Genomic DNA, 42,257 nt, shown 5'->3' with positions numbered 1-42,257 from the left:
AACTAGTCATAAGGATAGAGAAAGAAGAAAGGGAGGAAGTAGACATGTGTCAGGTACTAGAGGAATTTAAATTAGAAAGTGAAATGAGAGGACTTAAACAAGGGAAAATCCAAACCATTGTAAATCAACTAAAAAGCAAATTTGGATTTGTATCAAAGGAACTGATTATGAAGATAGAGGAAAGTTCAGATGACAAAATAGATGCTTTAACAATCAAGATTATTGATGCGAAAAGTGAAGAAGAACTGATGAATGTTTTATCGTAAGTCATATTGAAATGAGATAGTTAAAAATAGCTATCTCATTTTTATTTTTAAAATATTATGTAATTATTATGTGATATGATTGTTATATAGATGAGGGAGGGGAGAAACGTGAAAAAAGATGAAATTGATTTGCTTTATCAAAAATATTACTATTCTCTGTTCCTTTTTGCCTTTTCTCTTACTCATCAAAAAGCAGATGCAGAAGATTTAGTGATGAATACTTTTGTTAAAGCATTATTGAGCTTTGAAGATGGAAATCTAAAAGCTTGGTTATATACTGTTTTAAAAAATGAATTCTATAATATGACAAAGAAAAAGAAATATGTATATACTCAAACTGAAATTCATTTTGATTGTTTTCAAAGTTCTGATGATGTTTTAAAAGAGTGCATTCATGAGGAACATAAAAGATGGTTATATAAAAATATCTATCAATTACCTAAAATAGAAAGAGAAGTCATTTTATTATCTGTTCAAGATGATTTAAGTGATGTTGAGATTTCACAAATATTAAATATTAGTGTGAATTATATGCGAGTGATTCGTTATCGTGTTAAAGAAAAATTAAGAAAACTAAGTATAGAGGAGGATTATTTATGAAAAAAGATCAATTAGATGAATTATTAAAATTAGATGATGAAGGAACAAATAAAAAAATAAAAAAGATAATTCACAAAAAAATTTATTCAAGAATTATCATCTTTACAATTATTATCACACTTGTAATTGTTACTATAGCTAAAGGATATCAATATATATCAGATTATATATATTACAATCCTTTTCATGAAGAAAATCTTATTGTAGATGAGCAAAGTGAAACATTCTCTGGAAAAACTTTTAAAATTGTTTTACAAACTTGGTGTGAAATTTATTGTCCAAATTATGGATATTATCCAAACCATGATATACAATCTTTGGGGTTAGGAAACTATGAATTAAAAGTAAAATTTCATAATTTATTTGATAAATTGTATGTAGATGATTCTTATAATGCAATAATAAATATCAACCAATCAAAAATGTCTATAGAAGATTTTAATGGTGAACACTATTTTTCTAGAATGTCCTATGAGTTTTTGAACTTATCTTTATCTGAAAATAATGGGTATGGCAAAGATTTATTTAAAATTAATGATAAAACTTTAAATGAAATAGAAAAGCTGCCAGAATCATCATTATTAAATGTTTCAATTAGTTTTGATAAACCTTATTCATTAGAAAAAACAATTGATTTTATGAAACGATATAATCAAGTTAAATTTCTTTGGATGGCAACTGATTTATGGAGTCAAGATGATCCAACACTTGCAAGAGGAATAAGTTTATATAAATTAAGTATGTATGATTTAACCGAAGATGCTAAAAGAAAATATCCCCATTTCTATATAGAAAACAATAATTCTATAACACCAGATATATTACAACAATATTATTTATCTAATTTAAAAATGTTATTAGATCATGAAAAAGAATATAATATGATTTCAAAGGCAAGTAATTCTATGGATTATTCTTCATTAAAAGAAACATATAAATGTGCTAAAAATGGTTTTCAGGTTTCTGGTTTAAGAATAATTGTCAATAAAAATGACCTCTTAAAAATGATAAAAAAGGATAATATTCAATATATTTATATTGATGATATCAAATTATCAGAATTACAAAAATAGACAAGATAGAAATCTCTATCTTGTCTATTTATATTAAACCATGTTTCTTCATAGAATGATAAATACCATCTTCAGCAATATCATCTGTTATTTCATCAGCAATATCTTTAAGTCCCTTGGCTGCATTTCCAACAGCAATACCATGTTGGCAATATTCTAACATATCAATATCATTTAAACCATCACCAAAAGCATATGTATTTTCTTTTGGGATGCCTAAATGTGTAATGAGAGCTTCAATCGCTGAGGCTTTATTAACACCAGGAACAGAAAGTTCACCACTGTTGTCACCAAAAATAGGAACCGTACAATGAATCACATTAAACTCTTTTTCAAATTCATTTCTGATTGTTTCAAATGCAAATCCTTCTTTTTCTAAGAAACAAATCTTATTAACATCACCACGATGTAAATCATATCCAACTTTTAAAGAAGGAATAAAGTGACTTGGTTCTTCTTCTTTCTTTTTTCTAGCAAGGGGATCATTTTCTAAATCACCATACATAATTCTTTCTAGGCGAGGAACTAAATTTTGACTCGCATATAGACCACCATTACTTTCAATGTAATAATCAAAACCATGTTCTTCAAAAAAATCAACAACATGATTAATAGCAGATTGAGAAACCATCTTATGATATAACATCTCATCACCTATTTCAACAAATCCACCACCAGCTCCAATAATACCATCAAAACCAACTTCTAAAATATGTGAATAAATTTCTGCTTTACTTCTCCCTGTACATAAAAAACACAAATTTCCTTGTTTTCTCGTTTCTTGAACTGCTTTTACTGTTGATTCAGGAATATACTCTCTAGCTGGTCTCACATCAACCAATGTTCCATCAACATCAAAAAATATAATTTTCTTACTCATACTCATCCTCCACGTCTTTATTATATAGAAAAATAAGAAAAAATAAAATTATTTTCACACCATGAAATTATCCTTTCTTTTATGTAAAAATATTGTAAAATAAAGAAACATAAAGGGGGATTTTGTATGGATAAGAATCAATCTACTGATTTAATACATGGAAGTATCGCAAAATCAATCTTTTGGTTTTCAATACCTCTTTTAGTGGGAAATTTGTTTCAACAACTTTATAACACAGTGGATGCCTATGTTGTTGGAAACTATGTAAGTAAACAAGCTTTAGCTGCAGTAGGAGCTTCTTCACCAATTATTAATATGCTGATTGGCTTTTTTATGGGATTAGCAACTGGTGCTGGGGTTATTATTGCTCAATATTTTGGTGCAGGTGATGATAAACGATTAAAGAAAGCTGTTCATAGTTCAGCTGCTTTGACGATTGTCATGTCAATTGTTTTAACAATTGTTGGAATATTAGGAACAAATCCAATGTTACATGCAGTAGGAATACCTGCTGATGTTTTTCAAGAATCTTCAACATATTTAGCAATTTATTTTGCTGGTATATCCTTTAACTTAATTTATAATATGGGTTCAGGAATTTTACGTGCTATTGGAGATTCCAAGCGGCCTTTGTATTTTTTAATCATAGCATGTATCATTAATATTATTTTAGATTTTTTATTTGTCAAATATCTACATTTAGGTGTTGCTGGAGCGGGATATGCAACTCTCATTGCCCAGGCAATAAGCAGTTTAATGGTTGTGCTCGTATTAATGAAAAGTGATGGAGCTCATCGTTTGAATTTAAAGAATATCCGTTTTGATATACCAATTTTAAAAAAGATTGTTATGATTGGTTTGCCAACGGGACTTCAACAAAGTATTGTTTCTTTATCTAATGTTATTGTGCAATCATATGTTAATGCGTTTGGTTCAAGTGTCGTTGCAGGATACTCTGCTTCTATTAGAATTGATGGTTTTGTCAATTTACCATTACAAAGTTTCAATATGGCAATTACAACCTTTGTTGGTCAAAATATTGGAGCTAAGCAATATGATCGTGTGAAACGTGGATCAAAAATTGCATTATGGATGACAATGGCAGTTATAGGTACAATGGCTATTTCTTTATTCTTCTTTGGTAAAGAGTTTATTGCTATTTTTAATAGTGAAATTGATGTTGTTAATGCTGGACGAACAATGCAAATGGCCTTTGTACCATTCTATATTGTTTTACCAGTTGTCCAAATTTACAATGGGGTTTTAAGAGGAGCTGGTAAATCATCTGTTCCAATGTATATTATGGTTTTTAACTTTGTTATTTTAAGACAAATTTATTTGGCAATTGTGACAAAGTTGACGTCTAGTATTTATTTTGTCTTTATGGGATGGCCAGTGACTTGGGTGACATGTGCAATTATGTTTATTGTTTATTATCATAAAGTCAATTGGTTACCTGAATATGAGACAGAGAGTGAGTCTTAAAAGAGAGATTCACTCTTTTCTTAAATAAAAAATTTATTTTTAAAATCACATTTTTATATATTTTAAATAAACAAACCAACAGCTTTTAGATTTATTGTTTCTTTTTCTACACACTTTATAATAGTGTCTAGATAAGGAGGAAAAGAAAATGGATGTTTTTGCTGATAAGCTTGGACGTATTGGCGCTTGGGCTGGACAGAATAAATACTTAGGTGCTATTAAAAATGCGTTTCAAAACTTTATGCCAGCTACAATTGCTGGAGCGATGAGTGTACTTTGGACAAATGTATTGGTTAATGATACATTGGTAGAAGGGAATGCTCAAGGATTAGGGGGAATCTTTAGTCCAATTATGGTATTAGAACCTGTTAATGCGGTTTTTTCTGCCATTCAATTTTGTACAATCTCATGTATTTCAGTTGGAATTGTTATGTTAGTTGCTCAAGAAATAGGAGAAGCAAATGGGGAAACAGGAGCATTTCCAGCAGTTGTTGGATTTATGTCATGGGCGGTTGTGACACCAACTGCACATACCATCACATCACTAGCTAGTGGGTTAACTGATAAAGCAGATAAAGCTATTTCGATTGGTGATGTTTTAACTAAAAATGGTGTGACTGATTTATCTCAAGTAGGGACTTTTACTGGTTTTAATGCTGATTATTTAGGCGCAACTGGTTTATTTACAGCTTTAATTATTGGAATTTTAGCATTAGAGATTTATCATGCTTTTCGTAAAATGGATGCTTTAAAAATCAAGATGCCTGAACAAGTTCCACCAGGAGTTACACGTGCTTTTGAAGTCTTGATTCCAACATTTTTAACATTATTAGTTGTTGGAATGATTGGATGGCTTGTACAATTAATAACTGGTCAATATATTAATGATATTATTAAAACAGCTGTGCAAGAACCATTAACTAAAATTATTGGCGACAATATTTTAGCTGTATGTTTAATGTATACATTAGCTCAAATGTTTTGGTTAGTTGGAATCCATGGTCAAAATATGATTTCAGCGGTTAAAGAATCAATCTTTAGACCAATGCTTTATGCTAATACAACTGCATATGCAACACATAGTGGGAAAATACCACATATTTTCAATACAACAATGTTACAAATGTTTGGTGAAATTGGTGGTTCTGGAGTGACTTTAGGTCTTTTAATTGCCATGGGGATGTTTGCTAAACGTGAAGATAATAAAGCAATTGCTTCATTATCACTTGTTCCTGGATTATTTAATATCAATGAAACAATTACTTTTGGTTTACCAATGGTATTAAATCCAATTTTAGGGATTCCATTCTTGATTGTTCCAGCTGTTGGATTAACAATTGGTTGGTTTTTAACAACAATTGGATTCTGTCCACGTGTTGTTTTAGAAGTTCCATGGACAATGCCACCTTTATTGTTAGGATTCTTAGCAACAGGTGGAAGTATTATGGGAGCAGTTTCACAATTAATTGTCATTGTAGCTTCAACACTTATTTATATTCCATTTGTCATTGCCTATGAAAAATATCAAAATAAACAATCAGAAAGTGCAATGTTATAGTGAAGGTATCATATTTTATGATATCTTTTTTCTACATATTTTTCACCTTTGTTTTTTGGATAAATTATTATATAATGCTTAAGGAGGAAATGATATGATTATAGAGAAATTAAAAGATGAAAGTCAATTAACTGAATCAGAAAGATTAATTGCTCATTTCTTGTTAGATGAAAATAATCAAATAGAGAATTTAACAAGCATAGAGGTAGGAAAAAGAAGTTATGCTTCTCAATCAGCAGTTGTACGTTTATATAAAAAATTAGGGATTTCAACTTATCGAGAATTTATTTCTAAATTAGTCATTGAAAAAAGAGAAGCTTTAAAAGCTGAAAATCTTGTTGATGATAATCCTAGTCAATATTTCTCATCATATGATTCGACAATGAATACTATTATGAAGTTATATGAAAAAACATTAACAAATACCAATCTTTTAATGAATCAAAATGTTGTATTAAGAGTTTGTAATCGATTAATGAATGCTACATCCATTGATATTTATGGGGTTGGAATTTCTTATACAATTGCTAAAAGTATGGCATTTAAATTACAGGCATTAGGAATGCATGCCAGTGATCATAATGGAACCAATCATTATTATTTAGAAAATATGAAAGATATCAAAAGAAATGTTTCTATCTTAATTTCACTTACAGGAAGTAATGAAACAATTTTAAATATTGCTCAAAAATTAAAAGATAAAAATGCTTATACTGTTGGTATTATGGGAAGAAAAGATGAAAAACTAAATGAATATTGTCAGGATTGTTTATTGTTTGATACACATATTTATGATGATGTTGATGTGATGTGTTCAACGATTGCTGCAGGATATATTGTTGATTTAATCTATGGTATTTTAATATCAAGAGACTAGATTATTTAAAAATCATTATAAAATGAAAAAGACTTTGATTAGTTCATTCTATCAAAGTTTTTTTTATTGTCTGAATAAAAATATTCATTATGATAATGTCAAGGAGGATGAGATTATGGGTTTTAGAAAAGATTTTTTATGGGGTGGAGCAATTGCTGCACATCAAGCTGAAGGTGGATGGAATAAAGGTGGAAAGGGTGTAAGTATTGCAGATGTGATGACTGCTGGAGCAAATGGTGTAGCGCGTCGTATCACTGATGGTGTTTTACCTGGAGAAAATTATCCTAATCATGAAGCTATTGATTTTTATGGACACTATAAAGAAGATATTGCACTATTTGCCAAAATGGGATTTAAATGTTTTAGAACATCTATCGCATGGACACGTATTTTTCCTAATGGTGATGAGAACAAACCAAATGAAGAAGGACTAAAATTTTATGATGATTTATTTGATGAATGTTTAAAATATGGAATTGAACCAGTGGTTACTTTATCACATTTTGAAATGCCTTATGCTTTAGTGAAAAACTATGGTGGTTTTAGAAATCGTCAATGCATTGATTTCTTTGTGAGATTTGCTGAAGTTTGCTTTAGAAGATATAAAGATAAAGTTAAATATTGGATGACTTTTAATGAGATTAATAATCAAGCCAAGTGCCAAGATGACTTTGAACCATTTACTAATTCAGGATTAATTTATCAAGAAGGTGAAGATAGAGAAGCTCTTATGTATCAAGCTGCTCATTATGAATTGGTAGCGAGTGCCAAGGCTGTTCAACTAGGGCATCGTATCAATCCACAATTTCAAATTGGTTGTATGATCGCAATGACACCAGTTTATCCTTATAGCTGTGATCCTAAAGATATGATGATGTCTGTTGATGCTATGCATAAATATTTTTGGTTTACTGATGTTCATGTAAGAGGATATTATCCTTCATATATGATGAAATTCTTTGAAAGAAAAGGTTATCATCTTGATATGACTGATGAGGATTTGCAAGAATTAAAACAAGGAACTGTGGATTATATTGGTTTTTCTTATTATATGTCTTTTGCAACACATTATAGTGGAACAAATCCAGAATTTGAATTTGATTATAAGAAGGATTTAATTAAGAATCAATATGTTGAAGCAAGTGATTGGGGTTGGCAAATTGATCCTATTGGTTTACGTTATTCACTTAATTGGTTTTATGATCATTATCAATTACCTATGTTTATTGTTGAAAATGGATTTGGGGCAATTGATCAATTAGAAGAAGATGGTAGCATTAATGATCAATATCGTATTGATTATTTAAGAGCTCATATAGAAGCCATGAAGGCAGCAGTTGATATTGATGGTGTTGATTTAATGGGATATACACCTTGGGGATGTATTGATATTGTCAGTGCAGGAACTGGAGAAATGAAAAAACGTTATGGTTTTATCTATGTTGATAAGGATAATGAAGGTCATGGAACATTACAAAGAAAGAAAAAGAAATCTTTTGATTGGTATCAACAAGTGATTAACAGCAATGGAGAAAATTTAACAGATTTAAAAAAATACTAGATATCATTCTAGTATTTTTTAGTATTGATTAAAAACATAAAATAATTTTTGAAAGAAAATATAAATACTACAAATAAATAAGAGAATTGCACAACTTAAATAAATCATTTGAAGGGGAACAAAGGCAGAAATACCACCGGCTAAAAAAGAACTGATTGGGACAATTGCCATTGCACAAGTTCCACAAATTGATTGAACACGGGAAAGATAAGTTGGTTCAATGCGTTTATATAAAGCTAAATGAACAGGATAGTTGAGGGTTCCAATCGCTCCACCCATAAAAAAGGCTACTAAAGTAAGAGCTATATATCGGAATTCACTAGGAACATTGGGCAATAAGGAATATCCAATCATTGTTATACCAACAACCATCGTACCATATACAATTAACTTTCGACCTAAGAATTTTTCCTTTAAGAAAGGTAACATAGGTGAAAAGAGGACATTACCTAGTAAAAATCCCATTGAAAATAAGGATATACCAATACTTCCCATGTGTAAGACATCTTTTACAAAAGCTGCTTCAAAGGAATTAATTGGGGTAAATAAAGCATTAGTCAAACAGAAAATAATTAATAACTTAACTAAAAATCTATCTTTTTTAACATAAGCAAAACCATCTTTTAAATCTTGGAAACATTTTGATAAAGTCATTTTATCCTCTGTAGTCACATGAATATTCTGCATTGTTAAAATAATCAATCCACATAATGCAAAACTCAAAGCATCAATGATTAAAGCTCCATGTAATCCCCAAAGCGTAATACATATAGGAGCAATAATAATGCCTAAAAAATTCGCCCCATTCACAAAACTTTCTTTTAAAGCAATTCCTAAATCTAAATGATCTTTTGAAAGAATTTTAGGATAAATACTCGCTTCAACAGGTGTTCTAAAAGCTTCAAAACTACTGTTTAAAAAAGTAATCACAAACAAATGCCAAACAGCTAAATGACCACTCATATATAAAAAAGCAATCAAAAAGACACAAAGAGCACGACCTAAATCACAAACAAACATCATCAGTTTTTCACTCACATACTGACAAATCACACCTGAAACTAAACCGATAGTTAAATTAGGAATCACATTGACACCAAAAATACTTGCGGTTAAAACCGTTGAACCTGTTACTTCATAAACTAACCAAGAAAAAGCAATTGTATCAATGCCATCACCTAAACGTGTAATGATATTAGCCAACATGACTTTTATATAATTTTTTTCTAACCATAAATCTTTATATTTTTTCATTGTCATACCTCCCTAAGACACTCTCATTATATGAAAAAGACTTAGGTTGCGACTACCAACTCTACTTTGAAAGTGTAAACTATTGGTTGCAAAAGCAAAAATGCAAAGAAATTGCATTTTAACTTAATATTTTTGATTTATCAATAACTGGTTTTTGATAGGTATTTGGATTATTTTCATCAAATTGCTTTAAAAAATCAATAACTTGATTCGTTAAATATGTTGGGGTTGAAGCACCTGAAGAAACAGCTGCCTTCTTTTTTCCTTTCAAGGTTTTCACATCTAAATCATCAATGCTTTCAATCATATAAACTTCTCTATTCTTTTTTGCAATCGATGCAAGCTTTTGGGTATTATTAGAATGAGGATCACCAACAATAAAAACAATATCAATATCTTCATCCATATTTTGAATAGCTTCTTGTCTGATTTTGGTTGCAGTACATGTTTCTTTAGCTATTTCAACATGAGGAAGTTTTTCTTTAGCATATTCACATAAATCATAGACATCATATAAAGACATTGTTGTTTGGTTGGTTATGACATAATGAATTGTTGGATCTAGGTTATCAAGATCTTCTTTTTTTGTAATTAAATGGATCTTTTGTTCATTGATAGAAATAGCACCTTCCGCTTCAGGATGACCAGCTTTACCAATATATAATATTTCATAGCCATCTTTTAATTTATCTTTAATTAAATCATGAGTCTTAATGACATCTAAACACGAAGCATCAATAACCTTTAACCCTTTTTCCTGAGCCTTTTTAAACACCTGCTCACTCGCTCCATGAGCTGTAATAATAACTGTTCCATAATCAATTTCATCTAATAACTCTAATCTTGTTTTTCCTTTTTGATCAATGGTATAAATTCCCAATTCTTCTAAAGCATTCACAATATATTGATTATGCACAATCATTCCTAAAATATAAACATCATCATCTTGACAACTTGCTTTTTTAGCAATATCAATTGCTCTAACAACACCTTTACAATAACCTCTAGGAACTATGGCTTTTACTTCCATTTCGATCACCTCACTAGCATTATACCATAATTTGTTGCTTATCAAAAATAATCTCGATATAATAATATTATCAACTAAAGGAGTTATTATGTATATACAAGAATTATCTAAAAAATTAAGAATTTCTAAAAAAGCCATTAATCTCTATGAAGAAAAAGGATTAATTCAACCACAAAAAGATAACAAAGGTTATCGTGTTTATCATAAACATGAACAACAAATGCTTTTAAGAATAAAACAATTAAGACAAATGAATTTTACAATTGCTGAAATTAAAGAAATTTTAATTGAACATCATTATGAATTATTTGAAAAGAAAAAAGCTGATTATCAAAAACAAATCTATGATATAGAAACATCTATTGATTTCATTGATTCTGTACAAGAATGTATTGAAAGACAAGAAGATATGAGTTCATTGTCTCAGGATTTAGACCAAGCCTTTAAACTGAAAGAAAGAACAACCTTTCAACGTTTTACAATTGATTTTGAAAAATTGATTTTTTGGTTAATGTTTTTAGCAGTTATGCTTGCTTCAAAATCTCAGGGACAAGATGATATTTATGAAATGATATCATCTGTGCTTGTTTTGATTTCGTTTTCGATATATGCATCACCACGTATAAAGGTATTTGCTTATCAAATTTATCAAAAATTAAAAAAATAATTGACATTCCCTAAGGGATTGGTTGTATAGTGAAGCTACAAAAGGGGGCTTTATCATGTATGTCATGTTATTGGTTATGCTTTGTATGCTTGTGATGATGGTAATCATAAGAATTATTGCGAATAGTTTGACGAAAAGACGTTTGATTTCAATGTTTGATTTTCGTTTGGCTAATGGAAAGAGTGAAATCACTGGTGAATATCGCGATGCGATTCAAGAAAAAGATATAGATGAACAAGTGATTGATGATTTAGAGATGCGTGAAGTTTTTGCTAGAGTTGATTTTACTTATAGTGATGTAGGACGAGAATATATGTATGGTAAGTTTTTTGTTAATCCTACACATCATGAGTTGTTAGAAAATACGATTGCTAGACTAGACGATCAAACAACTCTTGCTCAATCAATTTATGCTTTGTATCAATTGAGTCGTCAATATAGTGAATCTTTGAAATTATTTGAACATGAAGATATTTTTTCTTTTATTGATCGGATTGTTATTGTTACATTAATGTTGATTCCCTTTTTATTGTTTGGTTTTTACTTTGTTGTGGGAATTGATATTCTTTTATTTGTAGGTTTTTATTTTGCAACAATGATGACCACTTATGCATATTATAAGCATAAGACAGAGCATTTAATGAGTGAAGTTTTAAGTTATTGTTATTTGGTGGAATGTTTGGATCAATTGATGAAAGCACATGTTTATGCTTTAGAAGATCAACATAAAATAGCAAAAATGGTGAAAAGAGTGAAAAAGTATACGTTAATAACGCAGATGTTTCATCAGCTTGAAAAAATTGATGCTTTTTATTTCATGGAGATTATCAAAGGGATGTTCATGATTCCAGTTTTTCAATGCTTGATTTTATTTAAACATAAAGAAGAATTAGCTCAAGATGTTTTGGAAGCTTATGAATATGTTGGATGTGTAGATATGGCAATTTCAGTTATGACGCTAAGAAAAAGATATGAAACATGTATTCCAGAGTTATCATCTACACCTATTATTGCTTTTGAAGATGGTTATCATCCATTATTAGAAAATCCAGTTAAAAATAGTTTTTCAAGTGATCAATCTTGTATTATTACAGGATCAAATGCTTCAGGGAAATCAACTTTTATTAAAATGATAGGAGTTAATACTTTACTTGCAAAATCATTGCATACTTGTTTTGCAAGTCAATGGCAATATTATCCTTATCATGTATGTAGTGCAATTCATATGAAAGATGATTTAGAATCTGGTGAAAGTTATTTTGTCAAAGAAGTTAAGACTTTAAAGAAGATTATTGATATGTCAACAGCTCATCGTTGTTTAATCTTTATTGATGAAATCTTAAGAGGAACAAATGAAAAGGAAAGAGTGGCTATTTCTTATGCTATCTTAAAATATCTTTTTGAAAGTTCTTCACAAGTTTTTATTACAACTCATGATTTATCTATTATTAAAGCTTTTGCAGATATTCAAAAATATTGTTTTAATGATTATGTAAAAGATGGACAACTATGTTGTGATTATAAGATTCATGATGGGGTTTGCCAAGTTGGTAATGCGATTGCCTTGTTAAGTGTTTATGATTATCCACAAGGAATTATTGATACACTAAAAAAGCCTGATTAGGCTTTTTCTTTTGGAAACATATTTTGAAAAACAGGACTATCTTCATTAACATTTTGATCAATTTCTTCAGATACATCTTCAAAATCAAATTGTTTTACTGCTTTAACAACGCGAAAAGCTGTTTTTGCATTGTGTACAACAGGTCTTAATTGATTAACAATGGGTATAATTTGATTAACAGTATAAAGGGTTTTTTGTGCTGTTCTAATTGTTGATGACATTGATAGTTGATTTAAAGAGTATTTCATAGATTGTAAAAGTGAAGGCTTTTGCATCATTGGATACATCATCGGCATGGATTGATATGGTGGGTACTCATAAGGAATCTGTGGATATTGCGGATACATGATTAACACCTCCTATTTCAATATATGTGAAAACAAAAAGAGTGTTCATTAGAAAAAATGAAGAATATAAGCAAAGTATTTTGCTTTTTTAGACAATTTATTGTATAATCAAAAGGCTTGAAAGGAGGCGTTTTTATGAAATTATTTGAACAATATCAATTTCAACCCTTTGTGAAAGAAACAATTCAAGAGTTGAACTTTAAAAGTCCTACAAACATTCAAAAATCAGTAATACCTTTGGTTTATAAATATATTGATGTCATTGGGATTTCGCAAACTGGAACAGGGAAAACACATGCTTTTTTAATTCCAATTATGGATATGATAGATGTTGAAAAGGATTGTGTTCAAGCTGTAATTACAGCACCAACCAGAGAATTAGCATCACAAATTTATGAACATGCAAAATTATTTGTTAAACATAATCCAGATTTAAAAGTATCTTTAATTATTGGGGGAAGTGATAAACAAAAAGCAATTAACAAATTATCAACACAACCTCATATTGTGATCGGGACACCAGGAAGAATTAAAGATTTATCTTTAGATGAACAAGCTTTACGTATTACAACAGCAGATATTTTTGTTGTGGATGAAGCAGATATGACATTAGAATTTGGATATTTAGAAGATATTGATGCAGTTCTATCAAAGATGAAAGATAATCTTCAAATGATGGTCTTTTCAGCAACTATTCCACAAATGCTAAGACCATTCTTACAAAAATATATGAAAGCACCTAAGATTATTGAAATTGATGAACATTTATCAACTTCACGTAATATCTCTCACTATTTAGTTCCTACAAAACATCGTCAACGTTATGAAGTTTTAAAAGAAGTTATGTCTATTATTGATCCTTATATTTGTTTGATTTTCTGTAATAAAAGAAATGAAGTAGAGGATATTGCTCATCGTTTAAGAGAAGATGGTTATAAAGTTGGAGAAATTCATGGGAACCTTGAACCAAGAGAAAGACGTCAAATGATGAGACGTATTAAAAATATGGAGTATCAATATATTGTGGCAACGGATATTGCTGCTAGAGGGATTGATATTGATGGAGCAAGTCATATTATTAATATGGAATTTCCAACTGAATTAGATTTTTATATTCATCGTAGTGGACGTTGTGGACGTGGAAAATATACTGGTGAATGTTATAGTATGTATGATACAAGTAATCAAAGTATTGTTGAAGCATTGGAGAAAAAAGGGATTCATTTTGAAGTGAAGGAATTAAAAGGAAATCAATTTGTTGAGTCAAAAGAACGTGAAAAACGTAAATCAAGACAAAAACATCAAACTGAATTAGAACAAAAGATTTCTTCTATTGTGAGAAAACCAACAAAAGTTAAACCTGGTTATAAAAAGAAAAGAAAAAGAGTTATTGAAAAAATGGTAAAACAAGAAAAAAGAGCAATTATCAGACAAGATATTAAGCGTCAAAAGAAAGAACGAGCAAAACAAGCTCAAAGAGAAAAACGTGAAAGGGAATCACAATAATGTTAAAGATTGGTAGTCATGTCTCTTTAAAAGGGAAAGAAATGATGCTTGGCTCAGTTAAAGAAGCTTTGTCTTATGGCTCTACAACTTTCATGTTTTATACAGGTGCTCCCCAAAATACCGCACGTAAACCAATTGATCAATTGCGCGTTGATGAAGCAAAAGCATTGATGGAAGAAAATCATATCAATATCGATGATGTTGTTGTTCATGCACCTTATATCATCAATTTAGCTAATACAATTAAACCTGAAACTTATGAATTAGCTGTGAGTTTTTTAAAACAGGAAATCCAAAGATGTGAAGCAATTGGTGTATCACGACTAGTCTTACATCCAGGATCACACGTTAAAGCAGGTGATGAAGTTGGACTTCAACAAATCGTTAAAGGTTTAAATGAAGTTTTAACACCTGACCAAAGTGTACATATTGCTTTAGAAACAATGGCTGGTAAAGGAAGTGAATTAGGACGAGATTTTGATCAATTACGTTATATTATTGATAACGTTGAACATCATGAACTTTTGGGTGTATGTTTAGATACATGTCATCTTCATGATGCAGGTTATGATTTAACAAAATTTGATGAAATCTTAAATGAATTTGATGAAAAGATTGGGTTACAACGTTTGTTAGTTGTCCATGTTAATGATTCTAAAAATGAACGCGGGGCTCATAAAGATCGTCATGAAAATATTGGATATGGACATATTGGCTTTGAAACCTTAAATCATATTGTTCATCATCCTAAATTAAAAGATGTTCCTAAAATATTAGAAACACCTTATATAGGTGAACAGGCACCTTATAAAGAAGAAATTGAAATGTTTAAAAATCAAACTTTCAATAGCGGTTTAAAATAATTGTTTAATAAAACAACAACTTTTTGACAAGTGAATTCACTTGTCAATTTTTTTATATAGTTCTCTATAATAAATTGGTATTGGTCATGCACTAAAGCAAACTGATTGTTTTTAATAATAGAGAGAACCATTCTCTGTGTTTCTTCATCCATTTCAATATCAAATTCTTTTAACAGAATTTTAAAGTCTTCTAATTTTAATGCTGAAATATATTCGTTATTTTGATCTCGCATCTTTTGTTCCTCCTATCTATAGATTATGTTTTACCTAGAAAAAGAATGACTATTTTATGAGAAAAAAATGCTAAATAAAAAATTTTAGAGTCATTGACAAGTGTACTTATATAGTATATACTGTACTTGTACAATAAGTAAGATGGAGGTGCATAAGTTGGAAATTATCTTGAGCAATAGTTCTCATAAACCTATCTATGAGCAAATTACATCACAAATAAAGGCTATGATTATGAGTGGTGAATTGAAACCTAGTGATGCTTTGCCATCTATGCGCGCATTGGCAAAATCACTACATATCAGTGTGATTACTGCTCAACATGCATATGAAGACTTATCACGTGATGGTTTTATTGAAACTGTCGCTGGCAAAGGAACATTTGTATCAGCTCAAAATAAAGATTTTTTAAGAGAAGAAAATTTGCGTTTGATTGAAGAAAAGCTTGAAGAAGTTGTTGAAACAGGCAAGATGGCTGGTATTGAATTGTCACAGCTCATAGAAATATTGACGCTATTTTATAAGGGAGATTAATATGGATAAGATTTTAGAAATAAAAAATTTAAATAAAGGATTTGATGATTTTCAATTAAAAAATATTTCATTATCTGTTCCTACTGGAACAATTGTTGGATTGATTGGTGAAAATGGTACTGGGAAATCTACAATTATTAACTTGATTGAAAATTTATTAAAAGAAGATAGTGGTGAAATCTATGTTTTTGGTGAAAACATGAGAGAAAACGAGAAACGTTTAAAACAAAAAATGGGAATTATTTATGATACTTGTCATTATAATGAAAAGTTTAAATGTCAGGATATCGAAAATATGATGAAATTGGTTTATGACAATTGGGATAGCACGCTTTATAATGAATATCTTGATAAGTTTAATTTACCAAGAAATAAACGGATTGAAAAGTTTTCTAAAGGAATGAAAATGAAATTATGTTTTGCGGCTGAATTAGCTCATCACCCTCGTTTATTGATTCTTGATGAAGCAACAAGCGGACTTGATCCTATTATTCGTGATGAAATTTTAGAAATTTTACAGGAATTTATTATGGATGAAAATAATGGGGTCTTAATGTCATCTCATATAACAAGTGATTTAGATAAGATTGCTGATTATATTATTTTTATTCATGAAGGTGAAATCATGTTTACTAAATCATATGAAGATATTCATGATCATTTTGGATTGATTCATTGTGGTCAAAAAGTTTTTGAAGCAATGGATAAAAAAGATATTTTGGCTTATAAGAAAGAAGATTTTGAATATAAAGTCTTAGTTGAAGATAGAGAAAGTTTTGCTAAAATTTATCAAGATTTAGTGATTGATAAAGCAACAATCGAAGATGTGATGTTATTGTATGTAAGGGGGACAAGAATCAATGAAAGCATTAATTTATAAAGATTTATTTATTCTTAAACAAAAAGGGCAATTGTTATCACTTTTAAGCTTAGTGGTAACATCTGTTACTATTGGTTACTTTTTTCAAAATTTTTATGGCTTAGCACTTATTGTTGTTTTATCTATACCAGTTGGGGGAAGTGCCTATTTGCAAGTGGTTATGGAAAAGGAAGAAAGGACGAATTTTGAAAAAGCCTATTTATCATTACCGGTTACCAAACAAGAAGTTGTTTTAGCAAGATTTATTACGGGTTTCATCTTTCTTTTTCTCAGTATGGTTGTTGCCTTTGTGTATATGTTATTCTTTGTTTATTATTTAAAAGTTGTGTCGCTTGATGTTGGCTTAATGTTATGGGGAGCAGGAATGGTTTTTGGAACTATTTTGATGGCTTTAAATTCTGTAGGATATCATTTATTAGGTGCCAAAAAGGGGGCATTTGTATATTTGGTTTTTACAGGAGTATCCATTGCTATTTATTTGATTGCTTTCTTTGGTTTTGATATGACATCTATTCTGACAATGAAGCCAATTTATTTGTTAATGATTGGAATTGTCATTGCAATGCTTTGTTTATTGGTGGGTTACTTTGTTTCTTTAAAAATCTTACAAAGAAGATATTCATAAAAAAATGACAGGAGTTATTCTCTTGTCATTTTTATAATTTCTTCTTTTAATACATCAACAATATCATCTTGTTTTACTTTTCTAATAATTTCACCTTTTTTAATGAGTAAGCCCTCATTTACTCCCCCAGCAATACCAATATCAGCATGTTTGGCTTCACCAGGACCATTCACGGCACATCCCATTATCGCAACTGTAATATCAGCATGAATCGTATTCAAGAAGTCCTCAATTTCACTTGCAATAGGAATTAAATTGTATTGAATACGACCACAAGTTGGACATGAAATCAAGGTTGGTACATGATCAATTAATTCTAATTCTTTTAATAAAGTTTTAGCAACTTTAATTTCTTCTAAAGGATCAGCACTTAATGAAACACGGATTGTATTTCCAATACCCTGATATAATAAAGTCCCAATACCTAAACTTGATTTAATCGTTCCACCAAGCTTTGTCCCTGCTTCAGTCACTCCAATATGTAATGGACAATCAAAAGTTTGACTGGCTAAGGTATAAGCTTCAATTGTTAAAAGTGTGTTAGAAGATTTCAATGAAATCGCATAATCATGAAAATTGAGAGACTCTAAAATATCAATATGTTTTTGAGCACTTTCAATCATCCCTTGAGCTGTTGGCTTGCCATATTTTTCAAGGATTTCTTTTTCCAAAGAACCCCCATTTACTCCAATACGAATAGGAATATGTTTAGCCTTACAAGCCTCTACAACTGCTTTCACTTTTTCCATAGAACCAATATTACCAGGATTAATACGAATCTTATCTACTCCACTTTCGATCGCAATCAAAGCTAACTTATAGTTAAAATGAATATCAGCAACTAAAGGAATATGAATAGCTGATTGGATTGTCTTAATCGCATAAGCATCTTCTTCATCTAATACTGCAACCCTAATCATTTCACAACCAGCTTTTTCTAATTCTAGGATTTGTTGAATGGTTGCCTTAGTATCTTTGGTTTTGGTGTTACACATGGATTGAATGATAACATGGTTATTACCACCTAGGGTAAGATTTCCTACTTTAAAAGAACGTGTCTGATTTCTTAACATAATATTACCTCATTTCTTTATTTATTATACTTGAAAAAATAAGAATTGTATACTTAAAAGAAAAGCATATTTCTCATTAAATGAAGTGATAATTATGTTATAATAAGAAAACAAAGGGGAGATTTTGATGAATTATAGGGATTTATTAGATTTAAAGAATCAGAAATTGGTGGATGAAGTTTATGCCCATGTGAAAGATCGGGATGATGAACAAATAGATGAAGCTTATCAACAAATCAGTGAAAAAAACAATACACAATATAAAACAACTTTAAAACAAATCAATTTATATTTAGATAAAGCTTCACAAATTGCAGGTATAATTGGAATGATTATTTTTGCAATATTGTTTATTGTTTGTGGATCATTCATTTTGGCATTTTTCTTTATGTATTTAAATGTTATTTTAATTGATTCAATGCAAGGTTTATATAATTGGATATATGGTTTTGGAATGAAAGTCTATGATTTTTTATTTGCTAAAGCAATAGGAATAACTGCTTTGCAGTATCTAGGAGGAAAGACTGATCTTTCAACAACAACAGGTTTTTATATTTTAGGTTTTGCTACACTATTAATATTTTTCTTTTCAACAATCTTTATTTTGTCTTTCTTTAAAAAAGTAGAGCCAAAAAAGATTCAAGAAAAATTAAGTTTGAAAGATAGTTATCATTATTTACAAGTTGATGAAAACGATAGTTTTGCTTATATTCGTTTTCGTTTCCAAAAGAAGTTTAAACGTCGTCATCGTGATTACTTTGAACGCTATTTTCAAGCATATATTCAAATCTTTGATCATTACCAAGAGGTTCAAGGAACTTTTCAAGATTTAACAACAATTCAAAAAGTAAAAATTATTTTCTTTACAATGATTAATACAATTAAAAATGTTTTGGGTTCTTTTTCTAAACCACTTTTTGCTAGTGTTGTTTTTATTATTATTTATTGGCAAAACTTTACATATACGAATTTGTTTACTTTAGAATTATTTTTGAAAGCTTTACCATTTGGTCATTTCATGTTAGCAGTATTAAATCAATCTTATTCAATTGTATCACATACATTTTTTAAAGGTATTTTGTTATATTTTAATTTAGAGTTTGCTAAACTTCTTTCTTTTTGTATATGTCTGACTTTTGTTTGTTTCCTTTATTCCGTAATTACAAAGAAAGTTTTAGAATCATTAAGACAATATCATCGTAGAAAAAATTATTATTTGAAGATAAATCAAGGGTTATTAGAAGAAAATCATGTTTATCATAAATGTTATCGTTATTCAGTTTCTTTCTTGGTTTTTGTTGTGATGGTTTCTTCGGCAATCGGAGCTTATTATTTAAATGAAACACAATCACCATTACAATTGATGAATGCAAAAGATCGTGAAGAAGTTGTGATGAATATGGAAATACGTGATCGTATTAAAATCAAATTGAATGATTATGCTTTAAAAAATCGTCAATTATCAACGGTATGGGGAAATTTATATGCTGATGATTATGTTCAAAAAGATACTTTGAATCAATTGGCATTACCTAACAATCCTTATTTAATAACTTATACATGTTATCATGAAAAAGATGCAAATAAGTTAGTGAAATCTTTAAAAGGATTAAAGATTAAGAAAACTGAGACATTTTCTTATGGGGTTAATGAAAAAGGGTTTGTGATTAAAGATCATAATATTGTTATTGTGATGGCTAATAAGGAAAAGATTGGTGGATTAACGGCTTTGTTAAAACCATTATCAGTTGATGAAGAAAAGGAATTTATGGCATATTTAGGTTATAAAGTGAGTTAGTGCTCACTTTTTTTTAAACATTCTTGTTTGTTTGAATCTTAAAAAGAATGATGTTATGATGAAGGTAGGAAAGGATAGGGAGGTGAAGTGATATGAAACTTCATAAGAATCAAAGGGAATTAATCGGTTCTTTTCAGTATGTGATTATTTATTTGATTATTGCTTTTTTATTAGGAAGTGTACATTTTGATTTTATTTTTTCATTGCAGTTTCATTCATTGATATCTTCACTATGTTTTTATTTGGCTATAAGAATGATTTATAGGGAAAATAAGGTTTTAATTTATGGCTATGTTTTTTCAATAATTTCAATGGCTATAGCTATGATTGAATTATGTAGTCTGATTATTCCTTATACAATTCCACAAATATATATCTATTTTGGTTTAATGATTCATATGATTCAGGTTATATTGATATGTTTTGGTATGAATCAATTGATTGATAAACGTTTGTTTATATATGTAGCAATATGTTATGTATCTATGAATGTTGTGGCATTATTTGAAAATTTAGCACCAATTAATATGATTATTTATCTTCTTTTATTATTAATTTTACTATCAATGTTACTGGAGTGTTATGCTTATTTTAAAAATAAAGCGATTAAAAAAACAACTTTTCATTATCCAGCGATATTTTGTTGGGTTAGTTATTTATTGTTGACTTTAACAGTAGTTTTTATAGTGAATTTAATTTATCCTCATTTTGCTTATCAAACTCATAATTTACAATCTAAGAATTATACTCAAACATTATTAGATAAAAGTTCAAATCAATTCTTTGATGTGAAAGTTTATGACTATAACAAGTCACAATATTTAACGGCTTATCATATCAAGTTAAACAATGTTAAATCTAAACAATTAAAAGTCACAGTACAAAGAAGTTCATCTGTTCATCTTTCTTATTCACCTTGTCAGATAGTTGACTTTAAAGTGAGTGATCAACAAAAAGACTATTCTTATAAAGAAAATATCGGTAGTTACTCTTATATAAGTGATGTTATTGGTTATAAAGAATATCAATTGTTTTTAAATCCGCATATTCAACATTATGATATTTATTTTGCTTTTATTATGAATAAGAAAAATGGTGGTGAACAAATTGGATTAATGGAAGATTATATCAATATCTATTTAAATGATTATGATTTTATACCTTCCATCAATCATGATTCATATGATCAAAGAATGCCTATTTCAGTCCTTTTTGATAATGGAATGATTGATACAATGAGAATTGACTAGATGCTTGCATATTTTCATCATTTCTACATATGATGAATAGGGTGATAATTTATGATTTATATCATAACGATTATTGAATTTGTTTTAGGTGCATTAATGCATTTTGCTTATAATGTTTTTTCTAATCCTATTGTTGCAGTGATTGCACCGGTTAATGAAAGTATTTTTGAACATTTAAAACTTGTTTTATATCCGATGTTATTTGTAAGTTTGATTGTTTGGTATCGATATAAAAATAAAGATTTATCATTTTTGACTGCTATTCCTATAAGTATCATTGTAGGAATATTAAGTGTTGTTTTGATTTACTACTTTTATTATTTTGGGTTAGGAATTGAAAGTTTGTTTTTGGATATTTTCTTATTGTTGTTGAGTATTTTTATTGGAAATATGTCTTTTTATTGGGTGAGGGTACATCATATCCAATGGTCTATGAAGATAAGCTTTGCTATTATTATAATTTTGATTATATTATTTACTTTTTGGACTTTCTTTCCACCAGATTTACCATTATTTATTGATTATAGTATGTAAAAAGAGCAGTTCAAACGAGCTGCTCTAAATAATTTCTTCAAATTCATTTAAAATATTTTCAAAATAATGGAATGCATCATCATACAATTGATCATCTATTGGATCAACCAAAGCATCTTTCAATAAATCTACAGGATCCTTACTGCCACCAGCTTTTAAGAAGTTAAGATAAGCTTCTTTTTGTTTTTCATCACCATTTAAAATACGAGAAACAATAGCCAAAGCAACAGTCATCCCTAAAGTATATTTATAAACGTAATAGTTATAATAGAAATGAGGAATATAGAAACAAGAATATCCAACATATTCATCCATTGTAACATCTTTTCCAAAATATTCAGCATTCTTTTGATAATATAAATCCGTAATCATTTGAGCTGACATTGGTTTCCCTTCTTGCGCCCAAGTGTGTAAAATATGTTCAAAATCAGCATACATAGGTTGTCTAAAGATCAAACCAACACAATTTTCTAATAATTCATACAAGAAATAGGCCTTTTCTTCCTGAGATGTTGCATGTTCTAGCATGTAATGAATTAAAAGTGTTTCATTAACTGTGGAAGCAACTTCCGCTACAAAGATACGATAATCACAATTCACTGGTGATTGATTATGACATGATAAATAGGTATGAGCACTATGACCTAACTCATGAATCATTGTTGATAAAGAATTATAATCACCAATAAAGTTCATAAGAATATAAGGTTTTGTATCATAACATCCACTAGAATAAGCACCAATACGTTTACCACTATGTGGATAATAATCAATCCAACGTTCATCACGAGCTTTTTGAATAATCTTAACATAGTCATCACCAAATATTTTGACAACATCTAAAATGATATCAAAACATTCTTCAATTGTATATTTTTTAGTTTCATATTCAATTAAAGGAACGCTTAAATCGTAATTATACATTGTCTCTAAATTAAGTTTTTTCTTTTTTAAAGCATTATAACGATGAAATAATGGACGATATTGTTGATTAGCTTTATCTAAGATCTTAAAAAATAATGATGTGGGCACATTATCATCAAATAGACTTGCTTCTAATGGATTAGCAAATTTTTTAACATCTGCATAAAAAGCATCTTTTTTCATAACTCCAGAGAGTGTTGTGGCAAAAACATTTTCAAATCTTTTATATTCTTTAAAGAAATGATGATATGCTTCTTTTCTAACTTCAGGATTCTTATTTTTAAGAAATTCAGTCAGTGTTGCACTATTTAAAAACTTTTCTTCGCCATCTACATGCACAGGTTCATAATCTAAACGCAAAGCATCAAAAACTTGTGATGAAATATCAGAAATAGAAGATGTCTTAGAAACAAGAGTTTCCATTTCCTGTGATAAAACATGTTTCTTTTGACGTAATATCTCTTGGATAGAATAACGATAATCAGCTAATCTTTCATCTTTTAAGTAGTCTGTAATGATGTCACTATGATCTATCATCATAACAGTATAAAAATCTAGGGTTGAAGAAACTTGGTCATAAAATGATAAAATAGCTGCATACATTGTTTGATAATCTTGTTCATTTGGTTGAACATCACAATGTAAATGCGCAAAACAATGTAATTTTTGAATATAGCGAGAAAGCTTGATATAATCTTCATGAAATTTTAGAAAGCTATCTACATCATTTAAAAATATATCCTTTTGTTGATAAATGACTTGTAATAAATCTTTAGCTTTTTGTAAATCTGTATAAAATTCTTGATTTGTTTGATAAATGTAAGATAAATCCCATGTATCTTTTGTTTGAATACTTGATCTTTCCATAATATCCTCCTTATACTTTTATATGATAGGTCTTTTCAAAATCTTTGTCAATTCATTCGTTATTTTAAGATGTTATGAGATAAAAAAACTTCAATAAGTATTGAAGATAGTTAAATAAAAACATAATGTAATAAGACTAAGTAAAGGAGCCATAACAAAGCGTTTTTCTTGATCATGAGAATACCAATAAAATAGTGTTACAATGGATAAAAAGATGCTTAAAAAAATACATAAAACTTGAATCAAAAAAACTGGTAAAATAAAAGCAATGATATGTCCAGCTTGTAAAAGAGTTAACATTGCACACAATTGTATAATAAAAGCAAATAGACAATTCTTTTTTATAGATAAAAATGGATATTGATAATCTAACATAAATTTACTTAAAGGATAGCCTAATATATTCATAAAAGTAATCACGGCAACATAAACTAATAAAAAAGCTCCAATTAAACTACAAACCATATATATCACCCCTTACGACATCATAACATAAGAGGAATAAAACATTTGTCAAAATAAAAAACTCTATCACACATTAAGCGATAGAGTTTACTAATTTAGCTAATCTAGATTTTTGTCTGCTAGCATAGTTCTTATGATGAATTCCTTTGCTTACTGAAGCATCTAATTTAGATGCAGCAACATTGTAAGCAGCGATAGCAGCTTCTTTATTTCCAGCTTCAACTTCAGCTCTTACTTTTTTGATTGCTGTTTTTAAAGCACTTTTATAAGAATTGTTGATTGCACGTTTTTTGTTATCATTTTTATAACGTTTGATTTGTTGTTTCATGTTTGCCATTGTTCTTTCACCTCGCTTTTGTCTTTCGCCATGTTATTCTATCAAAAATAGACGATAAATGCAATGTTTTATTGTGAAATGATTATATTTTTTTAATTTGTCAATGATTAATGTGGTGAGAATATGAAAAAATATTATACGCGAAGTGATTTAGCGATTGAATCTTTGGTTCATGCAACAAAAGATAAAGATTATAAACATTATGAAAAAAAAGATGGAAATGTCTCGATTGAAACATTTGAAATTCTACAAACAAGTGAACTTTATCCCCATGAAGTCGGACAATATGTAGAAATTAGTTTTCCTGATTATGAAGAAATGTCAACCATTTCTCAACACTTTGAACGCCAATTAACAAGCTTTATCAAAAGTAAAACAAATAAAATTGATCCACTTTTATTATTTGTAGGTTTAGGCAATGACACCTTAACAAGTGATGCAATAGGACCACGTACAATTAAATATTTACGTTCTACCCATCATTATCCATTAGACGAAAGACATCAAAATCAATACTATGATTGTATGTGTATTGCTCCAGGAGTTATGGCACACACGGGAATGGAAACAGCCGATATTGTCCATTGCTTAGTTCAAGAATTTCATCCTGATGTCATTATTGCAATAGATGCATTATGTGCTCAAAGTTATGAGAAAATCTGTCATGTTATTCAGATGAATAATGTAGGTATTTATCCAGGCAGTGGAATTGGGAATCATCGTAAAAGTATTAGTGAATCTTCAATGGGGGTTCCGGTGATTGCCATTGGTGTTCCAACTGTTATTCATGTCTCTAGTTTGGTAAGTGATGTTTATAATTTATTAGAAGGCTATTTTAAGGAATCACTAGATCCTTCCTCAGCTTTAAAGGTAGGAAAAAGGAAAAGATATGAAGGACGATTAAATGAAGTACAAAGACGTTTGATTTTAGGTGAAATCGGACAATTGGATGAACAAAAGCGTATTCAATTATTAAATGAAGTTTTAAACCCAATAGAAAATCAATTTGTGATGAGTGATAAACAAATTGATTTTGATATTGAAATGTTATCTAAACTTTTATCTTCTAGTATTAATCATTTAAGATATTAAAATAATCATAACAAAGGGTACTAAATGTACCTTTTTTTGCATATGATTTGATGTATAGTCAAAGGAGGAAGAGAGAATGAATAATAATTTCAAGATTGTGTTAAAGATTATTATTGTAATAGTGATTTTACTCAATCTTCCTTTTCAAAAAGTGTTTAGTGAGAATATTGAAAATGTTGCTGCGTCACTTTCAGCTACCGATGTTCAAAAACAACAAAATGGAAAATCAATATATATTTATAACACACATCAAGGGGAAGAATATGCAAGTCAGTCAGTTAAAGAAGGGAGCCGATATTTAATGCAATTGTTACAGAATAAAGGATATGATGTGAATTATGAAACAACGGATTTTGAACTATATAAAACTAAGAATCATATCGATTATGCTTATTCCTATACAGTTTCTAAAAAATATTTGAATAAAGCTTTATCGAAACATGGTGAATATGATTTGGTCATTGATTTTCATCGTGATTCAATTAAAAAATCTTTATCAACAATTACTGTTGATCATAAAAATTACGCAAAATTAATGTTTGTTGTTGGAAAAGGCAGTGAACATTATCCAGCAGTAAAGAAACGTTGTGAAAAATTATCATCTATGCTTAATCAAAAGATTCCTAAAATATGTCGAGGAGTTTATATAAAACAAAGTCATTATAATCAAGGAACAACTGATAATATGATGTTAATTGAAGTTGGAGCAAATCAAAACACATTTGAAGAAGTACAAAATTCATTAAATATTTTAGCTTTGGTATTGGATGAGTATTTAAGTGCATGAAACAGTTTCTTATTGATTTGGGTCTGGTACTTTTATTAATGTGTATAATTGCTTTATTCTTTGATAATCAAGAAGTTTCTAAGACAATGTTTCAAAGATCAATTGATCAGTTTGAAGAAACTGTTTCTTCAAAAGAAATAAGTGAAAACCAATATATTACTTTACAAGATTCATCGGATAATCATGTTTCATCTTTGATGAAAAAAATGAGTGATGGGTGTGTTTCTATTATTGAATTTGTTGCGACAATTTTCTCTGATTTTATTAGTATGATATTGATGGTTATGGTATACTAATAAGGAAAGAGAGTTGAAAAGCATGAAAGAAGAAAGAATTGTATTTATGGGAACAGCATCTTTTTCCTTAGCTGTTTTAAAGATGTTGATTGAAGAAAAATATAATGTTGTGGGAGTTGTTTCACAACCTGATCGTTATGTTGGTAGAAAAAAAGTATTAACGATGCCTGATGTGAAAGTAGAAGCATTAAAATATGATATTCCAGTGATTCAACCAGTTAAGATTAAAGAAGATTATCAGGCAATTCTTGATTTAAAGCCTGATTTAATTATTACTGCAGCTTATGGACAAATTGTTCCTCAAGCAATCTTAGAAGCACCACGTCTAGGATGCGTCAATGTCCATGCTTCATTATTACCACTTTATCGTGGCGGAGCACCTGTTCATCAATGTATTATTGATGGTCAAGAAAAAACCGGTGTAACAATTATGTATATGGTAAAGAAGATGGATGCAGGTCATATCATTAGTCAAAAAGAAACACCGATTTTATATGATGATACAGTGGGTATTTTATATGATCGTCTAAGTGTCCTTGGAGCAGATTTATTAAAAGAAACACTACCTTCTATTTTAGCAGGAACGAATGCAAGCATTCCTCAAGATGAGTCATTGGTGACTTATGCACCGACTTTATCAAGAGAAGATGAGCGTTTAAATTGGCATATGACAGCTTTACAAGTATACAATAAAGTACGTGGAACAAACCCATGGCCAGGAAGTTATACAACTTATCTTGGGAAAACAGTGAAAATCTGGGCTGGTCAAGTACATCAATGTGAAAATGCAATGAAGCATCATGCTCATCAAGAGAGTGGAACAATTGTGAAAATATTTAAGGATGCGATTGGTGTGAAAGTTGATGATGGAGTATTTTTAATTACTGAATTTCAATTAGAAGGTAAAAAAAGAATGTCTGTTAAGGATTATTTGAATGGACATAATATTTTTGAAGTTGATAGTCAATTTGAGTAAAGCAATCTTAGTTAAACTAAGGTTGTTTTTTCTATATATGAAAGATAATTTTAATTTATAGACATCAAAGAGGAGAAATGATAAAATATTTGAAGAAATAACATAGATGAGGAAAAGATAATGAATGTAGTAATTGGACGGTTAATTTTGTTTGTTAATACTGTGATAAAGCATGATGTTAATTATAATATAGCAATGTTTATTATTCAGCGCTATCCCAATATTGATGATTTAAGTGTTAAAATGATAACTGATGAATGCTTTGTATCACGAGCAAGTATTCATAGATTTTGTGATTTATTTGGTTTTCATTCATGGTTAGATTTTCAAAATGAATTAATCAAATCCAAAAATGTAAAGATGAATCAATTAAAAAGTAATTATACTTTAACATATCAACAAAATTATTATCAACGTATCAATGAAATTTATCATGATGATCATCATATCAAAAATATGATTCAAGATTTATCTCAAAAAATCAAAGAGAGTCAAAGAATTTTTTTATTTGGAGCCATATACCCTCTTTCTTTATGTGTTGAATTTCAAACCAATATGATAAGTATCGGGAAAAAAGTATATGTCGATTATAATAGCTTAGAAAATATCCCATATGATTTTAATGAAAATGATATAACGATTATTCTAAGTGCGAGTGGAAGATATATAAGAGAATGTTCAAAGAAATTTCATCAAATCTATTTTTCTCCATCCTCAAAAGTTTTATTAACACTTACTGATCAATTTGAAACGTTAGATAAAATAGATTATTATATTCAATTCCCTCAAACACCACAAATCTATGATTATAATTTTTTAGTTATGTATTTTTTAGAATTATTATTTTGTGAATGCTTTTTAAATGAATAGGAGAAAATAAGTATGGGGATGATAATAAGTAAAGTACAAACGATAGTTGATACATACAGTTTTGATCATGTTTACTATCAGATTGCACAATATTTATTAAAACATTTAGATGATGTTTATAATATGACATTAACTTCACTAGCTACAAGCTCATTTACTTCACGTTCTTCAGTTTTAAAATTTTGTCATGATATGGGGTTTGAAAGCTGGAAAGTTTTTATTAGTCATTTAGCAAGTGAGATAGAGGACCGTAAGTCTCTTAATAATATTATAGAAATGAATGTCAGTTTAAATCTTGATAGAGATTATCCAAAAATGACAAGAAATCAAGAACATTATTTTCAAGAATATGATGCAGGGATATCACATGAAGTAATTGGCAAGATTGGTCAAGACATTGTTCAGGCTAAACGGTTATTAATTTGTGGCGAGGATAATTTTTGTTTGTGTTTGAGAGAATTTCAAACCTTTTTATCTTTTCAAGGTAAAGAGGTTTATATTCGTTCAATGTTAAATAAAAAGGATATTAATCATTTATTGGATACATTTGATAAGGATGATTTAATTTTTATTATTGCTCCTAATGAGTCTTTTGAAAGTTTATTAGAAAGTCATGAGTTTGATGAAATTATACAATTTAAACAACTTATGAATATTCCTATTCAAAAGGTCTTTATTGGACAAAAAAGTATTTTGAATATTAAATATTTAGGATGTACATTTATTGGTATTCCTTATACAACAGATTATTATTTATATTTGTTTGCTATTATAGATTTCGTTTATAAGTTAAGTTTTGCCTATCTGCAAGCTAAAAATATAAATAATAAAAAATAAATTTGTTTAATTAACAAAAACAGTCTACATATAAAGATTGTTTTTTTAATTATGAACAATTGAATAAATTAAGGAAAAAGAAATCAACATAAGTAAAACGCTTACATTGTAAATTGTGTTAGAATATGTGTAGTTGGTAAAATCAATTAGAGGAGGAAAGTAAAGAATGAAGAAAAAATTCGTTGCAGGTATTGCAGCCTCAACAACTGCATTAAGTGTACTTGCTGGCGGAACTGTAGGTGCTGCTGAAACAAAAGCCTACACAAAAGTCATTAAGGATTATTACACAGTCGTTAATGGGAAAGAAGAAACAAGAAAAGTAGCTGTTGTAACGAATCCAAATGGAGGGAAAACAATTGCTTCATTAGTCCAAGAAAAAGATGGAGAACAAAAAGATTATATTCTTGAAGTCGAAGACGGAGAATATACTTATGCCTTCAAAGATATGGACAAAGATGGGGAATTGGATAAGTATGAAGATTGGCGTTTGACTGTAGAACAAAGAGCAAAAGATCTTGCTGATCAATTGGTTAATGATACTGAAATGGTAGAAGTTGTTGTTGATAAAGATAAAAAGACAACAGTTGAAGTCCCTAAAGGTATTACAAAAATTGCTGGTTTAATGTTGTTTAGTTCGCATGAAGCTGTAAGTAAGAACGGTTTAACAGATTCACAAAAAGATTATTTAACTAACAGTTATGTAAGAAATATTACTGATGCTGCAGGAAATGATGTTAAAGATGCAGTCGGATGGACAAATGCAATGCAAGCGTTCATTGAAGAATCTGATTTCAATGTTCCAGTTGATTTTTCATCTGACCCTCGTTCAACTGCTGGTTCTGGAGATTTATATTCAGATAACGTTGCAGGTGGATCTACTGATATTTCTAAATGGCCATCTAACTTAGGATTAGCCGCAACATTTAGTGAAGAACATATGTATAATTTTGCTAAAGCTTCATCTGAAGAATATAGAGCTTTAGGGATTGCTACAGCTTTAGGACCACAAATGGACTTAGCTACTGAACCAAGATGGTTACGTAATGGTGGAACATTTGGTGAAAATTCTAAATTATCTCAAACAATGGCACAAGCTTATGTAGATGGATCACAATCGACTTATGTGAATGGCAAAGATGTTGGTTGGGGAAAAGATTCAATTAACTGTATGATTAAACACTTCCCTGGTGATGGTGCTGGTGAAGGTGGACGTGAATCACATACAATTGCTGGTAAATATGCTGTTTATCCTGGTGGAAATTATGAAGAATTCTTAAATCCATTTAAAGCTTCATTTAAATTGAAAGGAAAAACTGGTAGTGCTGCTGCTGTCATGACTTCTTATTCAATTGGAATTAAAGCTGATGGAAGTCCATTAGGTGGAGAACGTGTTGGTAGTGCTTATAGTTCATGGAAAATGAATTTATTAAGAAAAGATTTAGGTTTTGATGGGGTTGTATGTACAGACTGGGGTGTAACTTCAGATGCACCAGTTGAATTATCAATTGGTGGATTAGGTATGTCTTGGGGTGTTGAAAACTTATCGATTAATGATAGACATCATAGAATTTTATCAGTTGGTGGAGATATGTTTGGGGGAAATAATGATAATGCACCAATCTGTTATTCATATGATAAAATGGTTAAAGAAGATGGTATTAATCAAGCAAAAGCTGTATTTGCAAAATCTGCTGAACGTTTATTAACTTTAACTTTACAAACTGGATATTTTGAAAATCCATATTTAGATTTAGATGAATCAATTGCTAGAGCAACTCAACCGGAAAATCAAAAAGCTGGTTACCAAGCTCAATTAGATTCTGTTGTTTTATTAAAAAATAAGGATCAATTAATTAAAAAAGCAAGTCAACAAACAAAAGCTCCTAAAGATATGACTGTTTATATTCCTCATTCAGTTGATGATGCACAAACTGCAATCTTTGGAAATAGTCCTGCTAGTGTTGTAACTCCATTAAATTTAGAAACAGCAAAAGGAATTTATGGAAAAGTTATTACAGATGAAATAACAATTGAAAAAGATAAAGCTGGAAATTTAACAAAAGTTAATGTGAAAACTCCAGATTTAAGTGATGTAGATATGGTTATTGTTGGTATGAGATCACCAAATAATGGTTCTCTATTTAGCAAGGCTGGTATTCAAACAAAAGATGGAAAATCTTCATTCTATCCATTATCATTACAATGGTCATCTTATACAGCAGATGGTAAAAATGTAAGAAAAACATCAATTGCTGGTGATATTGTAGATGGTAAACAACAAAATAGATCTTATTATGGAAATACATCTAAGATTGCTAATGAATATGATTTAACAGCATTTAACAATGCTTATGAAGCAGTGAAGAAAACTGGAAAGAATATTCCAATTGTTGCTTCAGTTAACTGTTCAGGTCCAGTTATTTTAAGTGAAATTGAATCAAGATGTGACGCTATTTTAGCTAGCTTCTCTGTTAGTGATCAAGCTATCTTTGATATCATTAATGGTAAGAGTGAACCTAAGGGGTTATTACCAATGCAGTTCCCTGCTAATATGGATACTGTAGAAGCAAATAAAGAAGATGTTGCTGGTGATTTAGTATGTTATAAAGATGCTGAAGGTAATACTTATGACGTTGCTTATGGTTTAAACTGGTCTGGTCTTATTGATGATGATAGAGTTAAAACTTATAATCCTGATCGTCCTGTTACTGATAAAGTAAAAGATGACAACAAGGATCAAAATCAAGATAAAGATCAAAATAATGATAAAGAACAAACACCAGATAAGAGTGAACAAGGTAAAAACCCACAAACTTCTGATGAAACAAATATTTTACCATTTGCTGGGTTAGCTTCTTTAGCACTTATCACAGGTGTAGGAGTATTCTTAAAAAAGAAAAAAGAAGATTAATTTAAAGCTTAGGCACACGTAAAGTGTGCCTTTCATTAAGGAGTTGTATTATGTTAAAAAAGTTGTTATCTCTATTGTTGGTATGCACTTTTCTTTTAAGTGGATGTCAAAAAGAAGCAGAAAATCATTATTTAGGGAATTTACATTTATCTTATCAATTAAAAGGTGAGAACAATCAAAAAGAATATGAATTTTTTTATGGTTATGCTTTTAGAAAGTATTTAGCCCAAGTCCAAAATGCCTTAGGTGATGATAATGCAAATGTTTTACCATTCCAATTAAATGATAATATTAATTCATTAAAAGATCAAAAATGCACAATTGAAGGATATCAAGAACAAAGTTGGGAAGGCTATTTTGCTAAGCAGGCATTAGAATATTATAAAGAAATTAATGCGTTATATAATGCAGCTAAGTCTGCTCAAATGACAGTAACTACAGATATAGAAAAAGAAGCTGATGCATATTTTGCAAGTATTGAAAAATATTGTCAACAAAATAATATTAAATTAGATGATTATTTACATTCTATCTATGGAATTGAAGCGAATAAAGAACTCATTATTAATCAGTATCAAAAAATTACCTTGGCTAGTCAATATTCAAAAAAACTTTTTGTTAATCCTACTCAAACAGAAGTAGAAAACTATTATTCAAAACATCAAGATATGTTTGATACAGTCACAATTCGTTATATAGCTTTTGAAAAAAATGATGAAAATAAAAAGATTATTGATGCTTTTGTAAATCAAAAACATACTGAAAATGAATTTAAAGCATTTGTTTTAAAGCATATTGATGAATCATTAAAAACATATTATCAACAAACAGATTTAAGTTTAAGAGACAATCTAAGAAAAGAAGATTTACCAAATTATTTACAAATTCCTTTGTTTAATAATTCAATGCAAAAAAATGAAGTGAAAATGTATGAAGGTGATAACAGCTATGATGTTGTTATGTTTCTTAAACGTGAAAAACCAATCTATCATCAAGTAAATATTTCTACTATTTATTTAGATGCAAGAGAAACTGATACATCTTCTATAACAGATAAACAATGGACTGCTTGTCAGGAATTTGCTAATGAATTATATAAGAAGCTAAAGGCAGAAGATCATTTAACATTGGATATATTTCATCAATATAATCAAAAATATTCTGATTATAAAGAGAACAATGGAGATTATGAAGGGGTATCTAAACGAGATAGTAATGCAGAGATTGAAAAGTGGATTTATGATTCTTCACGTCAAAAAGGTGATATGGCTGTTTTAAAAAGCACACATGGATATTCTATTGTTTATTTTATAGGTCAAGGTGAAAAGGAATATTATGCGAATGCTTTAAAAGCTTATCAAAATGAACAATATGAACTTCAAATAAAAAAATTAAAAGATACAATTGATGTCTCTATTTAAAAGGAAAAAATCTTTATTTTGTTTTTATTTTAAGACAATAGCTTCCATGCTATAATAAGCATATAAGGAGTGATAAAAATGAGAATGGTTGATTTGATTCAGAAGAAAAGAGATGGATTAGAATTAACAGATGAAGAAATTCATTTTATTATTGAAGGCTATACAAATGAAAAAATTCCTGATTATCAAATGAGTGCGTGGATGATGGCAGTTTGTTTTCAAGGTTTAAATAAGCGTGAAACAGCAACTTTGACAAAGGAAATGATGCATAGTGGTGATATTATTGATTTAAGTGCCATTGCTGGAGTGAAAGTTGATAAACATAGTACAGGTGGTGTTGGTGATAAGACTTCTTTAGTTTTAGGACCTATTGTAGCTGCTTGTGGTGTTCCAGTTGCAAAAATGAGTGGTCGTGGTTTGGGACATACTGGTGGAACATTGGATAAGTTAGAATCCATTCCCGGATTGCATATCATGATTAGTGAAGAAGATTTTGTGAAACAAGTGAATGATTGCCATCTAGCCATTATTGGACAAAGTGCACATTTAGATCCTGCTGATAAAAAAATGTATGCCTTGCGTGATGTCACAGCAACTGTTTCGTGCATTCCATTAATTGCTTCTTCTATTATGTCTAAAAAATTAGCAGCAGGGAGTGATGCAATTTTATTAGATGTTAAATATGGTGATGGAGCATTTATGAAAACAATTGAAGATGCAAAAATCTTAGCACGTACAATGATTGAAATTGGTGAATCACTTGGTAAAGATACACGTGCAACGATTTCGAATATGTCACAACCATTAGGTAATGCCATTGGCAATAGCTTAGAAGTTAAAGAAGCTATTGATACCTTAAATGGACATGGACCTAGTGATTTATTAGAGCTTTGTTTACAGGCAGGAAGTCATATGCTTGTGCAAGCTCAAAAAACTGATTCAGAAATAGCAGCAAGAAAAATGTTGGAAGATGTTATTGCAAGTAAAAAGGCGTTGCATACACTATGTGCAATGGTAAAAGCTCAAGGTGGCGATGATGAATATATTAAGCATCCTGAAATGTTTGAAAAAGCCAAGGAAGTTATTGCGATTAAGAGTTTTAAAGAAGGTTATGTGAAAGACTTAGAAGCGATGACTTTAGGACTTGTCAGTATGAAGTTGGGTGGCGGTCGTCAAACAACGGATGATGTCATTGATCATAGTGTTGGTATAGTTTTAAATAAGAAGATTGGTGATTTTGTTAAAAAAGATGATATCTTACTTTATGTTCATACAAATCATGGATTAAGTGAAGAACTAAGACAAGAGATTTTAAGTGCATATCATTTTAGTGATGATTTTGTTGCGCATCCTATTTTGATTGATGAAGTTTTATCATAATAATCGTCAGAAATGACGATTTTTTTTCAAATCTTGTTGTTTTTGTTTTCAATAAAATGAAACTTTTGTATAATAGAAAACGGTGGTGATTATTATGGGGAAATTTCTATTTTATGATATTGATGGAACATTAATGGGAAAGTCAAAAAAGGTAACAGAGAAAACAAAGTGGGCGATTGAACAAGCTCAAAAAAATGGACACAAAGCATTTTTATGTACTGGGAGAGCACCAACATCTATTTCTGATGATTTAAAAGAGATTCCTTTTGATGGAATTATTTGTAGTGCTGGTGGTTTTGTTATTATTGATAATGAATTTATTTTTGAAAACTTTATGAATCAATATATTTTATCAGAAGTCATGACATTATTTATTAATAATCATATTCTATTTACTTTAGAAACAAAAGATGCTTTATATCAAACGCCTGGAGTTAATGAATTCTTTGATCAAAAGCATTTAAAAGATTGTGAAAACAACTTAGAACTTGCAAGATTTTTGCAAGTCAGACGTGCAAATGAAAATCGACGTCCAGTCAAAGATTTTAATATCTTAACAACTGGTGTAACTAAAGTTTGTTTTATTGCACCACATAAAGATGATTTTTATAGTTGTGCTCCTTTCTTAGAAGAATTCTTTAATATTGTTATTTTTTCTAAGGAAGAAGATGATTTTGTCAATGGTGAAATTATTCTAAAATATTGTACAAAAGCAGATGGTATCATTAAAGTCGTTAATCATTTCCATGGACAAATGAAAGATACAATTGGTTTTGGAGATAGTATGAATGATTATCAAATGTTAGAAGAAGTAAATATTGGTGTAGTTTATGAAGGTGCCCCACAAAATCTGAAAGATTTAGGACAATATTATTTTACTGATCCTGATGATGATGGAATTTATAAAGTTATGAAGGAAATAGGTCTTATTGAAGAAGCTTAGGCTTCTTTTTTGATAAATTTTTTTCAATATAAAAGATACGAATTGATAATTTATGATAAACTCATTTCAATCTTAAAAATAACCCCTCATGAAAGTCTTGCTTTTGATAAAATGAAGTCAAGAGGAGAAACTTATCAATCATATTCTTATTACTTTTCTGCTTTTCTCCTCTTGAAGGAGGATATTCATGAAAATATTATTAGTTTGTAATGCGGGTATGTCAACAAGCATGTTAGTCTCAAGAATGGAAAAAGCTGCTCAAGCACGAGGATTATCCATTGAAATTCAGGCCGTTCCTATCACGAAAGCAGAAACAATGCTTAAAGAATGGGATATTGTTATGCTGGGACCACAAGTTCGTCATCAGCTCAATTATTTGATTAAAAAAGCTGAAGGGCAAACACCAATTCAAGTGATTGAAATGCGTGATTATGGTATGATGAATGGAGAAAAAGTCTTAGATGCAGCATTAAAGGTCATTGGCGAATAGCCAATGACCTTAATCAATATAATTTTCTAAACGATATTTTAAATGTTTATCATAATTACGATTAAAATAACATGCATATAAGCAATCAAGAAGGTATTGTAAAGAAATGCGGGAAGAAAAAGAGGCAATCTTTTCTTCAGAATCTTCATAAGAACAAAAATAAAGATGGTAATCTACATATTGGGATAATTGATTTTCATGAGTAGAAGAAATCAAGACAATTGTGGCTTCACTTTGACTTAAATCTTTCATTACATCTAATAACCAAGGTGTTCGATTGGCATAAGAAATGACAATCACAACATCATCTTTTTGACAAGTGGCTGCACACCAATGTTGATAATAAGATTGTGTATAAACTTCAACTCGTTTTCCAATTTCAAGCATATTTTGTTGAAAACATTCAGCCATAAAGAAGTTACCGATGGTTGGAAAGAGTGAGATATGGTTGGCTTGGTCAATGATTTGAACGACTTTTAAAAACATTTCTAAATCAATGAGGTTGAAAGTTGATGAAAGGGTTTGTTCATATAAGGTTTTCATCTGATGCATAATTTCATAGTGAGTTGCATTTTTCTTAAATGGATAATTGTAGTCAGTTTGTTTTTGTTCATGTAAATAGGATTCATATTGTGAAGAAACAAGCATTTTTAATTGTGATAAACCAGTCAATTCTAGCTTTTCGATAACTCGATAGATAGTTGAAACAGATACAAAACTGCTTTTAGCTAGTTGGTGAACATTGAGTTGAATGATATCTTGAGGATGTTCAAGGATAAATTGAGCAAAGATTTTCTCAGTATCAGTAAAATTTTTATAGTGTTTAAGTTGGGAATATATATTCATAAAATCACGTCCTTTTTTTAATTTTAACATAAATTTCTTAAATAGAAAAAAATAAAATAATGACGCATAAAAGAATATAATAAGATTATCTAAGGAGGAAATTATGAAATATCAATTAATAGCGTGTGACTTAGATGAAACATTATTAAATAGTCAACATCAAGTCTGTCAAAGAAATATAGAGCTTATTAAGAAAGCTAAAGAAAAAGGAGTTAAGTTTGTTCCGGCAACAGGAAGATTATATCAATCAGTACAAGGGTGTTTAAAAGAATTAGGTTTATATGATGAAGAAGGAGAATATGTTTTATCTGCTAATGGAGGAGTTTTAACTGAAAATAAGAATAATCGTATTTTACAGATGAAAGGTTTATCTTTTGAAAAGATGAAAGAACTTTTTGATTTTGGTAAACACTATGATGTTTGTATAGCTATTTATACTATTCAAAATATTTATGTTTATCATTTGAATGAAAATGAAAGACAAAGAATGAACAATCAAGGGATTCAATATATTGTTTTAGAAGATGATTGTCTGGATGCTTTAAAAAATGATGATATTGTAAAAGTTTTATTTGAAACACGAGATATGGAATATCTTCAATCATTAGAACCATTAATGCAAGATATTGTAAAAGATGAAGTTGATGTTAGTTATTCATCAATGCGTTATATGGAATTAAATTTAAAAGGTGTTAATAAAGGACAAGGATTACATGATTTAGCTAGATTATTAAATATTCCTATTGAAGCAACGATTGCCGTTGGTGATAATTTTAATGATATGGCAATGCTAGAAGCTGCTGGATTATCGGTTGCAGCTGGTAATGCGGTAGAAGAAGTGAAAGCATTATGTGATTATACAACAAAGGCTGATTGTAATGAAGGTGTTGTTGCGGAATTAATTGAAAAATTCATCTTATAGTCTTGTTTTTCTTTTGAAGGATTATGTGGTATGATGGTTGTATAAAAGGATAAGGAGGGATAATATGGATATTGTTATTTCAAGAATTTTAAAATATTTAAATGGTTGTTTAGATAATGATCATATGTACAAGATTGGTTTGTTTATTGTTAGAAATTATGTTGAGATGGAGGATTATGATTTACAACGACTAATGAAAGAAGGACATTTTAGTGAGGATGAAGTTCTTGATTTTTGTCGCCATTTAGGGTTTGATACATTTGAAGATTTCCAGCAACAGTTGGTTTCTGATTATATGTTACGTGTTTCACAAATTAGAGCACGTATGTTAGGTGTGTCAGCTCAACAATTACTTGAAGGTCTAGACCCAACTTATTCTAAAGATGATTTAGTTAAAGAATTAGAGGAGATTTGTGAGTTAATCTTTAAGAAGAAACGTGTGATTATTATAGGAGCACTTTATCCGATGAGTATTGCCGTTGATTTCCAGACTGATTTTATTACTTTTGGTAAAGAAGTGATTGAATATCATCATTTTGATAATGATTTTTCTTTTCATAAAGATGATATTGTTATTTTTATTAGTGCTACAGGAAGAACAATGGATGCTTATTTAAGAGAAAATATTGATCAAAATATACAGTCTGCTTCAATTATTTTAATGACTCAAAATGTAAAATATAAGAAATTTGAAGATTTACATGCTCATTATATTATTCAAGTACCTGGTAAATTTGATGGGGTTCAATTTAATTATCAAATTATGGCATTATTTGATATTTTAAGACTTTATTATTATCAAAAATATTATATTTAATAGGGATTTTAGACTTTAATCATTTTATTAAAGTCTTTTTTCCTGTATAATGAGGATGAGGTGAAACATTATGAATATTGCACTTATTGCACATGATAAGAAAAAAGCTGAAATGATTGAATTTGTTCAAAAATATGAAGCTGATTTAAAAGAACATCAATTATTTACAACTGGGACAACTGGATTGAGAATTATGGAAAATACACATTTACAGGTTCATCGTTTTTTATCTGGTCCTTATGGAGGAGATCAACAAATTGGTGCCTATGTTGCTGAAGGTAAGATTGATATGGTTATCTTTTTTAGGGATCCATTAACAGCTCAACCACATGAACCTGATGTAAGTGCTCTGATGCGTCTGTGTGATGTTCATCAAGTACCACTAGCTTCTAACTTTAAAGCTGGGGAATTGATGTTAAAGGGATTATTGAAATAAATGTTTCATTGATACATGAGGAGGAAGAAATATGGAGTATGAAATTATTGGGACACCTTTACCAGCTGTTGTTTGTCATTTAAAAAAAGGTGATGTCATGTTAAGTGATAGTGGTGCAATGGCATGGATGGATCCTTGTATGGAAATGGGAACAACAAGTAATGGTGGAATTGGAAAAGCTTTTGGTAGAATGTTTTCTGGCGAAACAATGTTTTTAAATACTTACACTGCCAATGCTGATGGAAAGATTGCTTTTGCTTCATCATTTCCAGGGGAAATTAGAAAGTATGATATTGAACCAGGGAAAGAAATCGTTGTTCAAAAATCAGCATTCTTAGCAAGTGAACCAACTGTAGAAAGAAGTATCTTCTTTAACAAAAAAGCTATGACTGGTATTTTTGGTGGTGAAGGTTTTATTATGAATAAGCTTTCAGGTCATGGAACAGTCTTTGTAGAAATTGATGGGGCTACTGTAGAATATGATTTAGCACCGGGACAACAAATTGTTGTTGATACTGGATATGTTGCAATTATGGATGCAACTTGTACGATGACAACACAATCTGTTCCAGGACTTAAAAATAAGATGTTTGGTGGCGAAGGATTCTTTAATACCGTAATTACAGGACCAGGACATGTTGTTTTACAGACAATGCCTATTTCAGCTATTGCTGGAAGTTTAGCACAGTTCTTCCCATCTGGGAAATAAGTCATACACATGTATGACTTTCTTTTCATTTAATGATTATTAACGCAAGTGCAAGAACTGATATTCCAGCATATTTTAGTGATTGGTTTTTCCAACGCTTAAAGGAAGGCTATGTCTATGTTAGAAATCCTTATTATCCCAAACAAATTACCAAATACTTACTTAATGAAGATGTTGTTGATAGTCTTGTTTTCTGCAGTAAAAATCCTCAGCCAATGTTATCAAGAATCTCTTTACTAAAACCTTATCACCCTTATTTCTTTGTTACGATTACACCTTATGGTCAAGAAATCGAACCACATGTTCCAACCTATCAACAAGTTATTCAATCATTTCAAGAACTTTCACGACAGTTAGGAAGTCAAAGTGTGGCTTTAAGATATGATCCTATCTTTTTAAATAAATATTATACAATTGAAAAACATTTAGAATGTTTTGAAGATATACTTTCACAGTTATCAGGATATACTCAAATATGTATTATAAGTTTTATTGATCTATATGCTAAGACAAAAAAGAACTTTCCTGGTATTCAGGAAGTTTCTTATGAAAATCAAAAGCTTTTAGCAAAAGCAATGAGTGAAATTGCTCAAAAATATCATATTCAATTAAAAACATGTGCTGAAGCAATTGATTTAAGTGCTTATGGAATACAACAAGATGGTTGTATTTCAAGACAAGTGTTAAAAAATGTTATTGGTTGTGATTTAAAAGATATTAAAACTCAACCTTTAAGATCACAATGTCATTGTTATCCAAGCCGTGATATTGGAGAATATAATACGTGTATGCATGGTTGTTTATATTGTTATGCAAATGTTGATAAGAAACAAGTCATTCTTAACTATAAGAGACATGATTATTTGTCACCATTGTTGATAGGTCATGTGCATAGTGATGATGAAATTAAACAAGCTAAACAAGAGAGTTATATTGAAAGGCAATTATCTTTAGATATTTAATAGGAAGTTATGTCAGAAAAAGTTAAATTGAGCTTATAGTATGATGATTCATTCTTTCATCAAAAAAAGAGAAGGTTATATTTGAATGCAAAGAAAAAAAATTCTTTAAAATTGGGAAATAAAGTGATTATTAAAACTGATTCACATGAAAGTTTTGATTTATGAGAACAAATGGAAACTCACTGAAAAATAATATTTTTGAGATAGATGTCGAAAGAACATCTTTTTTCTGATTATAAAAAGTTATAAATATATAAAAATTATACATATTCATGGTATAATAATAAAGCAAAAGCAGAATGAAGATATATATAAATAGAAGTTGATTACTAATATAAATGAAAAGAGATATTTTTGGGAATACAGAAATCTGTGGTTCTAGAAGTATCTTAAAATTTAGATTTTAGAGGTAAACAGTCATAACCAAAACAACAATAACAATGATTAAATAAA

General features: G+C 29.5%; 43 protein-coding genes. 33 read left to right on the top strand and 10 right to left on the bottom strand.

The genetic code is table 11. The annotated features are described in order from the left end of the window. The 3 genes from EDD60_RS14085 to EDD60_RS14075 all read left to right on the top strand — a co-directional run. The coding region (locus EDD60_RS14085) for a DUF4351 domain-containing protein (RefSeq protein WP_207905377.1) at nucleotides 1-266 on the top strand (266 nt) is incomplete at its 5' end. 108 nt (nucleotides 267-374) lie between these two features. Next, a complete protein-coding gene (locus EDD60_RS14080) occupies nucleotides 375-866 on the top strand; it encodes an RNA polymerase sigma factor (RefSeq protein WP_066446655.1) in 492 nt (163 codons plus the stop codon). Continuing rightward, nucleotides 863-1,939: an anti sigma factor C-terminal domain-containing protein gene (locus tag EDD60_RS14075; RefSeq protein ID WP_066446658.1), complete on the top strand. Its 1,077-nt coding sequence runs from the start codon at nucleotides 863-865 to the stop codon at nucleotides 1,937-1,939. Before EDD60_RS14080 ends, EDD60_RS14075 begins: the two co-directional genes overlap by 4 nt. 28 nt (nucleotides 1,940-1,967) lie before the next feature. Here the strand turns inward: EDD60_RS14075 and EDD60_RS14070 are convergent, their stop codons facing one another. Continuing rightward, entirely contained in the window at nucleotides 1,968-2,819 is an 852-nt protein-coding gene (locus tag EDD60_RS14070) for a Cof-type HAD-IIB family hydrolase (protein WP_066446660.1), read from the bottom strand. A 126-nt stretch (nucleotides 2,820-2,945) separates the two neighbouring features. Here EDD60_RS14070 and EDD60_RS14065 point away from each other — a divergent pair, with 126 nt between their 5' ends. From EDD60_RS14065 to EDD60_RS14050, 4 genes are all read left to right on the top strand, one after another. After that, complete coding sequence (locus EDD60_RS14065; RefSeq protein WP_066446663.1) at nucleotides 2,946-4,304, top strand: MATE family efflux transporter; 1,359 nt, start codon at nucleotides 2,946-2,948, stop codon at nucleotides 4,302-4,304. 148 nt (nucleotides 4,305-4,452) lie between these two features. Continuing rightward, nucleotides 4,453-5,862, top strand: a complete 1,410-nt coding sequence (locus EDD60_RS14060; RefSeq protein WP_066446664.1) for a PTS sugar transporter subunit IIC — start codon at nucleotides 4,453-4,455, stop codon at nucleotides 5,860-5,862. A gap of 94 nt (nucleotides 5,863-5,956) precedes the next feature. Further along, complete coding sequence (locus EDD60_RS14055) at nucleotides 5,957-6,739, top strand: MurR/RpiR family transcriptional regulator (protein ID WP_066446667.1); 783 nt, start codon at nucleotides 5,957-5,959, stop codon at nucleotides 6,737-6,739. A gap of 115 nt (nucleotides 6,740-6,854) precedes the next feature. Further along, complete coding sequence (locus EDD60_RS14050) at nucleotides 6,855-8,300, top strand: 6-phospho-beta-glucosidase (protein WP_165973154.1); 1,446 nt, start codon at nucleotides 6,855-6,857, stop codon at nucleotides 8,298-8,300. A gap of 18 nt (nucleotides 8,301-8,318) precedes the next feature. On the opposite strand, the gene EDD60_RS14045 is transcribed toward EDD60_RS14050, so the two are convergent. Continuing rightward, nucleotides 8,319-9,554 carry an MFS transporter gene (locus tag EDD60_RS14045; protein ID WP_066446673.1) on the bottom strand — a complete coding sequence of 412 codons (1,236 nt, stop codon included), beginning with the start codon at nucleotides 9,552-9,554 and terminating at the stop codon, nucleotides 8,319-8,321. 118 nt (nucleotides 9,555-9,672) lie between these two features. Then, complete coding sequence (locus EDD60_RS14040; RefSeq protein WP_066446675.1) at nucleotides 9,673-10,584, bottom strand: 4-hydroxy-3-methylbut-2-enyl diphosphate reductase; 912 nt, start codon at nucleotides 10,582-10,584, stop codon at nucleotides 9,673-9,675. A gap of 88 nt (nucleotides 10,585-10,672) precedes the next feature. Between EDD60_RS14040 and EDD60_RS14035 the strand changes: the two genes are divergently transcribed. Together EDD60_RS14035 and EDD60_RS14030 are read left to right on the top strand one after the other, a co-directional pair. Beyond that, complete coding sequence (locus EDD60_RS14035; protein WP_066446677.1) at nucleotides 10,673-11,251, top strand: MerR family transcriptional regulator; 579 nt, start codon at nucleotides 10,673-10,675, stop codon at nucleotides 11,249-11,251. A gap of 55 nt (nucleotides 11,252-11,306) precedes the next feature. After that, entirely contained in the window at nucleotides 11,307-12,875 is a 1,569-nt protein-coding gene (locus EDD60_RS14030) for a MutS-related protein (protein WP_066446678.1), read from the top strand. On the opposite strand, the gene EDD60_RS14025 is transcribed toward EDD60_RS14030, so the two are convergent. Beyond that, nucleotides 12,872-13,222, bottom strand: a complete 351-nt coding sequence (locus tag EDD60_RS14025; protein ID WP_066446681.1) for a hypothetical protein — start codon at nucleotides 13,220-13,222, stop codon at nucleotides 12,872-12,874. The two genes, EDD60_RS14030 and EDD60_RS14025, sit on opposite strands and share 4 nt — an antisense overlap. A 135-nt stretch (nucleotides 13,223-13,357) precedes the next feature. Here EDD60_RS14025 and EDD60_RS14020 point away from each other — a divergent pair, with 135 nt between their 5' ends. Together EDD60_RS14020 and EDD60_RS14015 are read left to right on the top strand one after the other, a co-directional pair. Further along, nucleotides 13,358-14,728, top strand: coding sequence for a DEAD/DEAH box helicase (locus EDD60_RS14020; RefSeq protein ID WP_066446684.1), 1,371 nt, complete (start codon nucleotides 13,358-13,360; stop codon nucleotides 14,726-14,728). Further along, nucleotides 14,728-15,591: a deoxyribonuclease IV gene (locus EDD60_RS14015; RefSeq protein ID WP_066446687.1), complete on the top strand. Its 864-nt coding sequence runs from the start codon at nucleotides 14,728-14,730 to the stop codon at nucleotides 15,589-15,591. Before EDD60_RS14020 ends, EDD60_RS14015 begins: the two co-directional genes overlap by 1 nt. On the opposite strand, the gene EDD60_RS14010 is transcribed toward EDD60_RS14015, so the two are convergent. Further along, nucleotides 15,564-15,824 (bottom strand): hypothetical protein, encoded by a 261-nt coding sequence (locus tag EDD60_RS14010; RefSeq protein ID WP_066446689.1) that lies wholly within the window; start codon nucleotides 15,822-15,824, stop codon nucleotides 15,564-15,566. The genes EDD60_RS14015 and EDD60_RS14010 overlap by 28 nt on opposite strands. Nucleotides 15,825-15,981: 157 nt before the next feature. Here EDD60_RS14010 and EDD60_RS14005 point away from each other — a divergent pair, with 157 nt between their 5' ends. Genes EDD60_RS14005 through EDD60_RS13995 form a run of 3 tightly spaced genes read left to right on the top strand, consistent with a single transcriptional unit; the run spans nucleotide 15,982 to nucleotide 17,861 of the window. Next, nucleotides 15,982-16,356: a GntR family transcriptional regulator gene (locus tag EDD60_RS14005; protein WP_066446691.1), complete on the top strand. Its 375-nt coding sequence runs from the start codon at nucleotides 15,982-15,984 to the stop codon at nucleotides 16,354-16,356. Nucleotide 16,357: 1 nt separating this feature from the next. Beyond that, nucleotides 16,358-17,236: an ABC transporter ATP-binding protein gene (locus tag EDD60_RS14000; protein WP_066446693.1), complete on the top strand. Its 879-nt coding sequence runs from the start codon at nucleotides 16,358-16,360 to the stop codon at nucleotides 17,234-17,236. Beyond that, the gene (locus tag EDD60_RS13995; RefSeq protein ID WP_066446696.1) at nucleotides 17,217-17,861 is read left to right on the top strand and encodes an ABC-2 transporter permease; all 645 of its coding nucleotides are present in this window, start codon (nucleotides 17,217-17,219) and stop codon (nucleotides 17,859-17,861) included. Before EDD60_RS14000 ends, EDD60_RS13995 begins: the two co-directional genes overlap by 20 nt. A gap of 14 nt (nucleotides 17,862-17,875) precedes the next feature. Here EDD60_RS13995 and ispG read toward each other — a convergent pair whose 3' ends face one another. Beyond that, nucleotides 17,876-18,934 (bottom strand): flavodoxin-dependent (E)-4-hydroxy-3-methylbut-2-enyl-diphosphate synthase, encoded by a 1,059-nt coding sequence (gene ispG, locus EDD60_RS13990; RefSeq protein ID WP_066446699.1) that lies wholly within the window; start codon nucleotides 18,932-18,934, stop codon nucleotides 17,876-17,878. 127 nt (nucleotides 18,935-19,061) lie between these two features. Between ispG and EDD60_RS13985 the strand changes: the two genes are divergently transcribed. The 3 genes from EDD60_RS13985 (at nucleotide 19,062) to EDD60_RS13975 (ending at nucleotide 22,516) form a co-directional block, all read left to right on the top strand. Then, nucleotides 19,062-20,732: a hypothetical protein gene (locus EDD60_RS13985; RefSeq protein ID WP_132226509.1), complete on the top strand. Its 1,671-nt coding sequence runs from the start codon at nucleotides 19,062-19,064 to the stop codon at nucleotides 20,730-20,732. Between the two features lie 92 nt (nucleotides 20,733-20,824). After that, nucleotides 20,825-21,982, top strand: coding sequence for a hypothetical protein (locus tag EDD60_RS13980; protein ID WP_132226508.1), 1,158 nt, complete (start codon nucleotides 20,825-20,827; stop codon nucleotides 21,980-21,982). A 51-nt stretch (nucleotides 21,983-22,033) separates the two neighbouring features. Next, entirely contained in the window at nucleotides 22,034-22,516 is a 483-nt protein-coding gene (locus EDD60_RS13975) for a DUF6512 family protein (RefSeq protein ID WP_066446705.1), read from the top strand. A 24-nt stretch (nucleotides 22,517-22,540) separates the two neighbouring features. On the opposite strand, the gene pepF is transcribed toward EDD60_RS13975, so the two are convergent. From pepF to rpsT, 3 genes are all read right to left on the bottom strand, one after another. Next, nucleotides 22,541-24,307 carry an oligoendopeptidase F gene (gene pepF / locus EDD60_RS13970; RefSeq protein ID WP_066446708.1) on the bottom strand — a complete coding sequence of 589 codons (1,767 nt, stop codon included), beginning with the start codon at nucleotides 24,305-24,307 and terminating at the stop codon, nucleotides 22,541-22,543. A gap of 90 nt (nucleotides 24,308-24,397) precedes the next feature. After that, nucleotides 24,398-24,772 (bottom strand): hypothetical protein, encoded by a 375-nt coding sequence (locus EDD60_RS13965; RefSeq protein WP_066446711.1) that lies wholly within the window; start codon nucleotides 24,770-24,772, stop codon nucleotides 24,398-24,400. Nucleotides 24,773-24,845: 73 nt separating this feature from the next. Beyond that, the gene (gene rpsT / locus EDD60_RS13960) at nucleotides 24,846-25,109 is read right to left on the bottom strand and encodes a 30S ribosomal protein S20 (protein WP_066446713.1); all 264 of its coding nucleotides are present in this window, start codon (nucleotides 25,107-25,109) and stop codon (nucleotides 24,846-24,848) included. Nucleotides 25,110-25,232: 123 nt separating this feature from the next. On the opposite strand from rpsT, the gene gpr reads away from it, so the two are divergent. The 11 genes from gpr (at nucleotide 25,233) to EDD60_RS13905 (ending at nucleotide 37,112) form a co-directional block, all read left to right on the top strand. Continuing rightward, entirely contained in the window at nucleotides 25,233-26,201 is a 969-nt protein-coding gene (gene gpr / locus EDD60_RS13955) for a GPR endopeptidase (RefSeq protein ID WP_066446715.1), read from the top strand. Between the two features lie 76 nt (nucleotides 26,202-26,277). Further along, entirely contained in the window at nucleotides 26,278-26,988 is a 711-nt protein-coding gene (gene spoIIP / locus EDD60_RS13950; RefSeq protein WP_066446717.1) for a stage II sporulation protein P, read from the top strand. Next, on the top strand, nucleotides 26,985-27,284 hold the full coding sequence (locus EDD60_RS13945; protein WP_066446719.1) for a hypothetical protein: 300 nt from the start codon (nucleotides 26,985-26,987) through the stop codon (nucleotides 27,282-27,284). Before spoIIP ends, EDD60_RS13945 begins: the two co-directional genes overlap by 4 nt. Before the next feature lie 22 nt (nucleotides 27,285-27,306). Beyond that, entirely contained in the window at nucleotides 27,307-28,260 is a 954-nt protein-coding gene (fmt, locus tag EDD60_RS13940) for a methionyl-tRNA formyltransferase (protein WP_066446727.1), read from the top strand. 120 nt (nucleotides 28,261-28,380) lie between these two features. Then, a complete protein-coding gene (locus EDD60_RS13935) occupies nucleotides 28,381-29,130 on the top strand; it encodes a MurR/RpiR family transcriptional regulator (protein WP_066446729.1) in 750 nt (249 codons plus the stop codon). Nucleotides 29,131-29,142: 12 nt separating this feature from the next. Further along, a complete protein-coding gene (locus EDD60_RS13930; protein ID WP_066446731.1) occupies nucleotides 29,143-29,967 on the top strand; it encodes a MurR/RpiR family transcriptional regulator in 825 nt (274 codons plus the stop codon). Between the two features lie 166 nt (nucleotides 29,968-30,133). Next, nucleotides 30,134-32,878, top strand: coding sequence for a glycoside hydrolase family 3 N-terminal domain-containing protein (locus tag EDD60_RS13925; RefSeq protein WP_132226507.1), 2,745 nt, complete (start codon nucleotides 30,134-30,136; stop codon nucleotides 32,876-32,878). 50 nt (nucleotides 32,879-32,928) lie between these two features. Beyond that, on the top strand, nucleotides 32,929-34,299 hold the full coding sequence (locus tag EDD60_RS13920; protein WP_066446736.1) for a peptidylprolyl isomerase: 1,371 nt from the start codon (nucleotides 32,929-32,931) through the stop codon (nucleotides 34,297-34,299). 78 nt (nucleotides 34,300-34,377) lie between these two features. Then, entirely contained in the window at nucleotides 34,378-35,679 is a 1,302-nt protein-coding gene (locus EDD60_RS13915) for a pyrimidine-nucleoside phosphorylase (protein ID WP_066446739.1), read from the top strand. Nucleotides 35,680-35,773: 94 nt separating this feature from the next. Further along, the gene (locus EDD60_RS13910; RefSeq protein ID WP_066446741.1) at nucleotides 35,774-36,622 is read left to right on the top strand and encodes a Cof-type HAD-IIB family hydrolase; all 849 of its coding nucleotides are present in this window, start codon (nucleotides 35,774-35,776) and stop codon (nucleotides 36,620-36,622) included. A gap of 187 nt (nucleotides 36,623-36,809) precedes the next feature. Further along, nucleotides 36,810-37,112 (top strand): PTS sugar transporter subunit IIB, encoded by a 303-nt coding sequence (locus tag EDD60_RS13905; protein WP_066446742.1) that lies wholly within the window; start codon nucleotides 36,810-36,812, stop codon nucleotides 37,110-37,112. Nucleotides 37,113-37,121: 9 nt separating this feature from the next. On the opposite strand, the gene EDD60_RS13900 is transcribed toward EDD60_RS13905, so the two are convergent. Further along, nucleotides 37,122-37,958, bottom strand: a complete 837-nt coding sequence (locus EDD60_RS13900; protein WP_066446744.1) for a MurR/RpiR family transcriptional regulator — start codon at nucleotides 37,956-37,958, stop codon at nucleotides 37,122-37,124. Nucleotides 37,959-38,061: 103 nt separating this feature from the next. Between EDD60_RS13900 and EDD60_RS13895 the strand changes: the two genes are divergently transcribed. The 5 genes from EDD60_RS13895 (at nucleotide 38,062) to EDD60_RS13875 (ending at nucleotide 41,804) form a co-directional block, all read left to right on the top strand. Beyond that, a complete protein-coding gene (locus tag EDD60_RS13895) occupies nucleotides 38,062-38,880 on the top strand; it encodes a Cof-type HAD-IIB family hydrolase (RefSeq protein WP_066446751.1) in 819 nt (272 codons plus the stop codon). A gap of 64 nt (nucleotides 38,881-38,944) precedes the next feature. Further along, nucleotides 38,945-39,697 carry a MurR/RpiR family transcriptional regulator gene (locus tag EDD60_RS13890; RefSeq protein WP_066446754.1) on the top strand — a complete coding sequence of 251 codons (753 nt, stop codon included), beginning with the start codon at nucleotides 38,945-38,947 and terminating at the stop codon, nucleotides 39,695-39,697. A 70-nt stretch (nucleotides 39,698-39,767) separates the two neighbouring features. Next, a complete protein-coding gene (locus EDD60_RS13885; RefSeq protein WP_066446758.1) occupies nucleotides 39,768-40,133 on the top strand; it encodes a methylglyoxal synthase in 366 nt (121 codons plus the stop codon). A 31-nt stretch (nucleotides 40,134-40,164) separates the two neighbouring features. Then, nucleotides 40,165-40,842 carry a TIGR00266 family protein gene (locus tag EDD60_RS13880; RefSeq protein ID WP_066446761.1) on the top strand — a complete coding sequence of 226 codons (678 nt, stop codon included), beginning with the start codon at nucleotides 40,165-40,167 and terminating at the stop codon, nucleotides 40,840-40,842. A 32-nt stretch (nucleotides 40,843-40,874) separates the two neighbouring features. Beyond that, nucleotides 40,875-41,804: a DUF1848 domain-containing protein gene (locus tag EDD60_RS13875; protein ID WP_066446764.1), complete on the top strand. Its 930-nt coding sequence runs from the start codon at nucleotides 40,875-40,877 to the stop codon at nucleotides 41,802-41,804. Nucleotides 41,805-42,257 lie beyond the last annotated feature (453 nt).

The sequence above is a fragment of the Longibaculum muris genome, from assembly GCF_004343035.1.
GTDB lineage: Bacteria > Bacillota_I > Bacilli_A > Erysipelotrichales > Coprobacillaceae > Longibaculum > Longibaculum muris.
Note: the sequence above shows the minus strand (reverse complement) of the source record. Positions and strands in the feature narration are given on the sequence as shown.

Excerpts from the sequence above, each read along its gene's own strand:
- EDD60_RS13890 (WP_066446754.1), top strand. The coding sequence starts at position 38,945 with ATGGATATTGTTATTTCAAGAATTTTAAAATATTTAAATGGTTGTTTA.
- EDD60_RS13905 (WP_066446742.1), top strand. The coding sequence starts at position 36,810 with ATGAAAATATTATTAGTTTGTAATGCGGGTATGTCAACAAGCATGTTA.
- EDD60_RS13985 (WP_132226509.1), top strand. The coding sequence starts at position 19,062 with ATGAATTATAGGGATTTATTAGATTTAAAGAATCAGAAATTGGTGGAT.
- EDD60_RS14070 (WP_066446660.1), bottom strand. The coding sequence starts at position 2,819 with ATGAGTAAGAAAATTATATTTTTTGATGTTGATGGAACATTGGTTGAT.
- fmt (WP_066446727.1), top strand. The coding sequence starts at position 27,307 with ATGAAAGAAGAAAGAATTGTATTTATGGGAACAGCATCTTTTTCCTTA.
- EDD60_RS14040 (WP_066446675.1), bottom strand. The coding sequence starts at position 10,584 with ATGGAAGTAAAAGCCATAGTTCCTAGAGGTTATTGTAAAGGTGTTGTT.
- ispG (WP_066446699.1), bottom strand. The coding sequence starts at position 18,934 with ATGTTAAGAAATCAGACACGTTCTTTTAAAGTAGGAAATCTTACCCTA.
- EDD60_RS13975 (WP_066446705.1), top strand. The coding sequence starts at position 22,034 with ATGATTTATATCATAACGATTATTGAATTTGTTTTAGGTGCATTAATG.
- EDD60_RS13875 (WP_066446764.1), top strand. The coding sequence starts at position 40,875 with ATGATTATTAACGCAAGTGCAAGAACTGATATTCCAGCATATTTTAGT.
- EDD60_RS13880 (WP_066446761.1), top strand. The coding sequence starts at position 40,165 with ATGGAGTATGAAATTATTGGGACACCTTTACCAGCTGTTGTTTGTCAT.
- gpr (WP_066446715.1), top strand. The coding sequence starts at position 25,233 with ATGAAAAAATATTATACGCGAAGTGATTTAGCGATTGAATCTTTGGTT.
- pepF (WP_066446708.1), bottom strand. The coding sequence starts at position 24,307 with ATGGAAAGATCAAGTATTCAAACAAAAGATACATGGGATTTATCTTAC.
- EDD60_RS13885 (WP_066446758.1), top strand. The coding sequence starts at position 39,768 with ATGAATATTGCACTTATTGCACATGATAAGAAAAAAGCTGAAATGATT.
- EDD60_RS14020 (WP_066446684.1), top strand. The coding sequence starts at position 13,358 with ATGAAATTATTTGAACAATATCAATTTCAACCCTTTGTGAAAGAAACA.
- EDD60_RS14060 (WP_066446664.1), top strand. The coding sequence starts at position 4,453 with ATGGATGTTTTTGCTGATAAGCTTGGACGTATTGGCGCTTGGGCTGGA.
- EDD60_RS14045 (WP_066446673.1), bottom strand. The coding sequence starts at position 9,554 with ATGAAAAAATATAAAGATTTATGGTTAGAAAAAAATTATATAAAAGTC.
- spoIIP (WP_066446717.1), top strand. The coding sequence starts at position 26,278 with ATGAATAATAATTTCAAGATTGTGTTAAAGATTATTATTGTAATAGTG.
- EDD60_RS14000 (WP_066446693.1), top strand. The coding sequence starts at position 16,358 with ATGGATAAGATTTTAGAAATAAAAAATTTAAATAAAGGATTTGATGAT.
- EDD60_RS14035 (WP_066446677.1), top strand. The coding sequence starts at position 10,673 with ATGTATATACAAGAATTATCTAAAAAATTAAGAATTTCTAAAAAAGCC.
- EDD60_RS13980 (WP_132226508.1), top strand. The coding sequence starts at position 20,825 with ATGAAACTTCATAAGAATCAAAGGGAATTAATCGGTTCTTTTCAGTAT.
- EDD60_RS13965 (WP_066446711.1), bottom strand. The coding sequence starts at position 24,772 with ATGGTTTGTAGTTTAATTGGAGCTTTTTTATTAGTTTATGTTGCCGTG.
- rpsT (WP_066446713.1), bottom strand. The coding sequence starts at position 25,109 with ATGGCAAACATGAAACAACAAATCAAACGTTATAAAAATGATAACAAA.
- EDD60_RS14055 (WP_066446667.1), top strand. The coding sequence starts at position 5,957 with ATGATTATAGAGAAATTAAAAGATGAAAGTCAATTAACTGAATCAGAA.
- EDD60_RS13925 (WP_132226507.1), top strand. The coding sequence starts at position 30,134 with ATGAAGAAAAAATTCGTTGCAGGTATTGCAGCCTCAACAACTGCATTA.
- EDD60_RS14030 (WP_066446678.1), top strand. The coding sequence starts at position 11,307 with ATGTATGTCATGTTATTGGTTATGCTTTGTATGCTTGTGATGATGGTA.
- EDD60_RS14015 (WP_066446687.1), top strand. The coding sequence starts at position 14,728 with ATGTTAAAGATTGGTAGTCATGTCTCTTTAAAAGGGAAAGAAATGATG.
- EDD60_RS14010 (WP_066446689.1), bottom strand. The coding sequence starts at position 15,824 with ATGCGAGATCAAAATAACGAATATATTTCAGCATTAAAATTAGAAGAC.
- EDD60_RS14050 (WP_165973154.1), top strand. The coding sequence starts at position 6,855 with ATGGGTTTTAGAAAAGATTTTTTATGGGGTGGAGCAATTGCTGCACAT.
- EDD60_RS13900 (WP_066446744.1), bottom strand. The coding sequence starts at position 37,958 with ATGAATATATATTCCCAACTTAAACACTATAAAAATTTTACTGATACT.
- EDD60_RS14025 (WP_066446681.1), bottom strand. The coding sequence starts at position 13,222 with ATGTATCCGCAATATCCACAGATTCCTTATGAGTACCCACCATATCAA.
- EDD60_RS14065 (WP_066446663.1), top strand. The coding sequence starts at position 2,946 with ATGGATAAGAATCAATCTACTGATTTAATACATGGAAGTATCGCAAAA.
- EDD60_RS13910 (WP_066446741.1), top strand. The coding sequence starts at position 35,774 with ATGGGGAAATTTCTATTTTATGATATTGATGGAACATTAATGGGAAAG.
- EDD60_RS13945 (WP_066446719.1), top strand. The coding sequence starts at position 26,985 with ATGAAACAGTTTCTTATTGATTTGGGTCTGGTACTTTTATTAATGTGT.
- EDD60_RS13935 (WP_066446729.1), top strand. The coding sequence starts at position 28,381 with ATGAATGTAGTAATTGGACGGTTAATTTTGTTTGTTAATACTGTGATA.
- EDD60_RS13920 (WP_066446736.1), top strand. The coding sequence starts at position 32,929 with ATGTTAAAAAAGTTGTTATCTCTATTGTTGGTATGCACTTTTCTTTTA.
- EDD60_RS14075 (WP_066446658.1), top strand. The coding sequence starts at position 863 with ATGAAAAAAGATCAATTAGATGAATTATTAAAATTAGATGATGAAGGA.
- EDD60_RS13930 (WP_066446731.1), top strand. The coding sequence starts at position 29,143 with ATGGGGATGATAATAAGTAAAGTACAAACGATAGTTGATACATACAGT.
- EDD60_RS13915 (WP_066446739.1), top strand. The coding sequence starts at position 34,378 with ATGAGAATGGTTGATTTGATTCAGAAGAAAAGAGATGGATTAGAATTA.
- EDD60_RS13895 (WP_066446751.1), top strand. The coding sequence starts at position 38,062 with ATGAAATATCAATTAATAGCGTGTGACTTAGATGAAACATTATTAAAT.
- EDD60_RS13995 (WP_066446696.1), top strand. The coding sequence starts at position 17,217 with ATGAAAGCATTAATTTATAAAGATTTATTTATTCTTAAACAAAAAGGG.